The 54,771-nt window shown below is 64.4% G+C and carries 56 protein-coding genes (2 of these 56 running past the window's edge); 23 read left to right on the forward strand and 33 right to left on the reverse strand.

Annotation, left to right across the window (positions count from 1 at the left end):
- The 4 genes from APH25_RS08925 to APH25_RS08940 form a co-directional block, all read right to left on the reverse strand.
- Window positions 1-691, reverse strand: the 5' portion of a protein-coding gene (locus tag APH25_RS08925) for an NAD(P)-dependent alcohol dehydrogenase (RefSeq protein ID WP_060481665.1). The gene continues 320 nt to the left of window position 1, outside the view; 691 of the gene's 1,011 nt are visible here — the first part of the coding sequence; its start codon is at window positions 689-691; its stop codon lies off the left edge, out of view.
- 52 nt (window positions 692-743) lie between these two features.
- Window positions 744-1,334, reverse strand: coding sequence for an HAD family hydrolase (locus APH25_RS08930; protein ID WP_028632712.1), 591 nt, complete (start codon window positions 1,332-1,334; stop codon window positions 744-746).
- A complete protein-coding gene (tesB, locus tag APH25_RS08935; RefSeq protein ID WP_028632713.1) occupies window positions 1,331-2,200 on the reverse strand; it encodes an acyl-CoA thioesterase II in 870 nt (289 codons plus the stop codon). Before tesB ends, APH25_RS08930 begins: the two co-directional genes overlap by 4 nt.
- Before the next feature lie 144 nt (window positions 2,201-2,344).
- Window positions 2,345-2,917, reverse strand: coding sequence for a GNAT family N-acetyltransferase (locus APH25_RS08940; protein ID WP_028632714.1), 573 nt, complete (start codon window positions 2,915-2,917; stop codon window positions 2,345-2,347).
- A gap of 154 nt (window positions 2,918-3,071) precedes the next feature.
- Between APH25_RS08940 and APH25_RS08945 the strand changes: the two genes are divergently transcribed.
- Together APH25_RS08945 and APH25_RS08950 are read left to right on the forward strand one after the other, a co-directional pair.
- A complete protein-coding gene (locus APH25_RS08945) occupies window positions 3,072-3,986 on the forward strand; it encodes a histone deacetylase (protein WP_060481666.1) in 915 nt (304 codons plus the stop codon).
- Window positions 3,987-4,134: 148 nt separating this feature from the next.
- On the forward strand, window positions 4,135-5,379 hold the full coding sequence (locus APH25_RS08950; protein ID WP_060481667.1) for a TIGR03862 family flavoprotein: 1,245 nt from the start codon (window positions 4,135-4,137) through the stop codon (window positions 5,377-5,379).
- Window positions 5,380-5,427: 48 nt separating this feature from the next.
- Here the strand turns inward: APH25_RS08950 and APH25_RS08955 are convergent, their stop codons facing one another.
- The 5 genes from APH25_RS08955 to APH25_RS08975 all read right to left on the reverse strand — a co-directional run bounded on the left by APH25_RS08955 (window position 5,428) and on the right by APH25_RS08975 (window position 9,763).
- Window positions 5,428-6,759, reverse strand: coding sequence for a DEAD/DEAH box helicase (locus APH25_RS08955; protein ID WP_060481668.1), 1,332 nt, complete (start codon window positions 6,757-6,759; stop codon window positions 5,428-5,430).
- 55 nt (window positions 6,760-6,814) lie between these two features.
- Window positions 6,815-7,723 (reverse strand): drug/metabolite exporter YedA, encoded by a 909-nt coding sequence (yedA, locus tag APH25_RS08960; RefSeq protein ID WP_060481669.1) that lies wholly within the window; start codon window positions 7,721-7,723, stop codon window positions 6,815-6,817.
- Window positions 7,724-7,825: 102 nt separating this feature from the next.
- Entirely contained in the window at window positions 7,826-8,431 is a 606-nt protein-coding gene (locus tag APH25_RS08965) for a PolC-type DNA polymerase III (RefSeq protein ID WP_028632719.1), read from the reverse strand.
- Window positions 8,432-8,438: 7 nt separating this feature from the next.
- Complete coding sequence (locus tag APH25_RS08970; protein WP_028632720.1) at window positions 8,439-8,918, reverse strand: NYN domain-containing protein; 480 nt, start codon at window positions 8,916-8,918, stop codon at window positions 8,439-8,441.
- 77 nt (window positions 8,919-8,995) lie between these two features.
- A complete protein-coding gene (locus APH25_RS08975) occupies window positions 8,996-9,763 on the reverse strand; it encodes a DUF2076 domain-containing protein (protein ID WP_028632721.1) in 768 nt (255 codons plus the stop codon).
- Between the two features lie 165 nt (window positions 9,764-9,928).
- Here APH25_RS08975 and APH25_RS08980 point away from each other — a divergent pair, with 165 nt between their 5' ends.
- Entirely contained in the window at window positions 9,929-10,585 is a 657-nt protein-coding gene (locus APH25_RS08980; RefSeq protein WP_060481670.1) for a YciC family protein, read from the forward strand.
- A gap of 86 nt (window positions 10,586-10,671) precedes the next feature.
- Complete coding sequence (locus APH25_RS08985; protein WP_060481671.1) at window positions 10,672-11,163, forward strand: hypothetical protein; 492 nt, start codon at window positions 10,672-10,674, stop codon at window positions 11,161-11,163.
- A 33-nt stretch (window positions 11,164-11,196) separates the two neighbouring features.
- On the opposite strand, the gene hrpB is transcribed toward APH25_RS08985, so the two are convergent.
- Window positions 11,197-13,725: an ATP-dependent helicase HrpB gene (gene hrpB, locus APH25_RS08990; protein ID WP_060481672.1), complete on the reverse strand. Its 2,529-nt coding sequence runs from the start codon at window positions 13,723-13,725 to the stop codon at window positions 11,197-11,199.
- A gap of 116 nt (window positions 13,726-13,841) precedes the next feature.
- Here hrpB and APH25_RS08995 point away from each other — a divergent pair, with 116 nt between their 5' ends.
- On the forward strand, window positions 13,842-14,261 hold the full coding sequence (locus tag APH25_RS08995; protein WP_060481673.1) for a hypothetical protein: 420 nt from the start codon (window positions 13,842-13,844) through the stop codon (window positions 14,259-14,261).
- A 17-nt stretch (window positions 14,262-14,278) separates the two neighbouring features.
- Window positions 14,279-15,148: a cation diffusion facilitator family transporter gene (locus APH25_RS09000; RefSeq protein ID WP_060481674.1), complete on the forward strand. Its 870-nt coding sequence runs from the start codon at window positions 14,279-14,281 to the stop codon at window positions 15,146-15,148.
- Window positions 15,149-15,158: 10 nt separating this feature from the next.
- Here the strand turns inward: APH25_RS09000 and APH25_RS09005 are convergent, their stop codons facing one another.
- Window positions 15,159-16,019 (reverse strand): DUF6515 family protein, encoded by an 861-nt coding sequence (locus tag APH25_RS09005; RefSeq protein WP_060481675.1) that lies wholly within the window; start codon window positions 16,017-16,019, stop codon window positions 15,159-15,161.
- A gap of 397 nt (window positions 16,020-16,416) precedes the next feature.
- On the opposite strand from APH25_RS09005, the gene APH25_RS09010 reads away from it, so the two are divergent.
- Together APH25_RS09010 and APH25_RS09015 are read left to right on the forward strand one after the other, a co-directional pair.
- Entirely contained in the window at window positions 16,417-16,893 is a 477-nt protein-coding gene (locus APH25_RS09010; RefSeq protein ID WP_028632728.1) for an Lrp/AsnC family transcriptional regulator, read from the forward strand.
- Between the two features lie 54 nt (window positions 16,894-16,947).
- Window positions 16,948-17,151: a DUF2788 domain-containing protein gene (locus tag APH25_RS09015; protein WP_028632729.1), complete on the forward strand. Its 204-nt coding sequence runs from the start codon at window positions 16,948-16,950 to the stop codon at window positions 17,149-17,151.
- 3 nt (window positions 17,152-17,154) lie between these two features.
- Here the strand turns inward: APH25_RS09015 and APH25_RS09020 are convergent, their stop codons facing one another.
- From APH25_RS09020 to APH25_RS09035, 4 genes are all read right to left on the reverse strand, one after another.
- Window positions 17,155-17,787 carry a pseudouridine synthase gene (locus tag APH25_RS09020; RefSeq protein ID WP_060481676.1) on the reverse strand — a complete coding sequence of 211 codons (633 nt, stop codon included), beginning with the start codon at window positions 17,785-17,787 and terminating at the stop codon, window positions 17,155-17,157.
- A gap of 6 nt (window positions 17,788-17,793) precedes the next feature.
- Window positions 17,794-19,257 carry an AMP nucleosidase gene (gene amn, locus APH25_RS09025; protein WP_060481677.1) on the reverse strand — a complete coding sequence of 488 codons (1,464 nt, stop codon included), beginning with the start codon at window positions 19,255-19,257 and terminating at the stop codon, window positions 17,794-17,796.
- A gap of 148 nt (window positions 19,258-19,405) precedes the next feature.
- Entirely contained in the window at window positions 19,406-21,058 is a 1,653-nt protein-coding gene (locus APH25_RS09030; protein ID WP_028632732.1) for an acyl-CoA dehydrogenase family protein, read from the reverse strand.
- Between the two features lie 232 nt (window positions 21,059-21,290).
- Window positions 21,291-23,279, reverse strand: coding sequence for a hybrid sensor histidine kinase/response regulator (locus APH25_RS09035; RefSeq protein WP_060481678.1), 1,989 nt, complete (start codon window positions 23,277-23,279; stop codon window positions 21,291-21,293).
- A gap of 257 nt (window positions 23,280-23,536) precedes the next feature.
- Here APH25_RS09035 and APH25_RS09040 point away from each other — a divergent pair, with 257 nt between their 5' ends.
- The 8 genes from APH25_RS09040 (at window position 23,537) to lnt (ending at window position 30,963) form a co-directional block, all read left to right on the forward strand.
- The gene (locus tag APH25_RS09040) at window positions 23,537-24,334 is read left to right on the forward strand and encodes a hydroxymethylpyrimidine/phosphomethylpyrimidine kinase (protein ID WP_060481679.1); all 798 of its coding nucleotides are present in this window, start codon (window positions 23,537-23,539) and stop codon (window positions 24,332-24,334) included.
- A 13-nt stretch (window positions 24,335-24,347) separates the two neighbouring features.
- A complete protein-coding gene (gene thiE / locus APH25_RS09045; protein ID WP_060481680.1) occupies window positions 24,348-24,971 on the forward strand; it encodes a thiamine phosphate synthase in 624 nt (207 codons plus the stop codon).
- A gap of 16 nt (window positions 24,972-24,987) precedes the next feature.
- The gene (gene hemL, locus APH25_RS09050; protein WP_060481681.1) at window positions 24,988-26,271 is read left to right on the forward strand and encodes a glutamate-1-semialdehyde 2,1-aminomutase; all 1,284 of its coding nucleotides are present in this window, start codon (window positions 24,988-24,990) and stop codon (window positions 26,269-26,271) included.
- Between the two features lie 189 nt (window positions 26,272-26,460).
- Complete coding sequence (locus APH25_RS09055; protein ID WP_028632737.1) at window positions 26,461-27,006, forward strand: tetratricopeptide repeat protein; 546 nt, start codon at window positions 26,461-26,463, stop codon at window positions 27,004-27,006.
- A 101-nt stretch (window positions 27,007-27,107) separates the two neighbouring features.
- A complete protein-coding gene (locus tag APH25_RS09060; RefSeq protein ID WP_028632738.1) occupies window positions 27,108-28,106 on the forward strand; it encodes a PhoH family protein in 999 nt (332 codons plus the stop codon).
- Window positions 28,099-28,572 carry an rRNA maturation RNase YbeY gene (ybeY, locus tag APH25_RS09065; RefSeq protein ID WP_028632739.1) on the forward strand — a complete coding sequence of 158 codons (474 nt, stop codon included), beginning with the start codon at window positions 28,099-28,101 and terminating at the stop codon, window positions 28,570-28,572. The genes APH25_RS09060 and ybeY overlap by 8 nt, the downstream gene beginning before the upstream one ends.
- 25 nt (window positions 28,573-28,597) lie before the next feature.
- On the forward strand, window positions 28,598-29,437 hold the full coding sequence (locus tag APH25_RS09070; protein ID WP_028632740.1) for an HlyC/CorC family transporter: 840 nt from the start codon (window positions 28,598-28,600) through the stop codon (window positions 29,435-29,437).
- Window positions 29,438-29,445: 8 nt separating this feature from the next.
- Window positions 29,446-30,963, forward strand: coding sequence for an apolipoprotein N-acyltransferase (gene lnt / locus APH25_RS09075; RefSeq protein ID WP_060481682.1), 1,518 nt, complete (start codon window positions 29,446-29,448; stop codon window positions 30,961-30,963).
- Window positions 30,964-31,105: 142 nt separating this feature from the next.
- On the opposite strand, the gene APH25_RS09080 is transcribed toward lnt, so the two are convergent.
- A complete protein-coding gene (locus APH25_RS09080) occupies window positions 31,106-31,867 on the reverse strand; it encodes a YdcF family protein (RefSeq protein ID WP_060481683.1) in 762 nt (253 codons plus the stop codon).
- Between the two features lie 116 nt (window positions 31,868-31,983).
- On the reverse strand, window positions 31,984-32,298 hold the full coding sequence (locus APH25_RS09085) for a hypothetical protein (protein WP_028632743.1): 315 nt from the start codon (window positions 32,296-32,298) through the stop codon (window positions 31,984-31,986).
- A 229-nt stretch (window positions 32,299-32,527) separates the two neighbouring features.
- Between APH25_RS09085 and leuS the strand changes: the two genes are divergently transcribed.
- The 5 genes from leuS to APH25_RS09110 all read left to right on the forward strand — a co-directional run bounded on the left by leuS (window position 32,528) and on the right by APH25_RS09110 (window position 38,542).
- Window positions 32,528-35,134: a leucine--tRNA ligase gene (gene leuS / locus APH25_RS09090; RefSeq protein WP_060481684.1), complete on the forward strand. Its 2,607-nt coding sequence runs from the start codon at window positions 32,528-32,530 to the stop codon at window positions 35,132-35,134.
- Window positions 35,135-35,195: 61 nt separating this feature from the next.
- A complete protein-coding gene (gene lptE, locus APH25_RS09095) occupies window positions 35,196-35,801 on the forward strand; it encodes an LPS assembly lipoprotein LptE (RefSeq protein ID WP_028632745.1) in 606 nt (201 codons plus the stop codon).
- Between the two features lie 39 nt (window positions 35,802-35,840).
- Window positions 35,841-36,878, forward strand: coding sequence for a DNA polymerase III subunit delta (gene holA / locus APH25_RS09100; protein ID WP_060481685.1), 1,038 nt, complete (start codon window positions 35,841-35,843; stop codon window positions 36,876-36,878).
- Window positions 36,879-37,000: 122 nt separating this feature from the next.
- On the forward strand, window positions 37,001-37,165 hold the full coding sequence (arfA, locus tag APH25_RS09105; RefSeq protein ID WP_028632747.1) for an alternative ribosome rescue factor ArfA: 165 nt from the start codon (window positions 37,001-37,003) through the stop codon (window positions 37,163-37,165).
- 60 nt (window positions 37,166-37,225) lie between these two features.
- Window positions 37,226-38,542: a lytic murein transglycosylase gene (locus tag APH25_RS09110; RefSeq protein WP_060481686.1), complete on the forward strand. Its 1,317-nt coding sequence runs from the start codon at window positions 37,226-37,228 to the stop codon at window positions 38,540-38,542.
- Window positions 38,543-38,582: 40 nt separating this feature from the next.
- On the opposite strand, the gene APH25_RS09115 is transcribed toward APH25_RS09110, so the two are convergent.
- The 13 genes from APH25_RS09115 to APH25_RS09175 form a co-directional block, all read right to left on the reverse strand.
- Window positions 38,583-39,521 carry an LD-carboxypeptidase gene (locus tag APH25_RS09115; RefSeq protein ID WP_060481687.1) on the reverse strand — a complete coding sequence of 313 codons (939 nt, stop codon included), beginning with the start codon at window positions 39,519-39,521 and terminating at the stop codon, window positions 38,583-38,585.
- 106 nt (window positions 39,522-39,627) lie between these two features.
- Window positions 39,628-40,644 (reverse strand): lipoyl synthase, encoded by a 1,017-nt coding sequence (lipA, locus tag APH25_RS09120; RefSeq protein ID WP_028632750.1) that lies wholly within the window; start codon window positions 40,642-40,644, stop codon window positions 39,628-39,630.
- A 2-nt stretch (window positions 40,645-40,646) separates the two neighbouring features.
- A complete protein-coding gene (lipB, locus tag APH25_RS09125; RefSeq protein WP_060481688.1) occupies window positions 40,647-41,294 on the reverse strand; it encodes a lipoyl(octanoyl) transferase LipB in 648 nt (215 codons plus the stop codon).
- Window positions 41,294-41,569, reverse strand: coding sequence for a DUF493 domain-containing protein (locus APH25_RS09130; RefSeq protein WP_028632752.1), 276 nt, complete (start codon window positions 41,567-41,569; stop codon window positions 41,294-41,296). The genes lipB and APH25_RS09130 overlap by 1 nt, the downstream gene beginning before the upstream one ends.
- Before the next feature lie 72 nt (window positions 41,570-41,641).
- Window positions 41,642-42,802 carry a D-alanyl-D-alanine carboxypeptidase family protein gene (locus APH25_RS09135; protein ID WP_028632753.1) on the reverse strand — a complete coding sequence of 387 codons (1,161 nt, stop codon included), beginning with the start codon at window positions 42,800-42,802 and terminating at the stop codon, window positions 41,642-41,644.
- A 268-nt stretch (window positions 42,803-43,070) separates the two neighbouring features.
- Entirely contained in the window at window positions 43,071-44,072 is a 1,002-nt protein-coding gene (locus APH25_RS09140) for a septal ring lytic transglycosylase RlpA family protein (protein ID WP_060481689.1), read from the reverse strand.
- On the reverse strand, window positions 44,073-45,083 hold the full coding sequence (gene mltB / locus APH25_RS09145) for a lytic murein transglycosylase B (protein WP_028632755.1): 1,011 nt from the start codon (window positions 45,081-45,083) through the stop codon (window positions 44,073-44,075). It abuts the gene before it with no gap.
- A gap of 17 nt (window positions 45,084-45,100) precedes the next feature.
- Window positions 45,101-46,204, reverse strand: a complete 1,104-nt coding sequence (gene rodA / locus APH25_RS09150) for a rod shape-determining protein RodA (protein WP_060481713.1) — start codon at window positions 46,202-46,204, stop codon at window positions 45,101-45,103.
- A 38-nt stretch (window positions 46,205-46,242) separates the two neighbouring features.
- Entirely contained in the window at window positions 46,243-48,132 is a 1,890-nt protein-coding gene (mrdA, locus tag APH25_RS09155) for a penicillin-binding protein 2 (RefSeq protein ID WP_060481690.1), read from the reverse strand.
- A 16-nt stretch (window positions 48,133-48,148) separates the two neighbouring features.
- On the reverse strand, window positions 48,149-48,616 hold the full coding sequence (gene rlmH, locus APH25_RS09160) for a 23S rRNA (pseudouridine(1915)-N(3))-methyltransferase RlmH (RefSeq protein WP_028632757.1): 468 nt from the start codon (window positions 48,614-48,616) through the stop codon (window positions 48,149-48,151).
- A 6-nt stretch (window positions 48,617-48,622) separates the two neighbouring features.
- The gene (gene rsfS / locus APH25_RS09165) at window positions 48,623-49,054 is read right to left on the reverse strand and encodes a ribosome silencing factor (protein WP_028632758.1); all 432 of its coding nucleotides are present in this window, start codon (window positions 49,052-49,054) and stop codon (window positions 48,623-48,625) included.
- 43 nt (window positions 49,055-49,097) lie between these two features.
- Window positions 49,098-49,790 (reverse strand): nicotinate-nucleotide adenylyltransferase, encoded by a 693-nt coding sequence (nadD, locus tag APH25_RS09170; protein ID WP_060481691.1) that lies wholly within the window; start codon window positions 49,788-49,790, stop codon window positions 49,098-49,100.
- Window positions 49,759-51,030, reverse strand: a complete 1,272-nt coding sequence (locus APH25_RS09175) for a glutamate-5-semialdehyde dehydrogenase (RefSeq protein ID WP_060481692.1) — start codon at window positions 51,028-51,030, stop codon at window positions 49,759-49,761. The genes nadD and APH25_RS09175 overlap by 32 nt, the downstream gene beginning before the upstream one ends.
- A 173-nt stretch (window positions 51,031-51,203) precedes the next feature.
- Between APH25_RS09175 and APH25_RS09180 the strand changes: the two genes are divergently transcribed.
- Complete coding sequence (locus tag APH25_RS09180; RefSeq protein ID WP_060481693.1) at window positions 51,204-51,872, forward strand: DNA-3-methyladenine glycosylase; 669 nt, start codon at window positions 51,204-51,206, stop codon at window positions 51,870-51,872.
- A 3-nt stretch (window positions 51,873-51,875) separates the two neighbouring features.
- The gene (locus APH25_RS09185; protein WP_060481694.1) at window positions 51,876-53,195 is read left to right on the forward strand and encodes a bifunctional DedA family/phosphatase PAP2 family protein; all 1,320 of its coding nucleotides are present in this window, start codon (window positions 51,876-51,878) and stop codon (window positions 53,193-53,195) included.
- A 9-nt stretch (window positions 53,196-53,204) separates the two neighbouring features.
- On the opposite strand, the gene APH25_RS09190 is transcribed toward APH25_RS09185, so the two are convergent.
- The 3 genes in view from APH25_RS09190 to APH25_RS09200 are tightly spaced (at most 9 nt apart) and all read right to left on the reverse strand, a layout consistent with a single transcriptional unit that may run on beyond the window.
- On the reverse strand, window positions 53,205-53,795 hold the full coding sequence (locus tag APH25_RS09190) for an LON peptidase substrate-binding domain-containing protein (protein WP_028632763.1): 591 nt from the start codon (window positions 53,793-53,795) through the stop codon (window positions 53,205-53,207).
- A gap of 9 nt (window positions 53,796-53,804) precedes the next feature.
- Window positions 53,805-54,521, reverse strand: coding sequence for an LrgB family protein (locus APH25_RS09195; protein ID WP_028632764.1), 717 nt, complete (start codon window positions 54,519-54,521; stop codon window positions 53,805-53,807).
- Window positions 54,518-54,771: the 3' portion of a CidA/LrgA family protein gene (locus APH25_RS09200; protein ID WP_028632765.1), read on the reverse strand. 109 nt of this gene lie beyond the right edge of the window; the window shows 254 of its 363 coding nt (coding positions 110-363); its start codon lies beyond the right edge, outside the window — the gene reads right to left on this strand; it ends in the stop codon at window positions 54,518-54,520. Before APH25_RS09200 ends, APH25_RS09195 begins: the two co-directional genes overlap by 4 nt.

Below are 54,771 nucleotides of genomic sequence, written 5' to 3' on the forward strand. Positions count from 1 at the left end.
CAACACCGCGGTTGTCGGTCAATGCCCGCACCTTATCGCCCCAGGCCGGGGTCGAGGTGTAATTAATGAGGTGGTCGGCGCCCAGCGCCTTCAGGCGCTCGAGCTTGGCATCGCTGGACGAGGTGGCGATAACCGTGGCACCAGCCAGTTTGGCGAACTGCAGGGCGAAGACAGACACGCCGCCCGTGCCTTGCACCAGTACCGTGTCGCCTGGCTTGAGGCGGTCGTCGCTCATCAACGCCCGCCACGCCGTCAGGCCTGCGGTGGTGAGAGTGGCGGCCTCGGCATGGCTAAAGCCCTTCGGGGCCCGGGTGAACGCCGTGGCAGGCGCCGTTACCTGCCCGCGGGCATAGCCGTCCAGGCCATCGCCAGGCACCCTGGCAAAGCCTTCGACGTTGGCCTGGCCGTCCAGCCAGTCAGGGAAGAAGGTGCTGACCACGCTGTCGCCTGCCTGAAACTCGGTCACCCCACTGCCCACTGCCACCACTTCACCGGCACCATCGGCCATGGGGATGCGCCGCTCACTGGGGCCCCACATGCCGCTGACCACGGCAAAGTCATGGTAGTTGAGCGAGCTGGCGTGCAGGCGCACGGTAATCTCGCCTGCGCCAGGTGCCGCTGCCTCGCTGGTGCCGACTTCGACCTTGTCGTAGCCGCCGCCCGGCTGAACGTAGATGGCCTTGCTGATCATGGATGGTTGCTCCATTCAGGGGAAAGGGTGCGGGTGAGCATAGACGGGCTGGTCAACCCAGCATCGCCCTCAAGGCGTGGCAATCGGCAGCGTGGCGGTCGGCAAGCCCGGGCCAGGGGTTTTCCGGCAGGTTCACCAGCACCGTCCCGGCGCCGGCTGCTCGCCCACACGCCAGGTCGAAGCGGTGATCGCCCACCATCACCAGTTCGCTGGGGGCGACGCCCCAGGCGCTGGCAATTTTCAGCAACCCGTCGGGGCTCGGCTTGGGCGCGGCTTCGTCACGCCCAAGAATCTGTGATACCGCAAAATAGTCTGCCAGGCCGATGGCCTCGAGGGTCACGTGCGCCAGCTCACGGGCATTACGGGTAAGAATACCCAGGCGACAGCCGCGGCCCGCAAGCTCACGCACCAGGTCCACTGCGCCATCGGCAGCCGTCGAGGCATGGGCCAGCTCACGTTCGTGCGCCAGCAGCCAGGCATGCTTGGCGGCTGCTTCGTCTTCGGGCAGGGCGGCCAAGTGGGTGAGGATGTCGGCTGCAGGCGGGATATCGAGCGCCACGCGGATGGCTGCAAAGTCATGCACCGCCACCGTCAGGGTGCCGTCCATGTCGAACACCCAGTGGCGAACCCCGCCCAGGTTCATGCCCAGTCCTTGCGGTGGCGGATCAACCCTTCCTGGCTGGAAGAAGCCACCAGTTGCCCGGCCTGATTGAAGATGCTGCCGCGGCAGAAGCCACGGGCGTTGCCGGCCCACGGGCTGTCAGTGGCATACAGCAGCCACTCGTCTGCACGCAGGTTGCCGTGGAACCACAGCGAATGGTCCAGGCTGGCGATCTGCATGTCACGCTGCCACACCGACTTGCCATGGGGCAGCAGCGAAGTGGTCAGCAGGCCGAAGTCCGAGGCGTAGGCCAGCAGGTATTTGTGCAGGGCGGGGATGTCTGGCAGTTTGCCGTCGGCGCGGAACCAGGCGTACTTCACCGGGTCGCCGGGCTTGGGGTTGAACGGGTCACGCTCGGTCACCGGGCGGATCTCGATGGGCTTGGCGCATAGCACCTTGTCACGGATGCGCTCAGGCAGCTGCTCGGCCATGGCACTGGCCAGCTCCACCTCGGTAGGCAGGTTTTCCGGGCCGACCACATCGGGCATTGGTGCCTGGTGGGTGAAACTCTCTTCGTCGTACTGGAACGAGGCGCTGCAGGTGAAAATGGTCTGGCCTTTCTGGATCGCCGTCACGCGCCGGGTGCTGAAACTGCCACCATCGCGCACCCGGTCCACGGAATACACCACTGGCAAGCTGGCATCGCCCGGGCGCAGAAAGTAGCCATGCAACGAATGCACGTGGCGGGCGTCTTCCACAGTCTGGCTGGCGGCCGACAGCGACTGCCCCAGCACCTGGCCACCGTAGAGCTGGCGGAAGCCCAGGTCCTGGCTGCGCCCGCGGAACAGGTTTTCTTCGATGGGTTCGAGGCTCAACAGGTCGACCAGGTCGTCCAACACATGGCTCATCGGTGGGGTTCTCCTTCTTGGCGAGCCTGGCTCGCGGTGCGCCAGCTGGCGGCGCATGATTCAACGGCGCTGTACCGGCAACGGCCAGCGCCTTCCAATGCGGGAAATAATACAGGGTTTGACAGCACTGCCACCCCTGGCGGTTCAGTCGGTGCGCAGGGTCTGCTCCCAGCGGGCGCGGTCGATACGGTAAAGCACGTGCGGGCGCAAGGGGTGGCCGGCAGCAATGCGGGGGTGCTCGAAACTGCCTGCCTCGTCCTGCTGCATACCGATGGCCTGCATGACCTTTTGCGACGGCAGGTTCAGCTGGCTGGTGAACGACACCACCTCGTTCAACCGTAACTGGGCGAAGGCGCAACGCAGGCACGTCCAGGCCGCCTCACTGGCAAACCCCAGGCCCCAGTGGCGGCGGGCAAGCCGCCAGCCTATCTCCACCGCCGGGGCAAAGGGCGCGTCGAAGTTGACCTTGAGCAGGCCGGCCATGCCAATGAATGCCCCGCTGTCCTTGCGCTCCAGCGCCCACAGGCCGAAGCCGTACTCATTGAAGTGGCCCCGCAGGCGGCCAATCAGCCCGGCGGCCTCCAGCCGGGTCAGCGGCGCCGGGAAGTACCGCATCACCTGCGGGTCTGCGCACAAGGCAGCGAACTCGCGCAGGTCATCGTCATGCCATTGGCGCAATACCAAGCGGGCGCTTTCCAGTTGCAGGATGGGGGTCATTGCGGGTTGCTCCGGTCACGGCATGCTTGAGGCAAGTTTAGCGCTGGCAGCGATCAGGGGGTGCCACACGCCTGGCATGAGATGCCCGATTGCCCGAGAAAGTGCACCCTCGATAATGGCAAGATCGCCACTGCCCCCAGAATGTGAGCGCCCCATGCCGTTGCCGCTGATCTATCACGAAGACTACAGCCCGGAGTTTCCGGCAGACCATCGCTTTCCAATGGAAAAATTCCGCCTGCTGCACGATCACCTGGTCGACACCGGCCTGACGACCGACCAGGCGCTGTTACGGCCAGAGATCTGCCCGGTCGACATTCTGGCCCTGGCCCACGACCGCCACTACATCCAGCGCTACATGCAAGGTGAACTGCCCCGCGAAGACCAGCGGCGCCTTGGCCTGCCCTGGAGCGAGGCGCTGGCCAGGCGTACCGTGCGGGCAGTCGGCGGCTCGCTGCTCACCGCAGAAATGGCCTTGCAGCACGGCGTTGCCTGCCACCTGGCGGGCGGCACCCACCACGCCCATTACGACCACCCGGCAGGCTTCTGTATCTTCAACGACCTGGCCGTGATCAGCCGCTACCTGCTGGAAGCAGGCCGTGTGCACCGGGTGCTGATCTTCGACTGCGATGTGCACCAGGGCGACGGCACCGCACGTATCCTGCAGGACACCCCGGAAGCCATCACCGTGTCGCTGCACTGCGAACAGAACTTCCCGGCACGCAAGGCCCACAGTGACTGGGATATCCCCCTGCCGCGAGGCATGGGCGATGAAGCCTACCTGAAGGTGGTGGACGATGCCTTGAACTACCTGCTGCCGCTCTATCAACCCGACCTGGTGCTGTATGACGCCGGCGTGGATGTGCACAAGGACGATGCATTGGGCTACCTGCAACTGACAGACGCAGGCGTTGCCGCACGTGATGAAGCGGTACTGCGGCATTGCATGGGGCGGGACATTCCGGTGGCAGGCGTTATAGGGGGTGGCTACAGCAAGGACCGGGCGGCCCTGGCCCGGCGCCACGGTATTCTGCACCGCAGTGCCGCGCAGGTTTTGAGTTGTTCACAATGACTGTGGAACCGCTTGTGGATAACCTGCGCGAAAGACGCTGCAGGCCTTACCAATCAATGCCTGCAGAGACATGATCATTTTTTGAGCAGTACGCCCAGAGGTGCGGTTGCGCTAGAATGCGCCACTTTTCCACAGCCTGTTGCCTACCATGCCTGACCGTACCTGCCCCCCATCCCCTCCCGCCGTCGTCATCGGCGCAGGCCCTGCCGGCCTGATGGCAGCCGAAGCCCTGGCCCAGGCGGGCTTGGCTGTGGAGGTGTTCGACGCCATGCCCTCGGTAGGGCGCAAGTTCCTGCTGGCTGGCGTGGGGGGCATGAACATCACCCATTCCGAGGCTTACCCGGCGTTCGTGGGCCGTTATGCCGAGCGCCAGCGCGAGATCGACGCCCTGCTGCGTGGCTTCGATGCCGACGCGTTGCGCCAGTGGATACATGGCTTGGGCATCGAAACGTTTGTGGGCACCTCGGGCCGGGTTTTCCCCAGCGACATGAAAGCCGCCCCTTTGCTGCGCGCCTGGCTCAAGCGCCTGCGCGACACCGGGGTAGTTATCCACACCCGCCATCGCTGGCTCGGCTGGAGCCCCGAGGGCGCGCTGCGGCTTGCTTATCCACAGGGCGAACGGCGGGTAGAAGCGGCTGTGGTGGTGCTGGCGCTGGGCGGTGGCAGCTGGGCGCGCCTGGGCTCTGATGGCAGTTGGCAGGCGTTGCTGGCGCAGCGGGCTGTGGATATCGCCCCGTTGCAGCCCAGCAACTGCGGCTTCGAGGTTGAGGGCTGGAGCGCACTGCTGCAACAGAAGTTCGCCGGTGCACCGCTGAAGAACATTGCCCTGAGCGTGCCGGGCAGCCCCCCACGCAAGGGCGAGTTCATTCTGACGGCGCAAGGTGTGGAAGGCAGCCTGGTGTATGCCTGGTCGGCAGCCGTACGCGAAGCCATCAACCGTACCGGCCAGGGGCAGTTGTTGCTGGACCTGCTGCCGGACAAGCCTGTGGACAAAATTGCCCAGGCCCTGGCCAGGCCCCGCGGCTCGCGCTCCATGGCCAGGCATCTGCAAGGTCAGCTGGGTATCGATGGGGTCAAGGCAGCCTTGCTGCGCGAGCTGACCGATCAGGCTACGTTTGCCAACCCCGATGCATTGGCCCGGGCGATCAAGGCCTTGCCAATCACCCTGGTGCGCACACGCCCCCTGGATGAAGCCATCAGCAGCGCGGGCGGCGTACGGTTCGAAGGGCTGGACGAGGGGTTGATGGTCAAAGGCATGCCGGGAGTGTTCTGTGCCGGCGAGATGCTCGACTGGGAGGCGCCGACTGGCGGCTACCTGCTGACCGCGTGCTTTGCTAGCGGGCTGCGCGCAGGGCGCGCAGCCGCGCACTGGTTGGCCGCCCGGCGAGGGTAATGGGCGCCGCGCAGCGGCGCATCGCGAGCTACGCTCGCTCCTACAGGGTCAGGGCTTGCGCTTGCGGGGGCCGCCGTTGAAGCTGGGCACCTTGCGCACAGCCTTCACTGCCGGTTGCGCACTGCCCGCCTCGGCACTGTCCATCCAGCGGCCCAAACCGCGCTTGGCGCTGGTTTCCTTGGGCTTTTTGGGTTTTTTCGGCTTCTTGATCACCTGGCCACTGGCATCGGTCAACGGTACCCGGTGCTCGGGGATAAAATCCGGCTCCTCGTGACGCGGCAGGCTTTGCCGGGTCAGCACTTCAATGGCGCCCAGCAGTTGCACCTCGTCTGCACACACCAACGAAATCGCCTCACCGGTGTTGCCAGCGCGCCCGGTACGGCCAATACGGTGGACGTAATCCTCCGCAACGATGGGCAAGTCCAGGTTGACCACCAGCGGCAGGTCATCGATGTCCAGGCCACGGGCGGCTACATCAGTGGCCACCAACACCTGCACCTCACGTGTCTTGAAACTGTCCAGCGCACGCTGGCGCGTCGCCTGTGGCCGGTCACCGTGGATGCCATCGGCATTCACGCCCTCGGCCAGCAGCCGCTCAACCAACTGATCGACGCCGTTACGGGTCTTGGCGAAGACCAGCACCTGCTTCCAGCGCTGCTTGCGCAGCAGGTGGCAGAACAGGTCCGGCTTGCGCTTCTTGTCCACCGGCACCACCCATTGCTTGACGCTGGCAGCCGTGGCGTTGCGCGGGCTTACCTCGATGCTCAGCGGGTCCTTCAGGGCGAGCCCCGCCAGCATGCGGATCTGGTCCGAGAACGTGGCCGAAAACAGCAGGGTCTGGCGCTTGCGCGGCAGTGCGGCGTAGACCGATTGCAGTTCTTCGGCAAACCCCAGGTCAAGCATGCGGTCCGCTTCGTCCAGCACCAGCGTCTGTACCTGGTTGAACTTCACTGCATTCTGGCGGAACAGGTCGAGCAGCCGGCCAGGGGTGGCCACCAGCACGTCGACACCACGGCGCAGACGCATCATCTGCGGGTTAATACTGACACCGCCATACACGGCATACGTGCTCAGGGGCAGGTTTTCGGCATATTCCCGCACGTTGTTGTGCACCTGCTCAGCCAGTTCGCGGGTGGGCACCAGCACCAGGGCGCGAATCGAGTTGGGCGCGACCTTCTCGCCTTCCAGCGCCAGGCGCTGCAGCACAGGCAGGGCAAAGCCTGCGGTCTTGCCCGTGCCGGTCTGGGCCGCGGCCATCAGGTCGCGACCGGCCAGCACGGCGGGGATGGCCTTGGCCTGCACCGGGGTGGGGGTGGTGTAGTCCAGTTGCTGCAGGGTGCGCAGCAGCGGTTCGATCAGGCCGAGTTTGGCGAAATTCATGGCAATACCATCAGGGGGTTCAGCGAAGGCGGCAAGTCTACCGCATCACCCCGGCCTACTTGCAGGTTTCACCGGTAGCCGGAGGCGCCTTGCGCCACTGCGGCAGGCCGATCAGCACCACCGCCCCGATGATCACGGCCATCGCCACGCACTCCTCGGCACCGATGTGCTCCCCGGCAAAGGCGATGCCCAACAGCACGGCGACCGCCGGGTTGACGTAGGCATAGCTGGTGGCGGCCGCCGGGCGTACATGCTTGAGCAGGTACAGGTAGGCACTGAACGCCAGAATGGAGCCGAAGAACACCAGATACGCCAGCGCCCCCCAGCCAGCAACGGTAGGCATGTGCGTCATGCGCTCGCCCGACAGCAGGCTGCCCACCAGCAGCACAGCGCCGCCAACCAACATCTGCGCAGCACTGGCCATAGGCCCCTGGGGCATCGGCAGGCGCTTGCTCCACACCGAGCCAAACGCCCAGGACGCTGCCGCAAAAATCAGCAAAGCCGCGCCCATCGGGCTGGCCTGCAGGTTGGACCCCAGGTTCAACAGTGCGATACCCAGCAGCCCCAGCGCGATGCCTGCCCATTCCAGCCTGGAGTTGCGATAGCCGAACATCAGGCCGAACAGCAAGGTGAACAGCGGTACGGTTGCCACCGCCAGCGCGGCCACCCCGGACGCCACCCCGGCATGCTCGGCCACAGTCACCGCACCGTTGCCACAGCTGAGCAGCAGAAAGCCGACGGCGCCCGCTGCCCGCCACTGTACCCACGTTGGCGCGGGGGCTCCGCGCCAACGCATGAAGCCATACAACAGGCTACCGGCGATCACAAAGCGCACACCCGCCATGAGCATCGGCGGCCAGCTTTCCACACCGATGCGGATGAACAGGTAAGTGGACCCCCACACCAGGTACAAGGCCAGGAAGGCGCCGATCAGCACCAGGGGAAAGCGACGGGGGGCAGGCATGGGCACACTCGAAATCCGTTTACGGGTGGTGCAGTGTAACGGCGCCGGCTGGGCGCGCTACGTTACAGAGCGGGGCGAAATCAGCAGCACACTTGGCTGTTTTCAGCAGTACCTGGCCAACGCCTCGCGAACCTTGGCAGCGGGCGTTTTCTGCAGGCGGCACAGCAGGTCGTGGGACAGCTGTTGCACACCATGGCTCTGGCGCAGCACACCCGCCAGGTGTTGCAGCAGGTTGGCGGCCATCTCGGCATCGGCCATGGCCCGGTGAGCAGTGCCGGTTTGTGGCAGCCCGGCCCAGCGGGTCAGGGTGCCCAGTTTGTGGTTGGGGGCCGCTGGCAACAAGCGCCGCGACAGTAACAGGGAGCAGGCGAACGACTGGCTGCGGCTACGGCCAATGCGGCCCAGCTCGTAGTCCCAGAATTTCTGGTCGAAGGAGGCATTGTGGGCCAGCAATGGCGTGGCCCCCACGAATTCGGCGACTTCGTTCATCACCAGGTCCACCGGCGGCGCCTGGCGCACCATGGCCGTGGTGATGCCCGTGAGGCCGGCGACGAAGGCCGGCACCGGCACGCCAGCGTTCATCAGGCTTTGATAACGCGCCACGATGCGGCCGCGCTCCAGCATCACCACCGCCACTTCGGTGGCGCGGCAGCCAGTGCCCGGGGATATGCCGGTGGTTTCAAAGTCGATGACAGCAATACGTTCCATGGAAAACCTAGTGTTTGAGCAACAGCGCGCCCTCGATGGGCACATAGCGGGTGGCAGCGCGGATCAGTGACAGGGCTGTCAGCCCGGGCACACCATACACCACAGCGTCGGCGCCGTGGCGCTGGATGACACGCTCCAGCAGCAGGTCGAAATCCCCATCGCCCGACGCTAGCACCACCTGGTCCACACGGCTGGCCGCATCGATCACATCCAGGGTGATCCCCACATCCCAGTCGCCCTTGGCCGACCCGTCGCTGCGCTGAATGTAGGGCTTCAGACGTACCTCGAAGCCGAGGTTGCGCAAGATCTGCTGAAACTGTTGCTGCTTGCTGTCGCCACGGTCGATGGCGTAGGCGAACGCCTCGACGATCTGGCCTTCACGGCTGACCTGGTTCCACAAGGCGGTGTAGTTGAAATGGCAACCGTGGGCCTGGCGCACGGTGTAGTAGAGGTTCTGCACATCGGCGAACAGCGCGATCTTCTTCACCTCGGCACCTCTGGTCTGGCTCAATGACAGGAGGGCGCCATGCGCGCCCCACACAAGCCAGCAGTATGCCAGACCTGTCAGACGTAGGAGTCGTCGTCGTCGAAGAACCCGCCCTCGTCGCTGCCGTAGTCGGCATCGGAGTAACCGCCCTGATCACTGCCCCAGCCGCCATTGTCGGCCACCTGCTGCTGACCACCCTGGTCGTTCCAGCCACCATTGTCGCTGGCCGGTGACGGTTCTTCCTTGATTACCTCGACCACCTCTTCAGGCTGCGAGTTGTGGTTGAACAGGCTGCTGATGCCTTGCGCCAGCAACACGCCCCCCGCTACACCTGCGGCGGTCTGCATGGCGCCGCCCAGGAAGCTGCTGGCACCACTGCGGGCAGGGGCTGGGGCCGCGCCAACACCAGGTTGCTGGGCCTGCGGCTGAGAAAAGCCTGGGGCCGACGGCTCGCGCCAGCCCCCAGCGGACGGTGCTACGGGGGCCGCAGCAGGCCGTTGCGGCTGCGCAGCCGGGGCTGCACTGCGCCCGCCCGTGCCGAAGATGCTCGACAGAAAACCGCCGCCGCCCGAGCTAGGCGCGGCATTGCCTGCCTGCGCAGCCTCGGCCTGGGCGCGCGCTTGCTTGAGCTCGGCCTGCAGTTGCTTGTTCTGCTCGTCCAGCTGCTTGATGGCAGCCTCTTGTACCAGAATCGCCTGGGCCATGTAGTACGGGGCCGCCGGCTGCTGACGTAGGTGCGCTTCGATGCAGGCCATGGCCTGGGCATCGCGAGGCTGGTTCGGGTCCTCGGCTTGCTTGATGCGGCCAAACAGGCCATCGATCAGGGTTTGTTCTTCGGTATTCATGGGCGACCTCGTGGGTAGCAGGGCAACGGACAGCCTCAAAGATGGGGCGTGACGGCGCCTGATTCAATCACCTGCGCCGTGAAACTTTTTTCAGCAAGTGACAGCTCCAGGCGTGCTTTGGGCTAAAGTTACCGCCCTGTTTCAATTGCCATGCGATGTTGACCGATGAATCCGCTGAGCGTCCTGCGCGACTCCCTGAGTTTCTTTTACCGCCACCTCGGCGCCATCCTGCCGCTGTGTTTGCCACTGGTGGTGGTGGAAGCCCTGATCACTCAACTGCTGTACCGCCAGCTGGGCGACCAGGCTTCACCGGCCTACGGCATGCTGATCAGCTTGCTGTGCTACCCGCTGTACAGCGCCGCACTGATCCTGTTTCTCGACACCCGCAGCAACGGCCAGGTGGTGGCCAACCGCGACCTGCTCGCCCGCGCCGTGCAACTGTGGCCACCGCTGGCGCTGCTGATTCTGATCAGCTCGCTGTTGATCATGGCGGGCCTTGCCCTGTTCGTCATTCCGGGTGTGTGGATCATGGTGAACCTGGTGTTCGCCGAATACCTGCTGGTACTGCGCGGCCTGCCGACAGTGCAGGCCATGCGCGAGAGCGCCCGCATGACCACGGGCCATTTCATGCGCATTCTGGTGTGCATGGTCGGTGCACTGGCACCGATCTGGCTGATCGATGGGCTGATGCTGCTGGCCCTGCCCGACCCGTCCCCTGGCACAGAGCTGATCATGGACAGCCTCAGCGGCTTCCTGCAGTTGTACAGCACCGTGGTGCTGTACCGGCTGTTCATGCTGCTGGAGGGCCAGCAGGCAGCGTGAGGCGACAAGGGAAAGCCTTCGGCCTGCTGGGGTTTGGCACGCTGCATTAGCGTGCCTATCTCCAACAGGCTTTCGAGGAACCCCCTATGGATAGCGCCATTGAGGCACATTTCGCCCGTTCGTTTCGCGCCCGGCTGTACATGCGTGTAGCCAACAGCACTGTGCCACTGCGCCTCAGCCGCAGTTCAGACAAGTTCAGCTGGGGCGTGACCCCTGAGGATGACTGGCTGCAAGCCGGTGGGCGGCAAGACTCACCACTGATGGACTTCCATTACCTTTCAGCTACCGATGACCGCCTGCACTACAACATTACGGTTCCAGGGCGCCCACAAACCAAGAAACTGGGGGTGAGCCGTAATGGCTACCTGGGCTTCTACTGGCATGCCGAAGTAACGGATCCCTGGAAGATCGAACCGCTGCGCCAGACTGACGAAGGGCTTGTCTGCCACTTGCGCGACCACCGCGGGTATCGCGTAGGGGCTATCAAGGACACGCCGCACCACAGCGGTGAGTGGGTGGCGTTGCTGAATGTGGAGGAAGGGGATGTGTACAACTTCTTGCTCAGGCAGGAGGGTTGAGGGGTCGGGGGCCGCCTTGCGGCCCCTCCCGGTTCACGTTCCTCGCGGCTTGGCCCGCGCTGTCGCCTCGGCCACCAAAGGGTCGTCCGGCCAGTAATGCTTGGGGTACCGCCCCTTCAGGTCCTTTTTCACCTCGGCATAGGTTGTCCGCCAGAAGTTGGCCAGGTCCTGCGTCACCTGCACGGGCCGCCGTGCAGGCGAAAGCAGGTGCAGCTTCACCTGCTGGCGGCCATTGGCAATGCGTGGGGTGTCCGCCAGGCCGAACAGCTCCTGCAGCCGTACGGCCAGAATCGGCGGGTTCTCGCTGTAGTCCAGGCGAATACTGGAACCTGACGGTACACGTAGGTGGGCCGGGGCCTGCTCTTCCAGCCGCTGTGGCAGCGGCCATGGCAACAGGTTGCGCAGCAGCGTTGGCAGGTCCAGGGCAGCAAAATGGCTCAAACGCGAGACTTTGCCCAGATAGGGCTGTAGCCAGTCTTCAAGGCCGTCGAGCAAGGCCTGGTCAGTGAGGTCCGGCCATTCGCTGCTCGCGCTCTGGGCCATGTCCAGCTGGCGCAACAACGCCACCCGGGCTTGCCACTGACGCAGGTCAGGGGTCCAGGGCAACAGGTTCAAGCCCTTGCGCCGCACCAGCCCAAGCAATGCCCGGGCGCGTGCGTCGTCGTCCAGGCCAGCCAGCGGTTCGCGGCTGAGTATGAGCGCCCCCACTTTCACCTGCCGCTCGGCACGCAACACCTGCTCGCGCTCATCCCAATCGAGAACGTCCACCCGCTGCACCTGGTCGGCCAGCACATCGTCCAGCAGGGCGGGGTCGAACTCGGCAGCCAGGTAGATCCGTTCCTCCCGCTGGCCCTGGCGGCTGCCCAGGTCCGCGACCACCAGCCACGGGCATTTCATCAGCGCGTCACTTTCGGCAAACAGGGCGGCACGGCCATTCGCCAGCCGGTACTCCGCACTGCCTTCGCGGCGCTGCTGAGCAATGCGGTCGGGGTAGGCGCATGCCAGCAGCGCGCCCAACCAGCGCGGATGATCGGGGTCAGCCACGGCGTGACGGGCATTACCTTGCAAGAGGTTACGGTACTGGCGCGACAGCTGCCGGGCACGTTGAACGCCGCCCTGGCCACTACGGCCGGCGTTGTGCTCACCGCTGACCAGCGCCAGCCGGCTGTGCAGGTCTGCACCGCCGCCGCGCTGGATATCCCGCTCCCCCAGCAGCGCGGCCACGTCACAGGCCATGCGCGACAACCCCAGGGCTTGCCCGCGCAGCAGCAGGTGAGCGATGCGTGGGTGTGCGGGCAACTCGGCCATCGCCTGGCCGTGCTCACCAAGGTGGCCCTGGCTGCCCGGCTTGAACGCCCCCAGCCGCTGCAGCAGGTCCTGAGCCTGGGCGAACGCAGCGGTGGGCGGCTGGTCGAGCCAGCACAGTTGGCCAGGTGTCACGCCCCACCGGGCCAGTTGCAAGGCCAGGCCAGCCAGGTCGGCCTGCAGAATCTCCGCACTGCCATGGGCGGCCAGTTGGTCGTGCTGGGCCTCGGACCACAGGCGGTAGCACACCCCGGGCTCCAGGCGGCCCGCGCGGCCCGCACGCTGGGTAGCACTGGCGCGGGAAATGCGCTGGGTATCCAGGCGGGTCATGCCGCTGCCTGGGTCGAAGCGCGGCACCCGCGACAGCCCGGCATCAATGACCACGCGTACGCCTTCGATGGTCAGGCTGGTTTCGGCGATATTGGTTGCCAGCACCACTTTGCGTCGCCCGTCCGGGGCTGGGTTGATCGCTGCCCGCTGGGCACTGAGGTCCAGTTCACCGTGCAACGGGCACAGCAAAACCTCGGGGCGATCCGCCAAGGCCTCCTCCAGGCTCTGATGGACGCGGCGGATCTCCGCCTGCCCCGGCAGAAAGACCAGCAGGCTGCCGGCCTGGTCGGCCAGGGCATTGAGCACACTGTCGACGACCCGAGGCTCGATGAACTCACCCGGCTGAAACGGCCGCCCCCAGCGGATGTCCACGGGGTACATGCGCCCCTGGCTGCTGACCACTGGCGCATCGCCCAACAGCCGAGACAGGCGCTCCCCTTCAAGGGTGGCCGACATTAGCAGAATCTTCAGCGGCGGGTCGTCACGCAGTAGCTCCCGACCGTTCAGGCCAAGGGCCAGGGCCAGGTCGGCATCCAGGCTGCGCTCGTGGAATTCGTCGAAAATCAGCAACCCCACCCCCTCCAACGCGGGGTCGGCCTGCAAGCGGCGGGTCAGGATGCCCTCGGTCACCACTTCGATGCGCGTCGCAGGCCCTACCTTGCTGTCCAGCCGAATGCGGTAGCCCACCGTTTCGCCCACCTTTTCCCCCAGCTCGCTGGCCAACCGCTCGGCAGCAGCCCGAGCTGCCAGGCGGCGCGGTTCGAGCATCAGGATCTTCTGGGTGCCCAGCCAGGGTTCATTCAGCAATGCCAGCGGCACACGGGTGGTCTTGCCGGCGCCGGGCGGTGCTTCGAGCACCGCTTCATCACGGGCTTGCAAGGCTTGGCGCAGCGCAGGCAAAACGGCATCGATCGGTAAAGAAATCATGGTGGCCCTCGAACAGAGACGCGAGTATAACGGCGAACCGACCCTGCTCTATCATGGTCTTAGCTGTTGGTTGCGGGCGCCTTGCCTGCCCTGCTGAATGCCCTCCGGAGATCTACATGCGCATCCCATCCCGCGTAATCGGTGGCGCCCTCGTCGTCACCCTGCTGACCCAGCTGACGGCTTGCGGCACGATTTTCTACCCAGACCGTCGCGGTCAGATCGACGGCAAGGTCGACCCGGCCATTGCCGTGCTCGATGCCATCGGCATTCTGTTCTACGTAATCCCGGGGCTGGTCGCCTTTGGCGTCGACTTCGCCACCGGTGCCATCTACTACCCGCGCGGCCAAACCGCCCAGGTAGACCCCGCCAAGCTGCGTAATGCCGTCACCCCGGATGGCAAGGTGGACAACCTGAAGCTGCAAGCCATTCTTGAAAGCGAACTGGGCCAGCGCCTGCCGCTGGACGACCCACGGCTTATCCAGCACCGCGGCAGCGCGGAGCAGCTGGCCAGCCTGGGCCTGGCACCTGCGGCCTGACCCCGCGAGGCCCTGCCATGACGACCCCGGCCGAACACCAGCGCCTGCTGCGCCTGGCTACCCGCGCCTCGTTGGCGGTAGCCAGTATTCTGGTGGTGAGCAAGGCGCTGGCCTGGTGGCTGAGCGGTTCGGTCAGCCTGCTGGCCGGGCTGACCGACTCGGCACTGGATGCAGTGGCTTCCTTCCTCAACCTGCTGGCCGTGCACTATGCGCTGCGGCCCGCCGATGACGACCACCGTTTCGGCCATGGCAAGGCCGAAGCCCTGGCCGGCATTGCACAGGCGCTGTTCATCGGCGGCAGTGCGGTGCTGATCGGCCTGCAGGCGGTCGAGCGCCTGCAGGCACCGCAACCCTTGGGCGACACGGCAGTGGGTATCGCCGTGATGCTGTTGTCGCTGGCACTCACGGTCGCGTTGCTCGCCTTGCAGCGCAAGGTCATCCGGGTGACGGGCTCCACGGCAGTGCGCGCCGACTCGCTGCATTACCGCTCCGACCTGCTGCTCAACGGCAGCATCCTGCTGGCGTTGCTGCTGGCTCGTTTCGGCTGGCCACAACTTGACGCCTTGTTCGGCCTGGGCATCGCTTTCTACATCTTGTGGAGCGCCTTGCAGATTGCCCGTGAAAGCACGGCCATCCTCATGGACAAGGAGCTGCCGGGTGATGTCAGCGATGACATGGCCCGCCGAGTGCTGGCTATCGACGGGGTACAGGGGGTGCATGACCTGCGCACGCGCATGTCAGGCAACCAGTGGTTCGTGCAGTTGCACATCGAGCTGCCCGGGCAGTTGCCTCTGCACCAGGCCCACAGCTTGTGCGTGCAGGCCTCGGAGGTGATCCGCCAGCATTACCCGAAGGCGGATGTGATCGTGCACGCCGACCCTCTTTGACGGGCACGCCTCAGTTGATGCTGTAACCCCTGCCGCTGAAGCAGGCGCCCAATGCCCGGCGGTAGTTATCCACAACCGGTGCAGGGGGCGCATAGGCTGCGGTGGCGGGGTCGAAGCCTGACTGGCTGACTGCCCAGCGGTGGCACTGGTAACGGTCCTGCTCCTGCTGCTGCGGGCCCTGGCCGTACATCGGGTAGGCCACCACGTCGTACCCGCCTTGTTCTGCCGGCCCAGGCCCAGGCGGCGGCGCGACGGCAGGTGGGTTGACCACCACGTACTGGCGGCTGTCATCCAGGTATTGGTAGTAGGTGTCGGCCACCAGGTAGAACAGTGCACCGTCCCGCGTCACCTCCCGGGCATAGGGGGGCAGGTAGTCCACACGCACCCCGTGGGGCGGTGCCACCACGACGTATTCCCTGCCGTGTGGACGGTACCAATACCCGCCAGAGTAGAAGTAGTCCCGGCCGCCGTAGGGCACCTTCCAGTACTGGTCAGGGAAGCGCTCCACGGTCTGCCCCGGCCGGTACCGGGGCCCAGGGCCCCAACCGCTGCCCTGCCCGCCGGGCCGGCCATGCCAGCCTTCACCAGGCCCACGGCCAGGGCCATCGCCACGCCACGGCCGGTCATCGCCGTGGCGCCGCGGAATATCCTGGTAATAGCCCGGGCGTGGCGGCTGGGTTTGCTGCACTTCATCGCGTGAATTCAGCGCCCGGCCTGGCGCAGGGGCAGGCGCAGCGCCGGGCCCAGCTTCACCGGGTGGCTGCGGGCCGGGTGCGCCCGGGCCCTCGCCCGGCCCGGCGGCCACAGCGCCCAGGCTAACGCCCAAGCCCAGCAAACCCACACCTGCCCACAGCCGAATACGCGACTTCATGGTATGCCTCTCGGTTGAAAAAACGGCTAGCGACGACAGTCTACCGCGCCGGCCGAGCAGGCCCATTAAATTTGCGACCATGAAAAAAGGGAGGCCACTGGGGCCTCCCTTCAGGAATTGTCGTCCGTGCTCGGCGCTTGTGGCCCCGGCTCACCTCACACCGTCTTCTGGAAGGTGCGTAGCCCGGGGGCCTGGCACATCCTGTTGGATGGCTGGCCGCGACCGCCCGCCTAGGGCGCGTCGCCGTGGACTGATGTCCGGGCAGTGATTCTGTTGATTAAGATACCGGGGCAGAGGCGGCACAGGATTGCGAAGATTGCTCGGATAAATAGCACTTGCGCAATTTTTTACCCTGGATTGATAATTCGCCGCAATCTGAAAAGAAAAGGATCAACACGTGAGCAAACTCGACCGCTACGACCTGAGCATCCTCGCCGAATTGCAGCGCGATGCCCGCATCTCCAACCAGGAACTGGCCGAGCGCATCGGCCTGTCGCCCTCGCCCTGCTCGCGTCGGGTCAAACAGCTGGAGGACGATGGCTACATCGCCCGGCAGGTGGCCTTGCTCGACCGCAAGAAGCTGGGCCTGAGCCTGACCGCCTACGTGCTGATCGGCATGGACCGGCACACGCCCGAACGTTTCGAAACCTTCGAGGCGGCCATCCGCAACCTGCCGCAAGTGCTCGAATGCAGCCTGGTGACCGGTATGGATGCCGACTACCAGCTCAAAGTGGTGGTGCCCGACATGGACCATTACCAGAAGCTGTTGCTGGGCAGCCTGACGCGGATCGAAGGCGTTACCAGCGTGCGCTCGAGCTTCGTGCTGAACCAGGTACTGGCCAGTACCGAGCTTCCATTGACCCACCTGCGGTAAATGCCGTTGAGCCTGGGCGTATAATCGCCCGCTCAGCCTGCCTGGAGAACCCTGATGGATCCTGCCGTATTCGAAGAATGGATGATGATCATCCTGGTCACCGTGTTGATCGGTTTCATGGGGTTCATCGTGTGGGACCTGGCCAAGAAATCCAAGGCCGGGCGGTTCGGCACCTTCATCCTGTTCTTCGTGCTGGGGCTGGGCGTGCTGGCCTTCGTGATCAAAAGCGTGGTGGTGGGCTTTCTGGAGGGCGTCTGAGCGTTAAAGGGCCGGCGCCACTTCACGCCAGCAACCCTGCTCCAGGCCATCCAGTGCCCAGTCGCCGATGCGTACCCGCACTAGGCGCAAGGTCGGTAGCCCTACGGCCGCCGTCATGCGCCGTACCTGGCGGTTACGGCCTTCGCGGATCACCAGCTCAAGCCAGTGGGTGGGCACGCTCTTGCGAAAGCGCACCGGCGGGTTGCGCGGCCACAGCTGGGGCTCTTCCAGGCGGCGAGCCTCAGCGGGCAGCGTGAGCCCATCATTCAACTGCACACCCTCGCGCAAGCGCTGCAACTGCTCGTCGCTGGGCTCACCCTCTACCTGCACCCAGTAGGTCTTGGCCAGCTTGTGCCTGGGGTCGGCGATTCGCGCCTGCAGGCTGCCGTCGTTGGTCAGCAGCAGCAAGCCTTCGCTGTCCCGGTCCAGGCGCCCGGCCGGGTATACACCGGGGATGTCGATGAAGTCCTTGAGCGTGGCACGGCCTTCCCCGTCGCTGAACTGGGTCAACACGTCGAAGGGCTTGTTGAACAGGATCAGCCGCGGCTCGGCCGGTGGCGCCTTGGCCTGGCGGCGGGGGCCGGGAGCAGGCCGCGCCTGGGGGCGGCGCGGCTTGGAACGGGGTGGCAGTGACATGGACCCTCAGCGGAACGGCGGCTCATCGAAGCTGCGCAGTTTACGCGAGTGCAGCGAGTTGAGCTCGGTGCGCAACAGGTCCAGCGCAGCGATACCGATCTTCAGGTGCTGGCTGACAGCACGGTTGTAGAACGCGTTGGCCGAACCCGGCAGCTTGATTTCGCTGTGCAGCGGCTTGTCCGATACGCACAGCAGCGTGCCGTAAGGCACCCGCAGGCGGTAACCCTGGGCGGCGATGGTGCCGCTTTCCATGTCCACGGCCACGGCGCGGGACAGGTTGATCAGCGGCCGCTCCTGAGCCCAGCGCAGCTCCCAGTTGCGGTCGTCGTAGGTCAGCACGGTGCCGGTGCGCAGGCGCTTCTTCAACTGCTCGCCGCGTTCGCCGGTCACCTGCGCAGCCGCCTCCTGCAACGCCATTTGCACCTCGGCCAGGGCAGGGATCGGAATATTCGGCGGTACTACCCGGTCCAGGATGCCGTCACGGCGCATGTAGGCATGGGCCAGTACGTAGTCACCGATGGTCTGCGACTGGCGCAGGCCGCCACAGTGGCCGATCATCAGCCAGCAGTGCGGGCGCAGCACGGCCAGGTGGTCGGTGATGTTCTTGGCATTGGACGGGCCTACACCGATGTTGACCAGGGTGATGCCATCGCCGTCTTCGGCGATCAGGTGGTAAGCCGGCATCTGGTAGCGGTGCCACACCACGCCGGCCACCAGGGCCTGCGCCTCGCCATGGTCCATGGCCTTTTCGATCACCACGTTGCCGGGCAGCACCATGCGCACGAAGCGCGGGTCATCGCGCAGTTGGTCCAGACCGTGGCTGATGAACTGGTCCACATAGCGGTGGTAGTTGGTCAGCAGGATCCAGGGCTGCACATGGCGCCAGTCGCTACCAGTGTAGTGCACCAGCCGGCGCAGCGAGAAGTCGACGCGTGCCGCGTCGAACAGCGCCAGGGGCAAGGTATCGGTGCTGTCCCAGTCGTACAGGCCGTCGGCGATGTTGTCAGTGGCAGCAGACAGGTCGGTGCTGGGGAACACCCGCGCCAGCTGCGCCGCGGTGATGCCGCTACCCGCCAGTTCATCGCCCTGGTCGACCACGTAGGGGTACGGGATGCTCTGCTCGCTGACGCCCACCTCCACCGTGACGGTGTAGTCGTGCATCAACGGGCGCAGTTGCTCCAGCAGGTAACCGCGGAACGCAGCCGGCTGGGTGATGGTGACGCTGTAGGTACCGGCCACCTGCACCTTGGCGTAGGCTCGCGTGGTGGCCGCGACTTCGCCGTGGCTGTAGTAGGTCAGGCGCAACGCCGGGTAGCGGAACAGGTCACGCGCCTGGGCATCGGGCTCGGTACGGTCCTTCAGGTAACGTTTCAGGGCCTGGCTGAGGGCACTGGTGGCCTGCTCGTGCAAGGCCGCCAGACGATCGACGGCCTGTTCGGGAGTATCAACGACTTCAAACGCTTGGCTCACACTGTGCTTCCTGTCTGGACATGCATGGGAATCATCTTGCCTGCCTTCTTGGGCAAATACACCCCCATTGATCGGTGTTGCACCCATTCGCCCCCCTTGAGCTCAGCACCGCACCTGTAAACCCGTGCCCACCCTCAGAACAGCCCATTCATCCCACCCAGGCTGGCGTGGCCCTTGCCACCAACGCCTCCACATCGGCCCCCCGCGGCAGCGCCCCGTACGCCCGCCCACTGCCTGCCAGGCGGCTACCGATGAACGCATCGCTGACCACCGCGTTACCCGCCTGTAGCAACAGCTTGGCCTGCAGCGCCAGGGCAATGTCTTCGGTCAGCTGCCGCGCCCGGTACTGCAGGTCACCGGTGTCGGTAAACGCGGCCTTCAGGTTGCCGATATGCGCCGCCAGGCGAGGGTCGCCATGGCCATCGCCCAGTTCTGTAAACAGCGCATCCAGCACGCCCGGCTCCTTGGACAAGGCCCGCAGCACGTCCAGGCATTGCACGTTGCCCGAGCCTTCCCAGGTCGAGTTCACTGGCGCTTCGCGGTACAGCCGCGGCAGGATGCTGTCTTCCACATAACCGGCACCGCCCAGGCATTCGGCCGCTTCGTTGATCATGCCGGGGGCGCGTTTGCACAGCCAGTATTTGCCCACTGCCGTGACCAGCCGTGCAAAATGAGCCTGCTGCGGGTCATCCAGTTGCTCCAGTGCCTGCCCCATGCGCAGGCTCAAGGCCAGCGCGGCCTCGCTTTCCAGCGCCAGGTCGGCCAGCACGTTCTGCATCAATGGCTGGGCGTTCAACAACCGCCCGCCCACCTTGCGATGCGCACAGTGGTGGGCAGCCTGGGTCAGTGCCTGGCGCATCAGGGCGCTGGAGCCAACCATGCAGTCGAAGCGCGTCATCGCCACCATTTCGATGATGGTCGGTACACCCCGCCCCTCTTCGCCGACCATCCACGCCAGCGCCCCCCGGAATTCGACCTCGCTGGAGGCATTGGCGCAATTGCCCAGCTTGTTCTTGAGCCGCTGGATGTAGAACTGGTTGCGGTTGTCGTCCGGGCGATGGCGCGGCAACAGGAAGCAACTGAGGCCTTTCTCGGTTTGCGCCAAGGTGAGGAAGGCATCGCACATCGGCGCCGAACAAAACCATTTGTGGCCAACCAGCTCATAAGGCTGGCCCGGCCCCGGCGCCCCCACCGGGTAAGCCCGGGTGGTGTTGGCGCGCACATCGGTCCCCCCCTGCTTTTCGGTCATGGCCATGCCCAGGGTGACGCCTGCCTTGTGCCGGTCGCCGACATTGCGCGGGTCGTACTGGCAGGCCAGGATCTTCGGCAGCCAGTACTCGGCCAGCTCGGGTTGCAGCCGCAGCGCCGGCACGGCAGCGAAGGTCATGGTCAGCGGGCAACCGCTGCCCGCCTCGGCCTGGCTGTGCAGGTAGGTCATCGAGGCCCGCGCCACGTGGGCGCCGGGGCGGGGTTCGGCCCAAGGCAGCGAAGGGAGGCCATGCTCGACGGCGGTGCGCATCAGTTCATGGTAGGCCGGGTGGAATTCGACCAGGTCGATACGGTGGCCATAGCGGTCATGGCTGCTGAATTCGGGTTTGTGCGCGTTGGCCAGGAAACCTGCCTGCATCAATGGCCCACCGGCCAGCGCGCCGTAGGTATCAATCCGCGACTCGGCCCAGCCCGCCCCGTAACGCCTGGACCACTCCTGAAGCGGCAGGTCGAGGCGGTAGAGGTTGGCGCCATCCAGGGGTGGGGGCTGGTTGGTGACTTCGTGGGTTTCAGCGTACTGGTGCAGGTTCATGGAGGGCTCCTGGATCCGGGGGAGTCAAAGCTCGCCGCAGGATTTGCAGCGCTTGAGGGATCGCGCGCCGCCCGCGCGGCGCATCGCGAGCTGCGCTCGCTCCTACAGTTTATTTGGGCCAATTATTCCTGCGCCATGCGAGCATAGCTCGCGATGCGCCGCGCGGGCGGCGCTCGTTCTGTCAGGCGCTGCACCTGCCATGGCGAACACACTCCAGCCCAATCCCGTACCCTCAGGGCAAGCGCCGCGCCTGCCGGATATCCGGGCTCATCTGCACCTGCGAAATCGCCATGTTCACACTCAACTCAAACCGGCTCCCTAGCCCACGTGTGGACTCATGGGCCAACCGTGCGCCCAGCAACTCGCCCATCTGCCGGCAGATCGACAGCCCGATACCCAGCCCGCCATAGCGCCGGGTCATCGACCCATCCACCTGGAAGAAGCGCTGGTACAGGGTCGACTGCTCCAGGTCATCGAAGCCAATGCCGCTGTCGCTCACGGTAAAGCTCAACGCCAGATCCCTCGGCCCCAAACGGCGCCCACGCACCTGAACCGTCACACCGCCCTGGTGGGTGAACTTCAACCCGTTGTCCACCAGGCAACCCAGGCAACGGGCCAGCTTTTGCGCGTCACCCAGCAGCTCATCCGGGATGTCGGCGGGAATGTCCAGGCTCAGGTACAGCCCCTTGCTCAACGCCCGCCCCGCATACCCTGCACGCAAGCCCTGCAGCAGTGCGCGCAGGCTGAAGGGCGCGGGGTGCGCGCGCAGGCGGCCTGCCTGCAGTTCAGACAGGGTGAGAATGGCATCCACCAGGTCCATCATGCCCTGCGCCGACCCCACGGCAGTGCGGTGGTAATGGGCCATTTCCGAGTCCATCGGCAGGGTCTGCATCAACTCCAGCGAGCCGATCACACCGTTCATGGGCGTGCGCAGTTCATGGGTAACGCTGGCCAGAAACTCATCCTTCAGCCGGTTACTGGTGGCTAACTGCTGGTTGACTTGCTCCAGCGTGCGGCCGGTGTCACGCAGGGCCTGCGCCTGCTGATTGCGCAGGCTGTTGATGCGGTCGGCCAACGCCAGCGACAGCAACGCCACCTCCAGCGCCGAACCCAGCTGGCTGGCGTACATGGTGATGAACAGGTTCGGCAGGTAACCCAGGACCATGAGCGTGTTGACCAGCCCACCCAGCAAAAACGCCGTCCAGGCGATGATGAACCACCGCGCCACACGCAAACCACGCCACCAGGCATACAGCCCGGCGCTGAAAATGCTCACCGTGAACAGCAGTGCCAGCGCCGTTGCCATGCGCAACGCGATGCCGTAGCGCAGGGTCACGGCCAGCACCATCACCCCTGCGCCGCCCAGCATCAATGCCTGCAACAGCCGGTCAAACCGCGGACTGATGGTGCGCAGTTGCAAAAAGTGCCGGGCGAACTGGCAGCCAAACAGCCCGGCAGCGCCGATGAACAGCGGCGTACAGGCATTCGCCCACCAAGGGCTGTTTGGCCACAGGTAGGCAATGCCCGCACCGTTGACCGACACCTGGTACAACCCGAACGAAGCGATATACAGGATGTAGTACAGGTAACTGACATCGCGCACGCTCAGGTAAATGAACAGGTTGTACACCAGCATCACCAACAGCACGCCATAGATCATGCCCAGCACGTAGAAATGGCTGGGCTGCGCCTCCAGATAGGCCTCCGGCGCCCACAGGGCCAGCGGCGCCTGTACCGAACCCTGGCTGTGCAGGCGCAAGTAGACAGTGGTGGCCTGCCCAGGTGGCAACTGCAGGCTGAACAGGTAGTTGCTCTGGCGGATCTGGCGGCTGTCGTAAGGCAAGGCATCGCCCGTGCGCTGAGCCAACTGAAAATGCCCGTCGGGGTTGGCAACGTACAGTTCAAGGTGATCGAGCGGCGGGTAGGCGAGTTCCAGCAACCACTGGCGTGGCGTGGCAGCGCCCTGCGCGAGGGGCCGCAGCTCAAGCTTGAGCCAGAACACCGAAGTGGAATAGCCGGCGTTCATCACCGCTTGCTGGTGAGGGCGAAAGTGCTGGGCGAAGCCAGGTGCGCTGACCTGCGCGATGCTGGCACTGCCGTCTGGGTCTTCATACACCTGCATGACCTTGCCCAAAGGCAGGTGACGGGTGGTATCGGCGAAGTCCACCGCGCCGGCAAGCACCGGCAGCAAACCCAGCAACACAATCAGCAAATAGCGCATACAGCCCCAGCATGGCCTGGCCAGTCGCGTCGTGTTCGCCTCCTTTCCGTTTGAGACGACGTGAGCCGGCAGTACCCATTGATCGAATGATGCGCGCACTCTAGCACACCTGCGTCAGGCTGCCGCAGGCAACACTGAAGAAACCGCTCTAGAACAGTGGTTACAGGCCATTATTGACTACAGCACTTACCCTGACGCAACTAAACCCGCACCTGGGGCGGCCCCCTCAAACCGCTTTGGTGGTAAGCTCGCCGACCATGAATACCTACGCCTCCCGCCCCGTTGTCCTCTGTCTCTCCGGCCACGACCCCAGTGGCGGCGCCGGCCTGCAGGCAGACATCGAAGCCCTGCTCGCCCAAGGCTGCCACGCCGCGCCCGCGGTGACCGCCCTGACTGTGCAGGATACCGTCAACGTTTCCGACTTCCGCGTGCTCGACCGGGCATGGGTGCTGGCCCAGGCCAATGCCGTGCTGGCCGACTCCCAGGTGGCCGCCGTGAAGCTGGGTATGCTCGGCTCTATCGAGATGGTCGATACCATCGCCGAACTGCTGGCCGCGCACCCGCACCTGCCGCTGGTGTGCGACCCAGTACTGCGCGCGGGCGGCGGCGGGCGGCTGGGCAAGGACGAGGTGGGTTACGCCCTGCGCGAGCGCCTGTTGCCATTGGCAACCATCGCCACGCCCAACCTGCCAGAGGCGCGTATTCTTGCCGAACTGCCCGAGGGCAGCGCCGATGAGTGCGCAGACAAACTGCTGCAGTTCTGCAAGCACGTGCTGATTACCGGCGGCCACGGCGACGAAGCCGAAATCCACAACCGCCTGTACAGCCGTGACGGCCAGCACCACACCTGGACGTGCCAGCGTCTGCCGGGCAGCTACCATGGTTCGGGCTGCACCCTGGCCAGCGCCCTGGCCGGCCGCCTGGCCTTGGGCGAACAGCTGGACAGCGCTGTGCGCAGCGCCCTGGACTACACCTGGCGCACGCTGCGCGATGCAGAACAGCTGGGCAAGGGCCAGTACGTGCCGCGCCGCCTGCCGCTGGACTTCTGCTCCTGACACGAGGTGTTCGATGAAACTACGGGGCCTGTACGCCATCACCGACAGCCAGCTGCTCGCCGGGCGTTTTCTCAGCCATGTGCAAGCAGCCCTCGAAGGCGGTGTGTGCATGCTGCAGTACCGTGACAAGGGCGACGACGACGCGCGCCGCCTGCGGGAGGCCGAGGCCCTGAAAAACCTGTGCGAGCGTTACGGCACCCAACTGATCATCAATGACGATGCCGAGCTAGCTGCACGCCTGGGTGTCGGTGTGCACCTGGGCCAGACCGATGGCCCACTGACGCCGGCCCGCGCTTTGCTGGGCCGCCAGGCAATCATCGGTTCTACCTGCCATGCCAACCTGGACCTCGCTGCCCAGGCGGCCAGCGAAGGGGCCAGCTATGTCGCCTTTGGCCGCTTCTTCAACTCCACCACCAAACCGGGTGCCCCCGCTGCCAGCCTCAGCCTGCTGGAACAGGCGCGCACCCAGGTGAAGCTGCCGATCACGGTGATCGGCGGCATCACCCTCGACAATGCCGCCCCGCTGGTTGCCCATGGCGCCGACCTGCTGGCGGTGATCCACGGCCTGTTCGGTGCCGATAGCGCGCAGGAAGTCACCCGCCGCGCCCGCGCCTTCAACGCCTTGTTCGCATCCTGATTCGAGAGAGCCTTCCATGTCCCGTTCCGAAGCCCTGTTCGCCCAAGCCCAGAAGCACATCCCCGGGGGCGTCAACTCGCCCGTGCGCGCCTTCAAAAGCGTTGGCGGTACGCCGCTGTTCTTCAAGCACGCCGAAGGTGCCTACGTCGTAGACGAGGATGACAAGCGCTACGTCGACTATGTAGGTTCCTGGGGCCCGATGATCCTTGGCCACGGCCACCCCGACGTGCTGGATGCCGTACGCCGCCAGCTGGAACATGGCTTGTCCTACGGCGCCCCTACCGCCATGGAAACCGAAATGGCCGACCTGGTCTGCGCCCTGGTACCGTCCATGGAAATGGTACGCATGGTCAGCTCGGGCACCGAAGCGACCATGAGCGCCATCCGCCTGGCCCGTGGCTACACCGGTCGCGATGCCATCATCAAGTTCGAAGGCTGCTACCACGGCCACTCCGACAGCCTGCTGGTCAAGGCCGGTTCTGGCCTGCTCACCCAGGGCGTGCCAAGCTCAGCAGGCGTGCCGGCCGATTTCGCCAAGCACACCCTGACCCTGCCGTTCAATGATATCGCTGCGGTCGAAAAAACCCTCGCCGAAGTCGGCCAGACCATCGCCTGCATCATCGTCGAGCCGGTTGCCGGCAACATGAACTGTGTACCGCCGGCCCCGGGCTTCCTCGAAGGCCTGCGTGAGCAGTGCGACAAGCACGGTGTGGTGCTGATCTTCGACGAAGTGATGACGGGCTTTCGTGTCTCGCTGGGCGGCGCCCAGGGCCACTACGGCATCACCCCCGACCTGTCCACCTTCGGCAAGATCGTCGGCGGCGGCATGCCTGTCGGCTGCTTTGGCGGCAAACGCGAAATCATGGGCTGCATCGCCCCCCTCGGCCCGGTTTACCAGGCAGGCACGCTGTCGGGCAACCCGCTGGCGATGGCCGCCGGCCTGACCACCCTCAACCTCATCAGCCGCCCGGGCTTCCACGCCGAGCTGACCGACTACACCACCCGCATGCTGGACGGCCTGCAGCAACGCGCCGATGCCGCAGGTGTGCCGTTCGTCACCACCCAGGCGGGTGCCATGTTCGGCCTGTACTTCAGCGGCGCCGACGACATCGTCACGTTCGAAGACGTGATGGCCAGCGATGCAGAGCGCTTCAAGCGCTTCTTCCACCTGATGCTCGACGGCGGCGTGTACCTGGCCCCGAGCGCGTTCGAGGCAGGCTTCACCTCCATCGCCCATGGCGACAACGAGCTGCAAATCACCCTGGATGCGGCTGAGAAGGCCTTTGCCGCGCTGAAGTGATGCAGCGCCGGTAATGGCCCCGCACAGGTGCTGGAGGGGGCCATTACCGGCAATCAACACCGCGCACAATCAGCCGACTTCCCCAACCCGAGATAAATTCCAGTAAAACTTTGTAAGGTTGGCGCTGCTTATCCCATAATGTGCCACCAGAGACATTGGCCGCAGCTTTGCAGAGGTAAGTCGATCCCCATGAACCGCACCGGCCGCGCCCTCACCCTGGGCTGCCTGCTGCTTCTTCAGCCCCTGCTGGCCCTGGCGGAGGGCGGTAACTCGTTGCTTATCCCGGCAACGGGGCGCTGCACGTTGAATGTGCAGCCTGAAGACCTGGCAAATGCACTCAAGGCTTGTGAGCAGACCGCGACCGCAGGGGATGCCCAGGCGCAGTTCGAACTGGGCGAGCATTACTACACCCAGGCCCCCAAAGACCTGAACAAGGCACTGGACTGGTTCCAGAAAGCGTCGCTGCAAGGTCATGCCGAAGCCCAGTACCGCCTGGGTGCCATGTTCTTCCGTGGTGAAGGGGTCAAGGCCAACAACGTGCAGGCCTACATCCTGCTGAAGATGGCGGCAGTCAACGGCGCTGAAGATGCCCTGGACATGGCCGACGAGGTCACCGAGCAGATGCCCCGCGACGAGCTGGAACACGCCACTCAGGTACTCGGCCAGATCTTCCGCAAGTATTTGCTGGAACTGCAGAACGCCGACGGCCGCTCACCGTTCTCGCCATTGCCCTGAGTGCTGCATAGCCGGCAGCGCCGATCGGGGCTTTCGCCACTGCCATTCAAGGGTTATTCTTGGGCTCACACCCATTGCCGTCGAGCGGCTAAAAAAAGACCTTGAACGCACCCATAGAACCCCATCGTTTCATCCTCGAGCCCTTCGAGGCCCCCCGTTTCGCCAACTTGTGTGGCCAGTTCGACGAGCATCTGCGCCTGATCGAACAACGCCTGGCCATCGAGATCCGCAACCGCGGCAATCAGTTCGAACTGATCGGCGACCCCAAGACCACCAGCGCTGCCGAGCAGCTGCTGCGCCGTCTTTACCGTGAAACCAAGGCCACCGAGCTGTCACCGGAGACCGTGCACCTGTACCTGCAGGAATCGGCTGTCGAGAACATCGACAACCCGGCGGTCAACGAGGTCAGCGTTTCGCTGCGCACACGCAAGGGCAATATCCGCCCCCGTGGCGTCAACCAGCAGCGCTACGTGAAGGAAATTCTGGCCAACGACATCAACTTCGGCATCGGCCCGGCGGGCACTGGCAAGACTTACCTGGCCGTTGCCTGCGCTGTCGACGCCCTGGAGCGTGAACAGGTGCGGCGCATCCTGCTGGTACGTCCGGCGGTTGAGGCCGGCGAGAAGCTCGGCTTCCTGCCGGGTGACCTGGCGCAGAAGATCGACCCGTACCTGCGACCGCTCTACGACGCACTGTATGAGATGCTGGGTTTCGAGCATGTGGCCAAGCTGATCGAACGCCAGGTGATCGAGATCGCTCCGCTGGCCTACATGCGCGGGCGCACCTTGAACAACAGCTTCATCATCCTCGACGAAAGCCAGAACACCACGCTCGAACAGATGAAAATGTTCCTTACCCGTATCGGCTTCGGTTCAACGGCGGTGATTACCGGTGACATCACCCAGGTAGACCTGCCGCGTGGCACCAAGTCGGGCCTGGCCCACGTGATCGAGGTGCTCAGGGACGTACCGGGTATCAGCTTTACCCACTTCCAGCCCAAGGACGTGGTCCGTCACCCACTGGTACAGCGCATCGTCGAAGCCTACGACCGCTTCGACGCCCGCCAGGCCAAGCCCGAGGCGCCTGGCAAAGATGCTTGAACTGGACATGCAACGGGCGACCGACGCGGCCGCCCCGGATGACGCGGCGTTCCGCCGCTGGTGCGAACTTGCCTTGCGTCAGCGCCAGGCCGATTCCGAGATGACCATTCGTCTGGTCGACGAAGCCGAAGGGCGGGAACTCAATCACACGTACCGGCACAAAGACTACGCCACCAACGTGCTGTCGTTCCCTGCAGACGTGCCCGATGACCTGCTCGATATCCCGCTGCTGGGCGACCTGGTCATTTGCGTGCCCGTGGTCGAACGTGAGGCTGCCGAACAAGGCAAGCCGCTGGAGGCCCACTGGGCGCACTTGGTCATCCACGGCTGCCTGCACCTGCTCGGCTACGACCACATCGACGATGACGAGGCCGAAGAAATGGAAGGCCTGGAACGGGATTTGCTGGCGGAACTGGGTCACCCCGACCCGTATGCCGACGATGAAACCGACTCAATCACACACTGATACACCAAGGATCACGAGAACCGCCATGAGCGAAGATCGATCGAGCAACGGGCAAAAGTCCTGGCTGGGCAAACTGACCCAGGCTTTTGCCCATGAGCCGAAAAACCGCCAGGAGCTCCTCGAGCTGCTGCGCGAAGCTCACCAGAACAAACTGCTGGACAGCGAAGCGCTGACTATCGTCGAAGGCGCCATCCAGGTGGCCGACCTGCAGGTACGCGACATCATGGTGCCGCGCTCGCAGATGAACAGCATCCGCGCTGGCCAGTCGCCGCGCGAATTCCTGCCGGCGGTGATCGATGCGGCGCACTCGCGCTACCCTGTCATCGGCGAAAGCCACGACGATGTGCTGGGCGTGCTGCTCGCCAAAGACCTGCTCCCGCTGATTCTCAAAGAGAATGGCGACAGCTTCAACATCAAGGACCTGCTGCGCCCTGCCACCTTCGTGCCGGAGTCCAAGCGCCTGAATGTGCTGCTGCGTGAATTCCGCGCCAACCACAACCACATGGCCATCGTCATCGATGAGTACGGTGGGGTGGCCGGTCTGGTCACCATTGAGGATGTGCTGGAACAGATCGTCGGCGATATCGAAGACGAGCACGACGTCGAGGAAGACAGCTACATCAAGCCGCTGCCCAGCGGCGACTTCCTGGTCAAGGCGCTGACGCCCATCGAGAACTTCAACGAATTCTTCGACAGCGGCTTCTCCGATGACGAGTTCGATACGGTCGGCGGCCTGGTCATGAGTGCGTTCGGGCACCTGCCCAAACGTAACGAGACCACCGAAATCGGCTCGTACAAGTTCCGTGTCCTGAATGCCGACAGCCGGCGCATACACCTGCTGCGCCTGACCCCGATCAACCGTTAAGGACAAACATGCACTGGATCACCCGCCCCGGCTGGCCCGGTAACCTGCTGGCCCTGGCGGCCGGTGCTTCCACCCTGCTGGCGCTGGCGCCCTTCGATATCTGGCCGCTGGCGCTGCTGTCCATAGCGGTGCTCTACCTGGGCCTGCGCGAGCTCAGCCCGCGCCAGGCCCTGTGGCGCGGCTGGTGGTTCGGCTTTGGCCTTTACGGGGCCGGCACCTGGTGGATCTACGTCAGCATGACCACCTACGGCGGCGCTTCGCCGGTGCTGGCGATCGCCTTGCTGCTAGCATTCTTTGCCGCCCTGGCCTGGTTCTTCGCCTTGCCCACCTGGTTGTGGGCCCGTTGGCTGCGGCGCAACGAGGCACCGTTGGCCGATGCCCTGTGCTTCGCGGCATTGTGGCTGCTGCAAGAGGCCTTCCGTGGCTGGTTTCTCACTGGCTTCCCGTGGCTGTACGCGGGTTACAGCCAGCTGGACGGCCCACTCGCAGGCCTGGCACCGCTCGGCGGCGTGTGGCTGGTCTCGTTCACCCTGGCTTTGACCGCTGCACTGTTGTGCAACCTGCACCGCTTGCGTGCGCGCCCGGCATTCCTGGCTGTGGCGTGCGTGCTGCTCCTCACCCCCTGGGGCCTTGGCCTGGCGCTGAAAGGCCACGCCTGGACTACCCCGGCAGGCGACCCGCTGAAGGTGGCTGCCATCCAGGGCAACGTCGAGCAAGACGTCAAATGGGACCCTGCACACATCGACGCGCAACTGGCGCTGTACCGTGACCTGAGCTTCAGTTCCCGGCCAGTGGACCTGCTGATATGGCCGGAAACCGCAGTGCCGGTGCTCAAGGACCAGGCCCAGGGCTACATCGACATGATGGGCCGCTTTGCCGCCGAACGTCATTCGGCGCTGATCACCGGGGTGCCGGTGCGCGAGGTGGTGCACCGCCAGCGCCGCTACTTCAATGGCATTACGGTTGCTGGCGAGGGTGACGGTACGTACCTCAAGCAGAAGCTGGTGCCATTTGGTGAATACGTGCCGCTGCAGGACATGCTGCGTGGGCTGATCGAGTTCTTCAACCTGCCCATGTCCGACTTCGCTCGCGGGCCGGAAGACCAGGCTTTGCTGCAGGCCAAGGGTTACCAGATTGCACCGTACATCTGCTACGAGGTGGTCTACCCGGAGTTCGCCGCAGGCCTTGCCGCGCGCAGCGACCTGCTGCTGACCATCAGCAACGACACCTGGTTCGGCACCTCCATCGGCCCGCTGCAACACCTGCAGATGGCGCAGATGCGTGCACTCGAAGCGGGGCGCTGGATGATCCGTGCCACCAACAACGGCGTCACGGCCCTGATCAACCCGTATGGCCGCATCACAGCCCAGGTGCCTCAGTTCCAGCAGGCGGTGATGTATGGCGAAGTGGTGCCGATGCAGCAGCTCACGCCGTACCTGCAGTGGCGCTCATGGCCGTTGGCAATCGTGTGCGGCCTGCTGCTGGGCTGGGCGCTGCTGGCCGGGCGGGTTGCCAGGGCTGTCTAAACCTGCCCCGAAAAATGTAGGAGCGAGCGCAGCTCGCGATGCGCCGCGCGAGCGGCGCTGGTTATCACAGGCGAAACCATCATCAAGACGGGCACTAGCGCGCCCCCAGGCTCTGCTCGCCCAGCACGCGCACGCGGGCGCTTCAATAAAACAAGCGGTAGCCTGCCAAGCCTGCCATTTCATTGAGTAGCTGCCCGTTCTGCCACACCGATCGGCTCTCGGGCAGCAAGCCAGCGAAGGGGCGGGCAGGGTCGCGCCCCAGGAACCCCACCGGTGCTGGCACCACCGTGAACCCCGCCTGTTCGAAGCTCCAGCGCGAGCGCTGCATGTGCCAGGCTTGCGTCACCACCACCACCCGGCGCACGCCAAGCGGCTGCAACAGCGCTGCGGTTAGCTGGGCATTCTCCCAGGTGGTACGGCTGGCTTCTTCACGCCACTTCACCTGAACCCCGAAATCTTCGGACAGGCTATCAGCCATCAACCGGGCTTCGCTTGGCGGCGTGCCGTAATGCAGCCCCCCGCTGGTCAGTACCGGCAGCCCCGAAGCCTTGGCCAGGCGCGCCGCAAAACGCAGGCGCTCCAGCGCAGTCGGCGTCGGCTGGTCAGCCCCGGCCCAGGCAGGGTCGCCGCGCTCACGGCCAGCCCCCAGCACCACGATGGCATCGGCCCGGCGGCCGAGGTTCGCCCACTCGCCAGGCTCCAGCGCCGGCTCGGTTTCCAGCAACCGCGCCGTTTGCTGCACCGTCAACGGCAGGCTCATCAGCCATAGGCCGCCAAGCCCCAAGGCGAAGCACAGCGCAGCAAGCCTTGGCCGTGTTCGTCGCAGCCACCAGGCGGCACCCAGTAACAGCAGCAATAGGCCAGGTGGCAGCAGCCATTGCTTGATGAAGTATCGGATGGGCATCAGCTACACCTCCTGGGCAGGCGTGCAGCCTAAAAGCATCGGCGCCGGCCAACAAGAGCAGACCGGCACCGATGGAGTACGCTCAGAAAATAAACCCAGGCCCGACGATGGCCTGGTCAGCGATGAGACGTTGCTCTTGAACGCGGCGCATGCGCGGGGCGTTTTCTGTCCTTGAGCCAGATGATCCTGGCCGATGCCGGCTCCGCTTGTGGGTAACTGCCGGCACAGCCCTCGGGGCGCGCCCGGAACGATTCCAGGTAAGCCCTGATCACCTCGAACTCGGCGTGGCTCAAACCACGCAATTCCAGTTCCGCAGGCATCTCGTCACGCAACTGCACCGACGCCCTGGCCGTCTCCAGGGCCAGCCCAAGGCGGTCGATCAGCCGTTCGTAAAGTTCTGGTTTGATTGCAGGTAGCTGCGACTCTCCCATCCGTTCACCTCATTGAAGATAAGACCATATCTCCCCCCAACACTGAGCTTAGCGTCGATGCCAAAAGCAGCCGGGCGCCGCGACCAGCGGGCATTCGCAACGAAGGTTTCCCACGATACGCAGCGCTGCTGTATGCTACGGCGTTCACTCCAGGCGACACCGGAGTGCCGGACGCAGCTAGGTTTCGCTGCCTGCAACAAGGTCTTTTCTCTCTCAGCCAAAAGTAGCCATGCACGAACAATACACGCCCCGTGACATAGAAGCCGCCGCCCAGACGTTCTGGGACGAGCAACAATCGTTCGCTGTTACCGAACAGCCAGGCAAAGATACCTACTACTGCCTATCGATGTTCCCGTACCCGAGCGGCAAGCTACACATGGGCCACGTGCGCAACTACACCATCGGTGACGTGATTGCCCGCTACCAGCGCATGCTGGGCAAGAACGTCCTGCAACCGATGGGCTGGGACGCTTTCGGCATGCCTGCTGAAAACGCGGCGATGAAAAACAACGTCGCCCCGGCCAAGTGGACCTACGAAAACATCGACTACATGAAGACCCAGCTCAAGAGCCTGGGTCTGGCCATCGACTGGGCCCGTGAAGTCACCACCTGCAAGCCTGACTATTACCGTTGGGAGCAGTGGCTGTTCACCCGCCTGTTCGAAAAAGGCATCATCTACCGCAAGAACGGCACCGTTAACTGGGACCCGGCTGACCAGACCGTACTGGCCAACGAGCAGGTCATCGACGGCCGTGGCTGGCGCTCGGGCGCGCTGATCGAAAAGCGCGAAATCCCGATGTATTACTTCCGTATCACCGACTACGCCGACGAGCTGCTGGAAAGCCTCGACGAACTGCCGGGCTGGCCCGAGCAGGTCAAGACCATGCAGCGCAACTGGATCGGCAAGTCCCGTGGCATGGAAGTGCAGTTCCCGTACGACCAGGCCAGCATTGGCCATGCAGGGGCGCTCAAGGTCTTCACCACGCGCCCTGACACCCTCATGGGCGCCACCTACGTTGCCGTTGCCGCCGAGCACCCGCTGGCCACCCAGGCCGCGCAGGGCAACCCGGCGCTGCAGGCGTTTATCGACGAATGCAAGGGCGGCAGCGTTGCCGAGGCCGACATGGCCACCCAGGAGAAGAAAGGCATGGCCACTTCCCTGCTGGTGGAGCACCCGCTCACCGGCGAGAAGCTGCCGGTCTGGGTCGCCAACTACGTGCTGATGCATTACGGCGACGGCGCCGTCATGGCAGTACCGGCCCACGACGAGCGCGACTTCGAGTTCGCCCACAAGTACAACCTGCCGGTCAAGGCTGTGGTGCGCACCAGCGCAGGCGATGAAGTGGGCACCGAATGGCAGCCTGCCTACGGCGAACATGGCCAACTGATCAACTCCGGCGAATTCGATGGCCTGGACTTCGCGGGCGCCTTCGACGCCATCGAAGCCGCCTTGCTGCGCAAGGACCTGGGCAAGTCACGCACCCAGTTCCGCTTGCGCGACTGGGGTATCAGCCGCCAGCGCTACTGGGGCTGCCCTATCCCGATCATCCACTGCCCGTCCTGTGGCGACGTTCCAGTGCCGGAAGACCAATTGCCGGTCACCCTGCCAGAAAACGTGGTACCCGACGGCGCCGGCTCGCCGCTGGCGCGCATGCCTGAGTTCTACGCGTGCACCTGCCCTAAATGCGGCGCCGAGGCCAAGCGCGAAACCGACACCATGGACACCTTCGTCGAGTCGTCCTGGTATTTCGCCCGCTACGCCTCGCCCAACTACGAAGGCGGCATGGTAGACCCGAAAGCCGCCAACCACTGGTTGCCGGTCGACCAGTACATCGGTGGTATCGAACACGCCATCCTGCACCTGCTTTACGCACGCTTCTTCCACAAGCTGATGCGCGACGAAGGCCTGGTCACCTCCAATGAGCCGTTCAAGAACCTGCTGACCCAGGGCATGGTGGTGGCCGAAACCTACTACCGTGTGGCCAGCAACGGCGGCAAGGACTGGTTCAACCCGGCCGACGTCGAAATCGAGCGCGATGCCAAGGCCAAGATCATTGGCGCACGCCTGAAAACCGACGGCCTGCCGGTTGAAATCGGCGGCACCGAGAAAATGTCGAAGTCGAAGAACAACGGCGTTGACCCGCAGTCGATGATCGACCAATACGGCGCCGACACCTGCCGCCTGTTCATGATGTTCGCCTCGCCGCCTGATGCCAGCCTGGAGTGGTCCGACTCCGGCGTCGAGGGCGCCAGCCGCTTCCTGCGCCGTGTCTGGCGCCTGGCCCAGGCCCATGTCGCCCAGGGCCTGCCGGGCAAGCTGGACGTCGCCGCCCTGGACGACGCGCAGAAGGTCATCCGCCGCGCCATCCATGCCGCCATCAAGCAGGCCAGCACCGACGTGGGCCAGTTCCACAAGTTCAACACCGCCATCGCCCAGGTGATGACCGTGATGAACGTGCTGGAAAAAGCCCCGCAGGCCACCGAACAGGACCGTGCCTTGCTGCACGAAGGCCTGGAAGCGGTAACCCTACTGCTGGCACCGATCACCCCGCACATCTCGCATGAGCTGTGGCAGCAACTGGGCAACCAGCAGGCGGTAATCGACGCAAGCTGGCCGGCCGTGGACGAAGCTGCCCTGGTGCAGGACAGCATCACCCTGGTGGTGCAGGTCAACGGCAAGCTGCGCGGTCAGATTGAAATGCCGGCCGCCGCCAGCCGCGAGGAAGTCGAAGCGGCCGCTCGCAGCAACGAGAATGTCCTGCGCTTCATCGATGGCCTGACCATCCGCAAGGTCATCGTGGTACCGGGCAAACTGGTCAATATTGTCGCCAACTGATGGCAACGTCGGCCCGCAGCCACTGCGGGCCGGCGGAACAGGCTCACGAGGGAGCATCAACATGATCAAACGCAATCTGCTGGTAGTCGGCCTGGCGGTCATGCTCAGTGCCTGCGGTTTCCAGCTGCGCGGCACCGGTTCCAATGAACTGAACATCAAGGAAATGGACGTCAGCGCGCGCAACGCGTATGGCCCGACCGTGGTACAGGTACGCCAGGTGCTGGAAAGCAGTGGCGTGAACGTTCACGCGGGCGCACCGTACCGCCTGGCCCTGACCAACGAACAGGAGCGCGAGCGCTCGGTCACCTACAACAGCGGCAACCGCACCGCTGAATTCGAGCTGACCACCGAGCTGGACTACAGCATCCAGGGCCTGAACAACCTGGAACTGCTGAGCGACAAGGTGCAAGTGCGCAAAGTCTATGTGCGTGACGCCTCCAACATCACCGGCTCCGAGCAGGACGCCAAGCGCGCCCGCGACGAAATGCGCCGGGACCTGGTAAACGCCCTGATGGTGCGCCTGCAGAACCTGACCCCGTCGCAGCTGGACGAGCTTCAGCGCAAGGCAGACGCGCGCGCCAAGGCGGAAGCTGAAGCACTGGAGGCAGCTCGCCGCCAGCAGGCCGAGACGCCGCAGCAGTCGCCACTGGAAGTGCCGGGCAACTAAGCCCGTACAGGGCGCCTTCGGGCGCCCTGTTCATCGCCCATGAAGCTCGCCCCCGCCCAGCTCAACAAACACCTGCAAGGCACTCTGGCCCCGGTCTACGTGGTCAGCGGCGACGACCCGCTGCTGTGCCAGGAGGCCGCCGATGCCGTGCGCAATGCTGCCCGCCAGCAGGGCTTCGATGAACGCCAGGTGTTCAGCGCCGATGCCAATTTCGATTGGGGCACGCTGCTGCAGGCTGGGGCCAGCCTGTCGCTGTTCGCCCAACGCCGCCTGCTGGAGCTGCGCCTGCCTTCGGGCAAGCCGGGTGACAAAGGTGCCGCTGCGCTGATCGAGTACTGCAACAACCCTGCTGAAGACACCCTGCTGCTGATCAGCTTGCCCAAGCTGGACGGCAGCGCGCAAAAGACCAAGTGGGGCAAGGCGCTGGTCGAGGGCGCTCACTGCCAGTTCATCCAGATCTGGCCGGTTGACGTGCACCAGTTGCCGCAGTGGATCAACCAGCGCCTTCAGCAGGCTGGCTTGAGCGCACAGCGTGACGCGGTGGACCTCATTGCTGCCCGTGTCGAAGGCAACCTGTTGGCTGCCGCCCAGGAAATCGAAAAGCTCAAGTTGCTGGCCGATGGTAGCCAGATCACGGTTGAAACCGTCCAGGGCGCGGTCGCCGACAGCGCTCGCTTCGATGTGTTTGGCCTGGTCGATGCCATTCTCAACGGCGAAGCGGCCCATGCAGTGCGCATGCTCGAAGGGCTGCGCGGGGAAGGCGTGGAGCCACCGGTAATTCTGTGGGCCCTGGCGCGAGAGCTGCGCCTGCTGGCGGGCCTGGCCCAGCAATACAGCCAGGGTGTGCCTCTGGACAAAGCGTTCAGCCAGGCGCGCCCGCCCGTGTGGGACAAACGCCGCCCGCTGGTCAGCAAGGCCCTGCAACGGCTGACCGCGCAACGCTGGTCACAATTGCTGCAGGACGCCCAGCGCATCGATGCGCAGATCAAAGGGCAAGCCCAAGGCTCGCCCTGGCCCGGCCTGACACGGCTGTGCCTGCTGATGGCCGGCCAACGCCTCACCCTGCCCCCCCTGTAGGCGCGAAGGCCACCTTGCAACAGGTCACCCTGGTTGACGCGACCATAAACACAATCAATTAGCCTCAACCGGCTGCAACCCCTACAGTGCGCCGCGAACCCACCCCCACCGGGAGCTCCGCCATGAGCAAAAAGCCGAAAAAACACGGCCCCAACAAGGCCAAGTCCATCGTCGCCCAACCGCTGTTCCGCTGCCGACAGGAACAACCGGAAAAAGGCAAAGGCAGCTACCGCCGCGAAGCCTTCCAATCGAGAGATTGGGAGGCTTCCTACTTTTTGGCTGCATGAAAGCATCCGGGCTGCAGGCATGATATGGTCTTCACCTGACCTGTAATTCTGGATCTGTGCATGCTCCTCCGTCCTCTTCCTCGTTGGGATACCCGCCAGCTGATCGCGGCGTCCAGCTTCATCCTGCTGGTCGCGTGTGCCGAAAAGCCCACGGCAGCCGACGCACTGCCGCTTGCACCTGCGCAACCGGCACCTGTGGTGAACGTGCCTGGCGCTGCACCTGACACCAGCACCGATATCCAACCCCTGCAAACCTTCGCCCAATGGCAGGCAGGCTTCCGCCAACAGGCCCTGCAAGCGGGTATCGCCCCGTCCACGTTCGACCGCGCCTTCGTTGGCGTCACGCCCGACATGGACGTGATCAAGGCCGATCGCAGCCAGCCCGAGTTCAGCCGGCCAGTGTGGGAGTACCTCGAGGGCGCGCTATCCCCGCTGCGTGTGCGCAACGGCAAAAAGCTGTTGGAGCAGAACGCCGAGCTGCTGACCCGCATCGAGCAGCGTTATGGCGTGGACCGCCAGGTGCTGGTGGCGGTCTGGGGCATGGAGAGCAATTTCGGCCAGTTCCAGGGCAACAAGTCCGTCATCCGCTCACTGGCCACCTTGGCTTACGAAGGCCGCCGCCCGCAGTTCGCCCAGGACCAGCTGATTGCCGCGCTGCAGATCATCCAGCACGGCGATATCCAGCCAGAGGCCATGCGTGGCTCCTGGGCCGGCGCCATGGGCCAGACCCAGTTCATCCCCACCACCTACAACACCCACGCCGTGGACTTCGACGGTGATGGCCGCCGTGACATCTGGAACAGCACACCCGATGCGCTGGCCTCCACGGCCCACTACCTGCAAAGCTCAGGGTGGAAGCGCGGTCAGCCATGGGGCTTCGAAGTGCAGGTGCCGGCCGGCTTCGACTACTGGCAGGCAGATGGCACCCAGCGCAAGCCCGTAGCCGAATGGCTGGAGATGGGCGTGAAACTGCCCGCAGGCACGCAATTGCCGGCCGGCAGCAACCAGCTGTCGGCAGCCCTGCTGCTGCCCGCAGGTGCCAAAGGCCCCGCGTTTCTGGTGCTGGACAACTTCCGCGCCATTCTCAAGTACAACAATTCTTCAGCTTACGCGCTGGCAGTGAGCCTGTTGGGGGACCGCTTCACCGGCTGGGGTTTCATTGCCGGTAGCTGGCCGAAAGAGGACCTGCCCCTGAGCCGCAGCGAGCGTGTGGAGCTGCAAAACCTGCTCAATGCCAGAGGGCATGAGGCGGGGAACGCGGATGGCATCATCGGCGCCAATACCCGTAAGGCAATACGCACCGCCCAGCAAGGGCTGGGATGGCCGGCAGACGGCTACCCGACCCAGAAGCTGCTCGAAAGCTTGCGCCAGCAGTAACGCTACCGGGCTGCAGGGCTACCCTGCAGCCCCGGCACGTTCACACCTCGAACAGGTTCTGCTCAAGCACCAGCGCCTGCGCATCGCTGTCCAGGGTCACCCGCGCCCCCAGCGGCAGGCACACGTTGGGGTCGCAGTGGCCGCTGCGCCACCCCGCCAGCACCGGTACACCCAACGGCGCAAAGGTGTCACGCAGCAACGGCATCAACGCCGCCGTGGTGATGCCGGCAAAGTCACCCACCAACACCCCTTTCACCCCCTGCAGCTTGCCCGCCAGACGCAACTGGGTCAGCAGGCGATCAACCCGGTACAGCGGCTCATTGACGTCCTCGATGAACAGGATACAGCCCTGGGTGTCCAGCTCCGCCGGCGTGCCCAGCGTCGCGCCCAGCATCGACAGGTTGCCACCCAGCAGCGGCCCGCTGGCAGCACCTGGCAGTACGGTCGTCAGCGCGAAGTCAGCCGGGTGCACGATTGGCTCCCCTGCCCTCACCAGCCCGCTCAATTGTGCCAACAGCGACGTCTCGGTGGGTGCCCGCTTGGCACCCAGCAAGTCGGCATTGAGCATGCCACCGTGAAAGGTGATCAACCCCGTGTGCCGGTAGAAAGCGGTGTGCAGCGCCGTGATGTCGCTGTAACCAATCAAAGGTTTAGGGTTGCGCCGCACCTGCTCGAAATCGAGCTGATCGAGCAGGCGCATACTGCCGTAGCCCCCGCGCATGCACAAAATGGCATCGACCTCAGGGTCGGCAAACGCACTCTGCAGGTCGTGCAACCGCTGGCTGTCCGCGCCCGCCAGGTACCCCTCGGCCTGGGTGGCGCCCGGGAAAACACGGCAGCGGTAACCGCGATCGGCAAACCACTGCATCGCCTTCTGCGTGTCCAGGCGTGCCGGGCCCGCAGGGGCAACCACCGCAAAACAGCTACCCGGGCGGACCGGCCTGGGCAACGCAGTGGCAAGGGCTTCAACACAGTTCATCATGCAACTCCGAATAGCGTATGCCCGACAGCTTAAGGCCTGTGAGCCGCAAAAAAAATGCCGATGCTACCCCAGGGCGCATCGGCATTTTTGCACACGCTACTACTCAGAGCTTGATCTTGGCTTCGTGCGCCTGTTGGTCGGCATGGTAGGACGAGCGCACCAATGGCCCGGACGCAACGTTCTTGAAGCCCATCTTGTAGCCTTCCTCGGCGAACCAGGCAAAGGTATCCGGGTGCACGAAACGCTGCACCGGCAAGTGGCTGCGGGACGGTTGCAGGTACTGGCCCAGGGTGAGCATGTCGATGTCATGCTCGCGCATGCGGTGCATCACCTCGATGACTTCTTCGTCGGTTTCACCCAGGCCCAGCATCAGGCCCGACTTGGTCGGTACATGGGGCACCAACTGCTTGAACTTCTGCAGCAGGTCCAGGGACCAGTCGTAGTCCGAACCGGGGCGCGCGGCCTTGTACAGGCGCGGTACGGTTTCAAGGTTATGGTTGAACACGTCTGGCGGCTCTTGCGCGGTGATTTCCAGCGCAACGTCCATGCGGCCGCGGTAGTCCGGCACCAGGGTTTCCAGCTGCACACCCGGCGACAGGGCACGAATTTCGCGGATGCAGTCGGCAAAGTGCTGGGCACCACCGTCACGCAGGTCATCACGGTCTACGGAGGTGATGACCACGTACTTGAGGCGCAGGTCGGCGATGGCAACGGCCAGGTTCTTCGGCTCGTCCACATCCAGTGGCTTAGGCCGACCATGCCCCACGTCGCAGAACGGGCAGCGACGGGTGCAAATGTCGCCCATGATCATGAAGGTGGCGGTGCCGCCCGAGAAGCACTCGCCCAGGTTAGGGCAAGAAGCCTCTTCGCAGACGCTGTGCAGCTTGTGCTTGCGCAGCAGTTGCTTGATACGGTCCACCTCGGGCGATACCGGGATGCGCACACGAATCCAGTCGGGCTTCTTCGGCAGCTCGTCGGTGGGGATGATCTTCACCGGAATGCGGGCTACTTTTTCGGCACCCCGCAGCTTGACCCCGGCTTCCACCTTTTTTGGCGCCGGGCGTGGGGTGACGTCCTGGGTAGGGATCAGGTTGGGCACGGCTTCTTGCACAATAGTCATATTCAGTCGATTCCGCCCGTGAGGGTCGTCTGCTCAGCGTAGTCGAGGTGCTTGACCAGCTGTCCGCGCAGCCTCGTCCTGACCTCGTCGAGTTCGATCGGGCCTGCCAGGTCACGCAGCTGGGTCATGGCCAGCCCCGCATAACCGCAGGGGTTGATTCGGCGGAATGGCCCAAGGTCCATGTCCACGTTCAGGGCAAGGCCATGAAACGAACGGCCGTTGCGAATGCGCAGGCCGAGGGAGGCAATCTTGGCTCCGTCGACGTAGACACCCGGCGCGTCGGGCTTGGCGACAGCCTGCACGGCGTAACTGCCCAGCAGGTCGATCAAGGTGCGCTCGATGCGGCTCACCAGGTCACGCACACCAAACCCAAGCCGACGCACATCCAGCAGCAGGTAGGCCACCAGTTGCCCGGGGCCATGGTAGGTCACCTGGCCACCGCGGTCGGTCTGCACCACCGGGATGTCGCCCGGCACCAGCAGGTGCTCGGCCTTGCCAGCCTGGCCCTGGGTGAACACCGCTGGGTGCTCGACCAACCAGACTTCGTCTGGAGTATCCGGGCCGCGCTGCTCGGTAAAGCGCCGCATGGCCTCCAGCACCGGTTCATAGGGCTGCAGGCCAAGCTCGCGAAAACCGAGACAGCCGGGCATCACAGTACCATTTTCACGATGCCGGTCGCGCGCAGGGCGCTGTTGATATCGTGCAGCTGGTTTTCGCTTTCCGCCACGATGTGCAACTGCACGGTGGTGTACTTGCCTTCCTTGCTTTGCCGCTCGGCCAACGTGGACAGATCGACCTTGGCGTACTTGCTGAGGATTTCGATCACGGTGTCCTTGAAGCCGACAACGGTGTCGCCGATGACCTTGATCGGGTAATCGGCGCAGGGGAATTCGATTTTATGGGATTTGACGTCTGGTTCGCTCATGGCGGAAACGGCCTCACAAGCCGTGGCAACCACAACGCCCCCGCGGCTGAGCGGGGGCGTGCAGGTCACGTATCAGTTGAACAACCCGAAGAAGAATAGGCGGATGCTATCCCACATACGGCGGAAGATACCACCTTCCTCGACGCCATCGAGGGCGATCAGGTCGGCGCTGTGAACCACTTTGTCGTCCAGTTTGACTTCGACCTTACCGATCACGTCGCCTTTGGCGATGGGGGCAGTCAGCTGCGGGTTCATGGTCATCGAAGCCTGCAGGCGCTTGAGCTGGCCTTTAGGCATGGTCATGGTCAGGTCTTCTGCCAGGCCGGCCTTGACTTCGCTGGTAGCGCCCTTCCACACCGGGGCCTTGGCCAGTTCGGTCCCCTTCTGGTAGAAGGTCTGGGTTTCGAAGAAGCGGAAGCCGTAGGTCAGCAGCTTCTGGGTTTCGGCAGCACGGGACTGCTCGCTGTTGGTACCAAACACCACGGCAATCAGGCGCTGGCCGTCACGTACGGCGGAGGCCACCATGCAGTAGCCGGCTTCCTCGGTGTGGCCGGTTTTCAGGCCGTCGACCGTCTTGTCGCGCCACAGCAGCAGGTTGCGGTTAGGCTGCTTGATGTTGTTCCAGAAGAACTCTTTTTGCGAGTAGATGGCGTAGTGGGCCGGGTCGACGTTGATGATCGCACGGGCCAGGGTCGCCATGTCGTGGGCAGAGGAATAGTGCTCTGGGTTCGGCAGGCCGGTGGGGTTCATGAAGTGGCTGTTGGTCATGCCCAGGTCGGCAGCCGTCTTGTTCATCATGTCGGCGAAGGCATCTTCGCTGCCGGCGATGTGCTCGGACAGGGCCACAGACGCGTCGTTGCCCGACTGGATGATGATGCCGTGCAGCAGGTCGCTGACGGTGACCTGGCTGCCCACCTTGATGAACATGCGCGAACCACCGGTACGCCAGGCGTTCTCGCTGACGGTAACGGGGTCGTTTTCACCAATTTGGCCACGACGGATGTCGAGGGTGGCGATGTAGGCGGTCATCAGCTTGGTCAGGCTGGCTGGCGGCAGGCGCTCGTCACCGTTGTTCTCGACCAGCACGTTGCCGCTGGACGCATCCATGAGTACATAGGACTTGGCTGCCAACTGGGGCGGTGCCGGAGTCATCTGCTCGGCCGCGAAGGCGGCCGGCGTGATCATCAGCAGTACGGGCAGGCAAAGTCGTTTGGCAAGGTTGGTGATATTCATCCGTCTCTCGAAAATCGCTAATGGTCTGAGATGTTTCCTGGGCAAGCACATGCGCCCAGCACCCGTCATTCTGCTTGTATGGCCGTCGGCCTGATGCGGCATCATGCCGCTGCGGGCAAAACCGGCATTGTACATGGCCGGCACCGGCAGTTCATGACAAAAGCGGCAAGCTGCAAGCTGCAAGCTACAAGAAAAGGCAGATCTGCTTTTCCTTGCGGCTTGCAGCTTGCCGCTTGCAGCTCGAAGCTGGCGGCGTGCCGCCTGCCGGTCAGTCTGTGACCAGCTTGGCCTGGCCCAAGTTCGCCAGGCGGATGCTGTTCTGCGCCTGCTGGATTTCACCCTGGCTGTTGATCGGCCCCAGGCGCACGCGGTGCAGGGTCTGCTGGTTGCGTACGATCGAGCTGATGAACACGGGCGCGCTGACCATGCTGCTGAGCTTGGAGCGCAACAGCTCGGCGGCGTCCGGGTTGGCGAAGGCCCCCACCTGCAGGAAGCTGCCGGCGTTGCCACCCGGCACGTTGTTGCCACCCACCTGCACCGGCACCACAGGCGCCGCGTGCTGTTGCGGCGGCGGGGTCCACTGCTCTACACGCCCGGTGTTGGCCGGCATGGCCTGGGTCTGGGCTACCTGCGGCTCCTTGAGCATCAATGGCGGGGTCTGTCCACGCTGGGCCCACCACTGCTGAGGGTCGATGCCTTCCACACGCACGTGTGCGGTGCCGGTTTCGGCGTAGCCAAGCTTCTTCGCAGCCGCATACGACAAGTCGATGATGCGGTCCGAGTAGAACGGGCCACGGTCATTTACCCGCAGGATGACGCTGCGGCCGTTGGCCAGGTTGGTGACCCGCACATAGGCAGGCAGCGGCAACGTCTTGTGCGCGGCGCTCATGCCGTACAGGTCATACAGCTCGCCGTTGGCGGTGTTCTGGCCATGGAACTTGGTGCCGTACCAAGACGCAGTACCCTCGGCGCGGTAGTTGCGCGCATCCTGCATCGGGTAGTAGGTCTTGCCCAGCACCGTGTACGGGTTGGCCTTGTAGTTGCCGGTGTGCACGGTGGGGGTGGCGTCCGGGATCTTGTTGACATCCACATCCCACCAGGGCGCGCCGTCTTTGTGTGCCCGGTTGATGTCCAGTCCAGGCTGGCTGCGCACCACATTACCACCGCTGCTTTGCGGTGCCGGGCGGCTGGAGGAACAGCTGGCCAGCACCAGGCCCACGGCCAGGCAGGTGAACAGCTTGAAAGAAGTGGCAGAGATGATTGCGCGCATTTACTTGACGCCCCGTGCTTGGACCAGCTGTTCCGAAAGCTGATGCACCGCCATGGCATACATCACGCTGCGGTTGTAGCGAGTGATCGCATAAAAGTTCTTCAGGCCCAGCCAGTACTCAGGGCCGTTTTCACCCTCCAGGCGGAAGGCGGTTACTGGCAGATCGTCACGCAGCGCATCATGAACCGACCAGCCAAGGGCACGCAACTGCCCCACTGTGCTCGCCGGCTCGATGCCGGTGGTCAGGCCCTGGTCGGCGCGCTCACCCTGCACCGTGGCACGGCTGACTACGCCTTGGCCGGCAACCCAGCCATGCCGCTTGAAGTAGCTGGCAACGCTGCCAATCGCATCGTCCGGGTTGGTCCAGATGTTGATGTGGCCGTCGCCGTCGAAGTCCACCGCGTAGTTGCGAAAGCTGCTCGGCATGAACTGCGGCAGCCCCATGGCGCCGGCATATGAGCCTTTCAGCGTAAGCGGGTCCAGCTGCTCATCGCGGGCCAGCAGCAAGAACTCGCGCAATTCCTTGCGGAAGAACTCCGCCCGTGGCGGGTAATCGAAGCCCAAGGTCGACAGGGCATCGATCACCCGGTAGTTGCCGGTGTTGCGGCCAAAGAAGGTTTCCACGCCGATGATGGCGACGATGTACTGTGCCGGCACGCCATATTCCTGCTCGGCCCGCGCCAGCACCGCCTCGTGCTGCCGCCAGAAGTCCACGCCCCGCGCGATGCGGGCATCGGTGAGGAACATCGGCCGGTATTCCTTCCACGGCTTGACCCGTTCGGCCGGCCGCGAAATGGCGTCAAGAATCGACTGCTTGCGCTGCACTTCACGGAATACGCCCATCAGTTGCTCGGGGGCAAAGCCATAGTCGCGGCTCATCTCGGCAACCAGCTCGGCCACCTGGGGCGAATGCTCATAGTCGCCGGCATGGGCCAGCTGTACAGCGCCGAACAGGCCCACCGCACCAAACCACGGCGCACAACGGGCAGCCCAGTTACGCACTGCTTGCATCAAATTCTTCACCTTTTTCAAACCTGTGCGATCCATTTGCGGTGCGTATGGATCGACATCAAAACGCCAAACGCTGACAGCAGCGTCACCAATGAAGTTCCGCCATAGCTGATGAAGGGCAGCGGTACGCCTACTACCGGCAGAAGGCCGCTCACCATGCCGATATTGACGAATACGTATACAAAGAATGTCATGGTCAGGCTGCCGGCCAGCAGCTTGCCGAACAGGGTCTGGGCCTGGGCGGTGATCATCAGGCCGCGGCCGATCAGCAGCAGGTACACGATCAGCAGCAGGCAAATACCCACCAGGCCGAATTCCTCGCCAAGCACGGCGATGATGAAGTCGGTGTGGCTTTCGGGCAGGAAGTCCAGGTGCGACTGGGTGCCCAGCAGCCAGCCTTTGCCAAATACCCCGCCCGAACCGATCGCCGCCTTGGACTGAATGATGTTCCAGCCGGTACCCAGGGGGTCGCTTTCCGGGTCCAGGAAGGTCAGCACGCGCTGTTTCTGGTAGTCGTGCATCACGAAGAACCACATCGCCACGGCCACCGGCACCGTGGCGGCCAGCACGCTGAGAATCCAGCGCCAGCGCAGGCCACCCATGAACAGCACGAAAGCCCCGGATGCCAGAATCAGCAGCGCGGTGCCCAGGTCTGGCTGGCGCACGATCAGGATGAACGGCACGCCGATCAGCACCAGGCTGATGGCCACGTGCTTCAAATGGGGCGGCAGCGTGCGCTTGGACAGGTACCAGGCGATGGTCGCCGGCATGATGATTTTCATGAACTCCGAAGGCTGGAAGCGTATGACCCCCGGAATGTTGATCCAGCGGGTCGCACCCATGGCGTTATGGCCCATGACGTCCACCACCACCAGCAGCAACACCCCCATGAGGTAGGCCAGCGGCACCCAGCGGGCCATGAAACGCGGCTCCAGTTGGGCGATGACGAACATGGACACCAGCCCGATGCCGAACGAGGTGGCCTGCTTGAGCAGCAGGTCCCAGTTCTTGCCACTGGCGGAATACAGCACGAACAGGCTCCCCGCCGCCAGGGTGAGCAGAATGATCAGCAGAGGGCCGTCAACGTGGATGCGCTGCAGGAAGCTGGCGCGGCGACGCATCACATCCTCGCTGGAGAGCATGCGGTCGAAATTGTTCATCACAGGGGCGATTCCTGGGTAACGGTGGCAGGTGCGAGCTCAGGCTTGAGCCGCCCATTTTCATCGAGCAACCAGGCATCCATGATCTGGCGTACCACCGGCGCCGCCACACCCGACCCCGACTCGCCGTTCTCGACCATGACCGACACCACGATCTTCGGGTCGTCAGCCGGCGCAAAGGCGACGAACAGCGCGTGGTCGCGGTGGCGCTCCTGAAGCTTGTTGCGATCGTACTTCTCGCCCTGCTTGATGGCCACTACCTGGGCGGTGCCGCTTTTGCCGGCAATGCGGTACTGGGCGCCGAGGGCTGCCTTGCGCGCCGTACCGCGGGCACCATGCATCACCTGCTCCATGCCGTGGGTAACCCTGCCCCAGTCGGCCTTGTCGCGCAGCACGATGTTGTCCATGGGGTTTTCGTCCACCGGTGGCTGGCCTTCGATGGTCTTGGCCAGGTGCGGGCGGTTCCATACCCCCTTGTTGGCGATCAGCGCCGTGGCCTGGGCCAGTTGCAAAGGCGTTGCCTGCATATAGCCCTGGCCAATGCCCAGAATGAGGGTTTCACCCGGGAACCACGCCTGCCTGCGGGTGGCGCGTTTCCATTCGCGGGACGGCATCAAGCCGGCAGACTCCTCGAACATGTCCAGCGACACCCGCTGGCCGATGCCGAACTTGCCCATGTAGCTCGACAGCCTGTCGATGCCCATCTTGTGCGCAAGGTCGTAGAAGTAGGTGTCGTTGGAACGCATGATCGCGGTGTCCAGGTCTACCCAGCCGTCGCCGGTGCGGTTCCAGTTACGGTATTTGTGGTCGTAATTGGGCAGTTGGTAGTACCCCGGGTCGAACACCCGGCTGCTGGCGTTGACCACGCCGCTGTCCAGGCCGGCAATGGCCACGGCAGGCTTGATGGTCGACCCCGGCGGGTACAGGCCGCGCAGAATGCGGTTGAACAGCGGCCGGTCGATCGAATCGCGCAGCTCGGCATAGGCCTTGAAGCTGATGCCGGTGACGAACAGGTTGGGGTCGAAGCTCGGCTGGCTGACCATGGCCAACACCTCGCCCGTGCGCGGGTCCAGCGCCACCACGGCGCCACGTCGGCCCGCCAGGGCAGCCTCGGCGGCTTCCTGCAGCTTGATGTCCAGGCTCAGCACAATGTCCTTGCCCGGCTTGGGGTCGGTGCGCTTGAGTACCCGCAATACACGGCCGCGGGCGTTGGTCTCGACCTCTTCATAGCCCACCTGGCCGTGCAACGCATCTTCGTAGAAGCGCTCGATACCGGTCTTTCCGATGTGATGGGTACCGCTATAGTTCACCGGGTCGAGGGTTTTCAGCTCTTTCTCGTTGATGCGCCCCACGTAGCCTACCGAGTGGGCGAAGTGCGCACCCTGTGGGTAATGCCGCACCAGTTGGGCAACCACCTCCACCCCAGGCAGGCGAAACTGGTTCACGGCCACCCGGGCGATCTGCTCTTCGTTCAACTCGAACAGGATGGGCACCGGCTCGAAGGGCCGGCGGCCCTGGCGCATGCGCTTCTCGAACAGGGCACGGTCGTCGGGGGTGAGTTCCAGCACCTCGACGATGCTGTCCAGCACCTCCTGCCAGTTGCCGGCACGTTCGCGGGTCATGGACAAACTGAAGCTGGGACGGTTGTCGGCGACGACCACCCCGTTGCGGTCGAAGATCAGCCCGCGGGTGGGCGGGATCGGCTGCACATGCACCCGGTTGTTCTCCGACAGCGTCGAATGGTAGTCGTACTGGATGATCTGCAGGTAATACAGCCGCGCAATCAGCACGCACACCAGCAGCATGACCGCCACGGCGCCGACCACGACGCGGTTGCGCACAAGACGGGCGTCTTTCTCGTGGTCCTTGAGGCGGATCGGCTGCGACATCGGGCTGCTTACAGGTTCATTTGTGGTAAGGGTGCCCGGACAATACCGTCCAGGCGCGGTAGATCTGCTCGCCGATGAGTATCCTTACCAACGGGTGCGGCAATGTCAGCGGCGACAACGACCAGCGTTGCTCGGCCCGTGCACACACCTCGGGCGCCAGGCCTTCCGGGCCACCGACCATCAGGTTGACCGTGCGTGCATCGAGCCGCCAGCGGTCCAGCTCGCCTGCCAACTGCTCGGTGCTCCAGGGCTTGCCATGCACCTCGAGCGTGACGATGCGCTCGCCCTGCTGCACCTTGCCGAGCATGGCCTCGCCCTCCTGACGAATCAGGCGGGCGACGTCGGCATTCTTGCCGCGGGTGTTCAGCGGAATTTCCACCAGCTCCAGCGACAACTCCGCAGGCAGGCGCTTGGCATATTCGTGCCAGCCTTCCTCCACCCACTTCGGCATGCGCGAGCCGACCGCGATCAGGCGCAGACGCATGGCGCCTTACTCGCGGTCTTTGAGCTTGTCGGTGAAGTAGTCACTGGTGTTTTCCGGGCTGTGATGCTTGGCATCGGCGGCGCGGCTTTGCTCGGCACCCACCCACAGGCGCTCCAGGTCGTAGAACTGGCGGGCAGCGGCGGTCATCATGTGCACGATGACATCGTTCAGGTCCAGGAGCACCCAATCGCTGTCGCCCTTGCCTTCTTCACCCAGTGGCTGAGCGCCTTCTTTCTTGACCGCTTCACGGACCTTTTCCAGCATCGCGTTGATCTGGCGGTTGGAGGTACCGGTGGCGATGATCATGTAGTCGGTCAGGCTGTGCTTTTCACGCACGTCGATGACCTGGATATCTTGTGCCTTGACGTCTTCCAGTGCGCTGATGGTCAGTTTGACCAGGTCTTCGCCGGCGATGCCGTTGGTTTTCTGCTTGCTCATATAAAACTCGTTCAACTCGTTGAATGAGGCGCCAGGGGCGCCGTCAGTTGGGTGCACGATACAGCTCGTGCGCCTCGATGTAGGCCAGTACGGCGTCCGGCACCAGGAACCTCACCGATCTGCCGCTGGCCAGCAGCTGTCGGATCTGTGTAGCCGACACCGCGAGCGGCGTCTGCCAGACGAACGAAATATTTCCCGCCGGGCCGGACATGGCGGTGGGATCGCTCTCGGAGCACGCAGCCAGCAGGTTGCGCAACTCGTCAGGGGGTTCTACGTCGGCATCCGGGCGCTGCAGCACCAGGATGTGACAGTGTTGCAGCAGTTCGTCCCAGCGGTGCCAGCCAGGCAGCCCGCAAAAGGCATCCCAGCCCAGCAACAGGAACAGCTGGTCGTCAGCGGCCAGTTCCGCGCGCACCGACTCCAGGGTGTCGATGGTGTACGACGGCTTGTCTCGTGCCAGTTCGCGCGCATCCACACTCAGCCCTGGCACACCTTGTACAGCACGTTGCACCATGGCCAGGCGATGCTGCGCGGTCACCTGCGGGGTATCGCGGTGCGGCGGCCGGGCGTTGGGCAACAGGCGCAGCTCATCCAGACCCATGAACTCGGCCACTTCCAGCGCACTGCGCAGGTGGCCGATGTGCACGGGGTCGAAGGTGCCGCCAAGAATGCCGACGCGCCGGATAGCCTGGGCCTTGCTCAACTCAGCAGGACTCCTGGCCACGCAGCTGGCCATCCCCGATGACCACGTACTTCTCGCACGTCAGGCCCTCCAGGCCAACCGGGCCGCGCGCGTGCAGCTTGTCGGTGGAAATGCCGATTTCAGCACCCAGGCCGTATTCGAAACCGTCAGCGAAGCAGGTAGGGGTATTGAGCATGACCGACGCCGAGTCGACTTCTGCCATGAACCTGCGCGCTTCACCTTGATGCTCGGTGAGGATCGAGTCGGTGTGGTGCGAACCGTAGTGGTTGATATGTTCGATGGCCTGGTCCAGGCCGTCGACCACACGAATGGAGAGCACCGCGTCGAGGTATTCGGTGTGCCAGTCCTGCTCGGTGGCGGCCTGTGCGTCAATCAATGCGCAGGTGCGCTCGCAACCGCGCAACTGCACGCCCTTGTCCTGGAAGCGGCGGGCCATTTCCGGCAGGAAGCGGGCCGCCACTCGCTGGTCGACCAGCAGGGTTTCCATGGCACCGCAGATGCCGTAACGGTAGGTCTTGGCATTGAACGCCACAGGCCAGGCTTTCTCCAGGTCGGCATGCTGGCTGACGTAGATATGGCAGATACCGTCCAGGTGCTTGATGACCGGCACACGGGCATCGCGGCTGATACGCTCGATCAGCCCGCGCCCACCACGGGGCACGATGACATCGACGAACTCGGGCATGCTGATCAGCGCACCCACCGCTTCGCGATCGGTGGTTTCCACCACCTGCACCACGGCAGCTGGCAACCCCGCAGCCGCCAGGCCGCGCTGAATGCACGCAGCAATGGCGCGGTTGGAATGAATGGCCTCAGAGCCGCCGCGCAGGATGGTGGCGTTACCCGACTTGAGGCACAGGCTGGCGGCATCGATGGTCACGTTCGGCCGCGATTCGTAGATGATCCCGATCACCCCCAGCGGGACGCGCATCTTGCCTACCTGAATACCGGACGGGCGGTAGCTCATGTCACGGATGGCACCGACCGGGTCGGGCAGGCCGGCCACCTGACGCAGGCCAGTGATCATGCCATCGATGCGCGCAGGGGTGAGCGCCAGGCGATCGAGCAGCGCCGGCTCCAGGCCATTGGCGCGGCCTTGGGCGAGGTCCTGCTCATTGGCAGCCGTGAGTTCGGCACGACCGGCGTCCAGAGCGTCGGCAGCCGCTTGCAGCGCGCGGTTTTTCTGCGCGGTGGTGGCACGGCCGATCACCCGGGACGCTTCGCGTGCGGCGCGACCAAGGCGGGTCATGTAGTCAAGAACGGACTCAGTCATGGGTTCGGTGTCTTGGCGAAGGGGAAATCGGCTGATTATAACTGTCATGCAGGTGTACGCCCAGCGGCGGGTGGCGGATGGTCGAAATAAGGGTGGGTCTGGATTGCAGCGTTCAGCCTCGATTAAGCATTTCATTGCTATCATTGCGCCTTCCCCACCCGCGAACCGCCCGCATGCCAGCACTGCCCGACAGCTTCTTCGACCAGGATGCCCAGGCCTTGGCCAAGGCCCTCCTGGGCAAGGTCATCCGCCACCGCCAAGGCAACCTGTGGCTGGCCGCCCGCATCATTGAAACCGAGGCCTACTACCTCACCGACAAGGGCAGCCACGCCTCGCTGGGCTACACCGAAAAGCGCAAGGCGCTGTTTCTCGAGGGCGGCCACATCTACATGTACTACGCCCGTGGCGGCGACTCGCTCAACTTCAGTGCCCAGGGCCCCGGCAACGCCGTACTGATCAAGTCTGCCTACCCTTGGCAGGACGCCCTGTCCGGCCCCGACAGCCTGGCGCAGATGCAACTCAACAACCCCGATGCCAGCGGCAACCTGCGCCCGCCCGAGCGCCTGTGCGCCGGCCAGACCTTGCTGTGCAAGGCACTGGGCCTGAAAGTGCCGCACTGGGACGCACAGCGGTTCGACCCCCAGCGGCTCTATGTGGAAGACTGCGCCGGCCCAGTACCCCGGGTGATCCAGGCCGCCCGCCTGGGCATCCCCCATGGCCGCGACGAACACCTGCCCTACCGCTTCGTCGACGCCGAGTACGCCCGCTTCTGCACACGGAACCCGTTACGCCGCGGCCAAGTCGAAGGCCGCGACTTCTTTACGCTGCAACAAGGGAGCTGAACCATGGATCAATGGCTCGACAGCCTCACCGGCTGGCTGGGTGCCAACCCCCAATGGCTTGGCCTGGCGATTTTCGTGGTGGCCTGCATCGAATGCCTGGCCATCGCCGGTATCATCGTGCCGGGTACCGTGTTGCTGTTTGCAGTGGCAGTGCTGGCCGGTAATGGCGCCCTGAGCCTGAGTGAAACACTGCTGCTGGGTTTTCTCGGCGGCCTTCTCGGCGATGCACTGTCCTACACAGTGGGCAAATACTTCCACCAGAACATTCGGCGCCTACCCTTGCTGCGCCACCACCCCGAGTGGATCGGCGGCGCAGAAGCCTACTTCCAGCGCTACGGCATCGCCAGCCTGCTGGTAGGCCGCTTCATCGGCCCGCTGCGGCCTATGCTGCCGATGGTGGCCGGCATGTTCGACATGCCGCTGCTGCGCTTCGCCGCTGTCAGCCTGCTGGCGGCCGCCGGCTGGTCGGTAGCCTATCTGCTGCCCGGCTGGGCCACGGGTGCAGCCATGCGCCTGCCGTTGCCCGAGGGGTTCTGGCTACAAGCCGGCATCGTCGCCGGCACCCTGGCGGTGATTATCGGTGTGAGCTTGAGCACCAGCATCCGTGACCACCGCCACGGCACCCGGGTAATTGCCGGCCTCAGCCTGCTGGCCTTGACCGGTGTGTTCCTGGGGTGGCCTTACCTGCACGCGTTCGACCAGGGGGTGATGACGCTGGTGCAGGAACACCGCAGCCAGGCCTATGACGGCACCGTGGTCCTGGTGACCCGACTGGGGGACTTCCGTACCCAGCTGTTTCTGGGCGGGCTGCTGACCGGCCTGCTGCTGCTGGCCCGGCAGTGGCGCCATGCCTTCTTCGCCGGCGGCGCGCTCATGGGCACCGCCATCGCCAACGGTACGCTGAAGTGGCTGTTCGCCCGTGCCCGCCCGGAGGTACTGACCGACCCACTGACCAGCTACAGCATGCCCAGCGGGCACAGCTCTGCTTCGTTCGCGTTCTTTCTGGTAATGGCAGTGCTTGCCGGGCGCGGCCAACCGCCGAGAATGCGCCTCACCTGGGTGGTGATCGGCTGCATCCCTGCCTTGTCGATCGCGCTGTCGCGGGTGTACCTGGGTGCACACTGGCCCACCGACATTCTGGCCGGGGCCTTGCTGGCCTGCTGCGTGTGTGCGCTAAGCCTGACACTGGTGCAGTATCGCCAGCCTTTGGCGCCACTGCCGCAAAAGGTATGGTGGCTGATACTGCCAGCATGCCTGGCCCTGTTCGCCTACTTTGCCACCCACTCGTTCCCCCACGCCCTGCTGCGCTATCAGTATTCGTGAGGCAGCAGCCTAGGCGAACAGCTCGCCCTGTATCCGCTCCAACAGCTTCTGGATTTCGCCCAGCCGCTGCTGGGGCGAATCGAGGCTGAGCAAGTCCAGCTTGTCTTCTTCCATGAACGGCAGCAGGTAAGCCAGCTGGTTGGCCAGCGCCTGCCGCCCGTCTACCGGGCGCGGCATGTCCAGCGCTTCGACCATGGGGTGTTCACCCAGCGCCACCAACAGCGCCAGCAGGTCGTCGTCCGCGTCCTGCAAGGGGCTGTCTGGCGCCTCTGACAGCCACTGCACCTGCCCCACCAGCAACTGGTCCTTCTGCACCTCGGTGGCATCCAGGGTGAAACGCCGCACACCTTCCACCCGGATACCGAGCAAGCCATTGTCCTGCTGGGCGAAGTCGCGGATCACCGCTTCGCAACCAATGGAGGCGACCACCGGCGGTGCCTTGCCCACCTGCTCACCTTCGACGATGCACACTACACCGAAGCCCTCGCCCTGCTTCATGCAGCGCCCGATCATGTCCAGGTACCGGGCCTCGAATATCTGCAGGTCCAGGAAGCAGCCCGGAAACAGCACGGTATCGAGGGGAAACAGCGGTAACGTCATTTCAAGTCCTCACGCCACCAGGCTGACAGCCAGCGGCAGGAACACCGCAGTCGCCACGCCCATCAGGCTCATCGCCAGCGCGGCAAAGGCGCCGCATTCGTCACTTTCCTGCAAAGCCACCGACGTGCCGACCGCGTGGGCGGTCACCCCCAGCGACATGCCACGGGCTTCTGGGCTGTGCACACCGCAGCGGCTCAGCAAGGCCGGGCCAAATATGGCCCCGAGCACCCCGGTGATCAGCACGAACACCGCCGCCAGCGCCGCCACGCCGCCAATCTGTTCCGCCACCAACATGGCGATGGGCGAGGTGACCGACTTGGGCGCCATGGTCATCAGGATCATGTGTTCGGCACCAAACCACCAGCCCAGCAGCAGGCAGCACAGCGTGGCGAACAGCCCCCCGAGTACCAGGGTAGTAAAGGTTGGCCAGAACAGCTGACGAATGCGCCGCAGGTTCAGGAACAGCGGTACCGCCAAAGCGACCGTAGCCGGGCCCAGCAGGATATTCATGATTTCGGTGCTCTTGCGGTACTCGCGGTAGTCGATACCACAGACAAGCAGCACGCCGATTACCAGGGCCATCGACACCAGCACCGGTTGCAGGAAGATCCAGCGCGTCTTCTCGTACCCTGCCAGCACCAGTTGATACGCACCCAGGGTGATGCCGATACCGAACAGTGGATGATGCACCACGGCGTCGAGTGCGCCCTGCCAGTCGAGCATCATGGCTGCTCCTCGCGCCTGGCCTGGCGATGGATGAGCTTCTGCATCAACACGCCGACGAACACCAGGGTGAGCAGGCACGAAATCAACAGCGCGCCCACAATCGCCCAGAAGTCATCGGCGATGTCACGGGCATACACCATCACCCCTACCGCAGGCGGCACCAGCAGCAGCGGCAGGTACCGCAGCAGGCTACCAGCCGCCAGGTTCAGGGGCTCGCCCACCTCGCCGCGCACCATCAGGAAGCACAGCA

It is taken from the genome of Pseudomonas sp. NBRC 111119 (assembly GCF_001320125.1).
In the GTDB taxonomy this organism is placed as follows: domain Bacteria; phylum Pseudomonadota; class Gammaproteobacteria; order Pseudomonadales; family Pseudomonadaceae; genus Aquipseudomonas; species Aquipseudomonas parafulva.

What these genes read in the sequence shown, in the direction of transcription:
- APH25_RS09055 (WP_028632737.1), top strand. Translation starts at nt 26,461, where the DNA reads ATGAACCGCACCGGCCGCGCCCTCACCCTGGGCTGCCTGCTGCTTCTT.
- APH25_RS09000 (WP_060481674.1), top strand. Translation starts at nt 14,279, where the DNA reads ATGACGACCCCGGCCGAACACCAGCGCCTGCTGCGCCTGGCTACCCGC.
- APH25_RS09130 (WP_028632752.1), bottom strand. Translation starts at nt 41,569, where the DNA reads ATGAGCGAACCAGACGTCAAATCCCATAAAATCGAATTCCCCTGCGCC.
- APH25_RS09175 (WP_060481692.1), bottom strand. Translation starts at nt 51,030, where the DNA reads ATGACTGAGTCCGTTCTTGACTACATGACCCGCCTTGGTCGCGCCGCA.
- APH25_RS09180 (WP_060481693.1), top strand. Translation starts at nt 51,204, where the DNA reads ATGCCAGCACTGCCCGACAGCTTCTTCGACCAGGATGCCCAGGCCTTG.
- APH25_RS09135 (WP_028632753.1), bottom strand. Translation starts at nt 42,802, where the DNA reads ATGAATATCACCAACCTTGCCAAACGACTTTGCCTGCCCGTACTGCTG.
- lptE (WP_028632745.1), top strand. Translation starts at nt 35,196, where the DNA reads ATGATCAAACGCAATCTGCTGGTAGTCGGCCTGGCGGTCATGCTCAGT.
- APH25_RS09185 (WP_060481694.1), top strand. Translation starts at nt 51,876, where the DNA reads ATGGATCAATGGCTCGACAGCCTCACCGGCTGGCTGGGTGCCAACCCC.
- APH25_RS09005 (WP_060481675.1), bottom strand. Translation starts at nt 16,019, where the DNA reads ATGAAGTCGCGTATTCGGCTGTGGGCAGGTGTGGGTTTGCTGGGCTTG.
- thiE (WP_060481680.1), top strand. Translation starts at nt 24,348, where the DNA reads ATGAAACTACGGGGCCTGTACGCCATCACCGACAGCCAGCTGCTCGCC.
- APH25_RS08985 (WP_060481671.1), top strand. Translation starts at nt 10,672, where the DNA reads ATGGATAGCGCCATTGAGGCACATTTCGCCCGTTCGTTTCGCGCCCGG.
- APH25_RS08980 (WP_060481670.1), top strand. Translation starts at nt 9,929, where the DNA reads ATGAATCCGCTGAGCGTCCTGCGCGACTCCCTGAGTTTCTTTTACCGC.
- tesB (WP_028632713.1), bottom strand. Translation starts at nt 2,200, where the DNA reads ATGAGCCATGTGTTGGACGACCTGGTCGACCTGTTGAGCCTCGAACCC.
- APH25_RS09035 (WP_060481678.1), bottom strand. Translation starts at nt 23,279, where the DNA reads ATGCGCTATTTGCTGATTGTGTTGCTGGGTTTGCTGCCGGTGCTTGCC.
- leuS (WP_060481684.1), top strand. Translation starts at nt 32,528, where the DNA reads ATGCACGAACAATACACGCCCCGTGACATAGAAGCCGCCGCCCAGACG.
- lnt (WP_060481682.1), top strand. Translation starts at nt 29,446, where the DNA reads ATGCACTGGATCACCCGCCCCGGCTGGCCCGGTAACCTGCTGGCCCTG.
- rlmH (WP_028632757.1), bottom strand. Translation starts at nt 48,616, where the DNA reads ATGCGTCTGCGCCTGATCGCGGTCGGCTCGCGCATGCCGAAGTGGGTG.
- APH25_RS08945 (WP_060481666.1), top strand. Translation starts at nt 3,072, where the DNA reads ATGCCGTTGCCGCTGATCTATCACGAAGACTACAGCCCGGAGTTTCCG.
- hrpB (WP_060481672.1), bottom strand. Translation starts at nt 13,725, where the DNA reads ATGATTTCTTTACCGATCGATGCCGTTTTGCCTGCGCTGCGCCAAGCC.
- APH25_RS09085 (WP_028632743.1), bottom strand. Translation starts at nt 32,298, where the DNA reads ATGGGAGAGTCGCAGCTACCTGCAATCAAACCAGAACTTTACGAACGG.
- APH25_RS09195 (WP_028632764.1), bottom strand. Translation starts at nt 54,521, where the DNA reads ATGATGCTCGACTGGCAGGGCGCACTCGACGCCGTGGTGCATCATCCA.
- lipB (WP_060481688.1), bottom strand. Translation starts at nt 41,294, where the DNA reads ATGCCCGGCTGTCTCGGTTTTCGCGAGCTTGGCCTGCAGCCCTATGAA.
- APH25_RS08995 (WP_060481673.1), top strand. Translation starts at nt 13,842, where the DNA reads ATGCGCATCCCATCCCGCGTAATCGGTGGCGCCCTCGTCGTCACCCTG.
- APH25_RS09115 (WP_060481687.1), bottom strand. Translation starts at nt 39,521, where the DNA reads ATGAACTGTGTTGAAGCCCTTGCCACTGCGTTGCCCAGGCCGGTCCGC.
- APH25_RS09080 (WP_060481683.1), bottom strand. Translation starts at nt 31,867, where the DNA reads ATGCCCATCCGATACTTCATCAAGCAATGGCTGCTGCCACCTGGCCTA.
- arfA (WP_028632747.1), top strand. Translation starts at nt 37,001, where the DNA reads ATGAGCAAAAAGCCGAAAAAACACGGCCCCAACAAGGCCAAGTCCATC.
- mltB (WP_028632755.1), bottom strand. Translation starts at nt 45,083, where the DNA reads ATGCAAGCAGTGCGTAACTGGGCTGCCCGTTGTGCGCCGTGGTTTGGT.
- APH25_RS08950 (WP_060481667.1), top strand. Translation starts at nt 4,135, where the DNA reads ATGCCTGACCGTACCTGCCCCCCATCCCCTCCCGCCGTCGTCATCGGC.
- APH25_RS08930 (WP_028632712.1), bottom strand. Translation starts at nt 1,334, where the DNA reads ATGAACCTGGGCGGGGTTCGCCACTGGGTGTTCGACATGGACGGCACC.
- APH25_RS08955 (WP_060481668.1), bottom strand. Translation starts at nt 6,759, where the DNA reads ATGAATTTCGCCAAACTCGGCCTGATCGAACCGCTGCTGCGCACCCTG.
- APH25_RS09015 (WP_028632729.1), top strand. Translation starts at nt 16,948, where the DNA reads ATGGATCCTGCCGTATTCGAAGAATGGATGATGATCATCCTGGTCACC.
- nadD (WP_060481691.1), bottom strand. Translation starts at nt 49,790, where the DNA reads ATGGCCAGCTGCGTGGCCAGGAGTCCTGCTGAGTTGAGCAAGGCCCAG.
- yedA (WP_060481669.1), bottom strand. Translation starts at nt 7,723, where the DNA reads ATGCCTGCCCCCCGTCGCTTTCCCCTGGTGCTGATCGGCGCCTTCCTG.
- ybeY (WP_028632739.1), top strand. Translation starts at nt 28,099, where the DNA reads ATGCTTGAACTGGACATGCAACGGGCGACCGACGCGGCCGCCCCGGAT.
- lipA (WP_028632750.1), bottom strand. Translation starts at nt 40,644, where the DNA reads ATGACTATTGTGCAAGAAGCCGTGCCCAACCTGATCCCTACCCAGGAC.
- APH25_RS08965 (WP_028632719.1), bottom strand. Translation starts at nt 8,431, where the DNA reads ATGGAACGTATTGCTGTCATCGACTTTGAAACCACCGGCATATCCCCG.
- APH25_RS09190 (WP_028632763.1), bottom strand. Translation starts at nt 53,795, where the DNA reads ATGACGTTACCGCTGTTTCCCCTCGATACCGTGCTGTTTCCGGGCTGC.
- APH25_RS08975 (WP_028632721.1), bottom strand. Translation starts at nt 9,763, where the DNA reads ATGAATACCGAAGAACAAACCCTGATCGATGGCCTGTTTGGCCGCATC.
- rodA (WP_060481713.1), bottom strand. Translation starts at nt 46,204, where the DNA reads ATGCGTCGCCGCGCCAGCTTCCTGCAGCGCATCCACGTTGACGGCCCT.
- APH25_RS08940 (WP_028632714.1), bottom strand. Translation starts at nt 2,917, where the DNA reads ATGACCCCCATCCTGCAACTGGAAAGCGCCCGCTTGGTATTGCGCCAA.
- rsfS (WP_028632758.1), bottom strand. Translation starts at nt 49,054, where the DNA reads ATGAGCAAGCAGAAAACCAACGGCATCGCCGGCGAAGACCTGGTCAAA.
- APH25_RS09070 (WP_028632740.1), top strand. Translation starts at nt 28,598, where the DNA reads ATGAGCGAAGATCGATCGAGCAACGGGCAAAAGTCCTGGCTGGGCAAA.
- hemL (WP_060481681.1), top strand. Translation starts at nt 24,988, where the DNA reads ATGTCCCGTTCCGAAGCCCTGTTCGCCCAAGCCCAGAAGCACATCCCC.
- mrdA (WP_060481690.1), bottom strand. Translation starts at nt 48,132, where the DNA reads ATGTCGCAGCCGATCCGCCTCAAGGACCACGAGAAAGACGCCCGTCTT.
- APH25_RS09030 (WP_028632732.1), bottom strand. Translation starts at nt 21,058, where the DNA reads ATGAACCTGCACCAGTACGCTGAAACCCACGAAGTCACCAACCAGCCC.
- APH25_RS09140 (WP_060481689.1), bottom strand. Translation starts at nt 44,072, where the DNA reads ATGCGCGCAATCATCTCTGCCACTTCTTTCAAGCTGTTCACCTGCCTG.
- APH25_RS09110 (WP_060481686.1), top strand. Translation starts at nt 37,226, where the DNA reads ATGCTCCTCCGTCCTCTTCCTCGTTGGGATACCCGCCAGCTGATCGCG.
- APH25_RS09040 (WP_060481679.1), top strand. Translation starts at nt 23,537, where the DNA reads ATGAATACCTACGCCTCCCGCCCCGTTGTCCTCTGTCTCTCCGGCCAC.
- APH25_RS09020 (WP_060481676.1), bottom strand. Translation starts at nt 17,787, where the DNA reads ATGTCACTGCCACCCCGTTCCAAGCCGCGCCGCCCCCAGGCGCGGCCT.
- holA (WP_060481685.1), top strand. Translation starts at nt 35,841, where the DNA reads ATGAAGCTCGCCCCCGCCCAGCTCAACAAACACCTGCAAGGCACTCTG.